This window comes from Noviherbaspirillum aerium (genome assembly GCF_008929045.1).
Lineage (GTDB): Bacteria > Pseudomonadota > Gammaproteobacteria > Burkholderiales > Burkholderiaceae_D > Noviherbaspirillum > Noviherbaspirillum aerium.
On the sequence record NZ_VFAH01000031.1, the window covers coordinates 1 to 56213 of the forward strand.

A 56213-nucleotide genomic window follows, 5' to 3' on the forward strand; every position below is an offset into this window, starting at 1 on the left:
TCGGTGGGCGATCCGAAGACCAACCTGTCGAAGCTGAGGGCGAGGATCGGCATGGTGTTCCAGAACTTCGAGCTGTTTCCGCACCTGTCGATCCGGCAGAACCTGACGATCGGGCAGGTGAAGGTGCTGGGCAGGAGCGAGGAGGAAGCCACCGAGAAGGGGCTGAAGTATCTTGACCGGGTGGGTCTGCTGGCGCAGAAGGACAAGTTTCCCGGGCAGCTGTCGGGCGGCCAGCAGCAGCGGGTGGCGATAGCGCGGGCCCTGTCGATGGACCCGATCGCGATGCTGTTCGACGAGCCGACCTCGGCGCTGGATCCGGAAATGATCAATGAAGTGCTGGACGTGATGGTGGGGCTGGCGCAGGACGGCATGACGATGATGGTGGTTACGCACGAGATGGGCTTTGCGCGCAAGGTGGCCAACCGGGTGGTGTTCATGGACCGCGGCTATATTGTCGAGGATTGCACGAAGGAAGAGTTCTTCGGCGCGCCGCGCTCGGAACGGGCGCGCGATTTCCTGGCCAAGATCATCACGCATTAAATAAGCCCGCCGCTTCGGCTCTACTGGCCGCTCCAGGTTTCACGGAGCGGCTTTTTTATTGGACATTGCATGGAGGAATGGAAGCGTGCCTGGCTCCATCCTGCACCGTCAAAGGTAAAATAGCGGCTCTTTCGAGGAAGCCACATCATGTCCAGCCCAGTTACTACCTCCCAGCCCTCCAGTATCACCCTGACCCGTCCGGATGATTGGCATCTGCATCTGCGCGACGGCGCTACGCTGGCCAGCGTTCTGCCGCATACCGCGCGCCAGTTCGCGCGTGCCATTGTCATGCCGAACTTGAAGCCGCCGGTCACCACCACCGAGCAGGCGGGGGCTTACCGGGAACGCATTCTGGCCGCTTTGCCGGCCGGGATGCAGTTCGAGCCGCTGATGACCCTCTACCTGACCGACAACACACCGCCCGATGAAATCCGCCGGGCGAAGGACAGCGGCTTTATTCATGCGGTCAAGCTGTATCCTGCAGGCGCCACGACCAACTCCGATGCCGGCGTGACGGCCTTGACTAAATGCTACAAAACGCTGGAAGTCATGCAGGAAGTCGGGATGCCTTTCCTCGTTCATGGCGAGGTGACTGATTCCGACATCGATATTTTCGACCGCGAAGCCGTATTCATCGACCGCGTGCTACAGCCGCTGCGTCGCGATATGCCGGCGCTGAAAGTGGTGTTCGAACACATTACAACCAGGGATGCGGCGCAATACGTGACCGAAGCGGCGGGACCGATTGCCGCCACCATCACGGCGCATCATCTGCTCTATAACCGCAACGAGATATTCAAGGGCGGCATCCGTCCTCACTATTACTGCCTTCCCGTATTGAAGAGGGAAGAGCACCGTCGGGAGCTGGTCAAGGTGGCAACTTCCGGAAACGAGAGGTTCTTCCTCGGTACAGACTCTGCGCCCCATCCGAAGGGATTGAAAGAACATGCCTGCGGTTGCGCCGGATGTTATACGGCATTGCATGCGATGGAATTGTATGCACAGGCATTCGACCAGGCAGGAGCGCTGGACAAGCTGGAAGCCTTTGCCAGTTTCAATGGACCCGCCTTCTATGGACTGGCGCGCAATACCGGCAAGGTGACCCTGCAGCGCGAGCAATGGACACTGCCTTCGGAACTGTCGATGGGAGATTCGACGGTCGTGCCGTTGAATGGCGGCGAGTCGATCGGATGGAAACTGCTTTGATTCATTGCCGTTCGGATGCCGTCGCAACCTGATAGACCTTACGCATGAATCCGTCCGCCTTCGCAACGATTGACTGGGACAGGCCATGGCTTGCCCCGGTCCGGGAACTGGGCACCTCCATACTCGGGGCCGGCGGCTACTGGCGTGATGAAATCAATGCCATCGCGGTGAAACGCGGCTTGTGCAATCATCGTGGCCTTCAGCTTCGTTTTGTGCCTCAGACAGACCTGCCTGACGACGTCGCGTACGAAAGCTTCATCAGTCAAACCGGCGGCGTGCCTACCCGTGACAATCTGCACGATTTTTTCAATGCGCTGATCTGGCTTCGCTTTCCCGTCATCAAGCGGCAACTCAACAGCCTGCAGGCAGCGGAACTTGCCAGGAATTCCGGCATGCCATCTCAAAGAGGCACGGCACGCGACGTTGCCACGATCTTCGATGAGAACGCCGCCATTTTCGTGACATCAGAGGCCGGGTTGATTGATGCCTTGCGTGGACATCGATGGCATGAGCTGTTTGTCGAACGGCGGGATGAGTTTGTCTCGGTCTGCGAGGTCAGGCTGTTTGGCCACGCCCTGATGGAGAAGCTGGTCACGCCGTTCAAGGCAATCACCGCGCACGCCTGGCCGATGATTGTCGATCGTCGGTATTTCTTCTGGAGTGCAGCCGAGCGGCAACGCTGGCTCGACGATGCAATCGCGCCATCTCTGCAGAGCGATATTACAATGCGCGCCTACAATCCCTTGCCCGTGCTCGGCATACCAGGATGGCATGAGCAGCAGGATGCCATCTTCTATGGCGACGCAAAGGTCTTTCGTCCCAAACGTCGAACCGATCAGGCAGCGACTCCATAGCGTACACGCAGCCGTCATGCAGGTGGACGCAGTGGTGAAGGATGCGTATCCAGGAGGAGTGCTGTCACAAAGCTAACCGCGTCGCATGCAACAAGGTATTTCTCGCGAGCCTTGCCAAAGGTCGAGCGGATAAGAGAATGAGAGCGGATTGCAGGCGACTGTACGACTGTACGGTCGCCTCGGCCGGCCTTGGGCGCATGGCGGCGTTGGTCGTTGCTGGTGTGGCCGCCAGACGGCGCTCCTCCCGCCTTGCCCTGCATCCCAAGGCAAACCGATGCTTCCTTACACTCACCGGCAATCCGCTCTAGGCGGTTTCGCCTTGAGCGGTCTAGGCCGAGGCACATTGCCGCTGAGACAAGGCGTGACGACTCCACATGAGCAAGCCATCGCAAGGAATCACAACGCAATGCCAGCGGCAGCCTGTACGGGATCGGCAGGCAGGTCAGGGTGAAACCGCTCTAACCGCTCAGTTCAACAAACCACCGGTAGGCGGGGTCTGATTAAGGGGCGAGCGACTCGGCATTGCGTTAAGGAGCGGAACGCATGCGTACGGACAGGACGCCGAGCACCGCAGGCGCGAATTCGGAGCGCGCAGCCGCTTATCAAACACAGCCTAGGGCGACCAACAAAAACAAAAAGCACCCGAAGGTGCTTTTTGTTTTCGAACCAAAGCGGGCTTGCGCCCGCAAATGATTAGAAGCGGTGACGGACACCGACGTTGATCCAGCTAGCGTCGCCGCCTGCTGCTGCGCCGCCGAATGTAGCTGCGCCATCGTTCTTGATGATGGAGTAGGAAGTGTACAGGTTAGTACGCTTGGACAGGCTGTGGCTGTAGCCGAGCTGCCAGTAGTCAGCGTCAGCTGCGCCACCTGCGAAACGGTCGTCGTGACGAACGTATGCAGCCATGATGCTGCCTGCGCCGATCGGAGCGCTTGCGCCGAGCATGTAGTCACGGCTGCGGCTTGTACGGAGGCCAGTTGCGCCTTCGTCGCGGTTGTCCGCGTAAGCTGCGTGAATAGCTGCAACGCCGAAGTTGAACGCGCCACCCAGCAGCATGGTGCGAGCATTGCCGGTGTCCACGCCAGCTGCAGTTGCTGTGTTCTGGTCATGATAAGCAAACACGCCGGTGATCGGGCCGTTGTTGTAGCCGACCGATGCGCCGATTTGGCGGCCGATGGAGCTGCTGCCGGCGACTTCACCCAGACCATATGCCAGCTGACCATTGAAGCCAGCGAAGCTTGCGGAATAGTTGATGGTGTTGTTCATGCGAACGCCGTACGGACGGAACACGGCGATGATGCCCGAGCCGTCGCCAGTCATGCCGGTGCCGAACGGATCGATGGAATCCAGTGCGCCGAAGATCGGAGTGTACTGACGGCCGAGCTTGACGGAGCCGAAGCCGCCGTTCAGGCCAACCCATGCCTGACGACCGAAGAGGAGGCCGCCCTGTGCTGCTGCGCCGGTGCTGATGTCATAGCCGTTTTCCAGCGTGAAGGAAGCGGACAGACCGCCGCCCAGATCTTCCGTACCCTTGAAACCGAGACGGCTACCGGACTGAACGCCGCTGGACATGCGAGTTGTCGATGCACCCGGATCAGTCTTGAAACGCTCGATGGCGACGTCTGCAACGCCGTAGATGGTGATGTTGGACTGTGCGGAAGCTACGCCGGCAAAAGCACCCAGAACTGCAAGCGCGAGAAGCGATTTTTTCATTGAATAATCCCCAAAGGTTTATCGAGCTAAATTTTTAGTAGTGCGTTCGGCGAGGCTGCCAAGGTAACGGCATCTGCCAGAAAGCTATGCTTCTTTAGAATTTAACTAAGAAGCCGATGGTTATTTCATCAAATATCAGGGCTAAGGACAAAGGGAATTTCGATTTTTACATCAGTTTGCGGCTTTTTTGTGGTGGCGCTGCAACGTCCTTGCCAATCGGCGTACTCGGAAACTGCTATGGGTGTTGCAATTATTGCATCGTTTCCAATTTGAAATTCCGGTTGTATAGCACTCTGAAAAACAAATGCGCAATAAAAAAGCCAGACTCCCAAGGAGCCTGGCTTCTGGCATATCAGAGAGATCCGACCGGGCTTGTGGCCCCGGGCCGGTCTTCCTCTGTTAGAACAGGTGGTTCACGCCGATCGACACGCCGGTGACATTCGAGAAAGCGCCGGCGCGCTGGATGCCCCAAGTAGCCGGATTGCTTGCGCCTGCGCCGGTGTAGGAGCTGCGATCGATGTCTGCGTACAGGTTGGTACGCTTGGACAGGGCATAGGTCGTGCCGATGATCCAGGTGTTGCGACGGACATCCGCGCCAGCTGCAACTGCATCCAGCTTGGTGCGATAGTAACCAACGGTCAGCTGAGCTGCCGGAGTGATGGACCAGCTGCCGCCAACCCATGCGTCATCAATCTCATTCGAGCCGCCAGCGACAACATCAGTTTCGTTTCTGGCGTAACCAGCTGCAACACGGAACGGGCCGGTCGTGAATGCGCCGCCGACTGTCCAGTTGGTTGCGTCGACGAAGGGGGCGCCTGCAGCTGCGGAGGCAGCGACTTCACGGCGTGTATAAGCTGCGCCTGCTGTGAATGGGCCACCTGTATAACCAAGGCCAACTGCCTGAGTCGAGCCGTTGCTGGTGCTGCCCGCAACTTCGCCCAATGCCCATTCTGCACGCGCAGTGATCGGGCCGAACGTGCCGGTGTACTGAATATCGTTATCCAGCCAAGTCAGGCCGCCGTTGCCAGCCAGCGGGACGATGCTGGTGAACTTGTAGGAAAACGGGTCATACAGTGCGATCGTCTTGAAGTTGACCGAGTACTGACGGCCAAGGTCCAGAGAGCCCCAAGCGCCGCCCAAGCCGACGAATGCGGAACGGTTGAACAGCCTGTTGGTGGCGTTATCAAGCGAACCTGTGCCGGAATTGAAGCCGGTTTCCAGTGTGAAGTGGGCATTCATGCCGCCACCCAGATCTTCGACACCTTTGAAGCCAAGACGGTTACGGTTGAAGTTACCGTTGCTGAATCCACCCATTTGAATGCGGCTATCGCCAGCAGCATTAGCATTGTTTGTATAACGCAGGCCAGCGTCGATGGAACCGTAGATGGTCACGCTGGTTTGTGCTTGAGCAGCACCTGCAAATGCACCAATGACTGCGAGTGCGAGAAGCGACTTTTTCATTAAATTATCTCCAAGGGTTGGCATGCTAAAATTTTTTTCTTGCCTTTTTCCTCAGCAGGCGCATTGGCAAAGCCTGCAGCGCTACTGGAACTTCCGACCTTCTGGTAAAGAAGTTAAGGTGATTTCATCAAATGTGGCCGCTTTGAGCAAAGGGAATTTGGCGTATATGACAATCTACCGGTGAATATGTGGTTCAACAACAACAGAAATTGCGCTTTTCATAGCGTATTTGCAATAAAAATCCATGGCGCCGCATCGCGTTTCGGTACGGTCGTACTAAATTTTTTAGGCTCACCATGCTGACTTATGCGCTTTCCCGATACAAAGAGAAGGTTTTGTAACGGGGGGCTGGAACATGTTTTTAATGATTCACGACAAGAGAGGTTTTTGATGGCGCACCTGGACGATGTTTTGATCGGGTTTGACAAGATGCTGCGCGTTGTCGCGGGCGTGACGCATGCGTCGCGACAGAATCCAGCGGCAAAAGTGATGGATGCCCAGTTACCCGAGTCAGACCGCCGCCATAGTGCCGGCCTGATGCGCGTCAATCACGTGGGCGAGGTTTGCGCCCAAGCCCTTTATGATTCTCAGGCGCAATTCGCCAAGAATGCACATTTGAAGGAACAGTTCAGGCAGGCGGGCAGGGAAGAGGAGGATCATCTAGCATGGACTTCCGAGCGGTTGCGGGAGCTCGGATCCCGCACCAGCCTGCTCAATCCGCTGTGGTATGTCGGCTCCTATGCCATCGGCGCAATTGCGGCTCGCATGGGTGATGCCCATAGCCTGGGTTTTGTTGTTGAAACGGAACGCCAGGTCGAAGCCCATTTGATTGAACATCTGGGAACGCTGCCGGCAAACGACAGCAAGTCACGCGTTATTGTCGACCAGATGCGGGAAGACGAAGCAGCACATGGCGCCCATGCAAAAGCATTGGGTGCAGCTGAAGTGCCGGCGCCTGTGCGCCTGGTCATGACGGCAATGTCAAAAGTGATGACAGGGACGGCGTATTACATCTGAAAGCCCGCGTTCTCCCGGCGCCGGCCTGGCATCGAAAGAACGCAGGAATTGTCGATGGGAATGCAGTTCAGGCTTCAGCGCCGCTTTCCGCGAGATCGTCGACTATCTCGAATGAATGCGTCATCTCAGCCGTCTTTTCCAGCATGATCGAGGCCGAGCAGTACTTTTCGTGTGATAGCTTGATGGCCCTTTCGACGATGTTCGGCTTGAGATTGCGGCCGCGCACGGTGAAGTGAAAGTGAATCTTGGTAAAAACCTTGGGATCTTTTTCGGCTCGCTCCGATTTCAGCGTAACGTCACAGCCGCGCACGTCCTGGTGGCTTTTCCTCAGGATGAGCACGACATCATAAGCGGTGCAGCCGCCGGTGCCGGCCAGAACAACTTCCATCGGGCGGGGTGCCAGATTGCGTCCGCCACCATCCGGCGCACCGTCCATCGTGACTACATGGCCAGATCCTGTTTCCGCCATAAAGGTCATTCCAGAAAGTCCGGTCCAGCGTACTGTGCATTCCATTTTCTACTCTCGCTCAAGTCGGAAGGCGGTATTGTAACTATTTTCAGACGGGTTCTATCGCAGGGCAGGGTGCCGATGCTCCCGGCATGGCGGAGGTCCATGTACGGTATCGCGAGCCGGCAAGGGTTCCTCGTATCAAGCCTGGCCCGCCGGACAGGCGCGCCTGTTTGCATGACCGTTCCGGAACAAGCGGGTCGACATGCCGCATCAACGCCAGGCATCCATGCGGGGTGCGATAATCATTTGACGGCAAGTCTTTGAAAAGGCTATACTTTCGGGCTTTCCGTTCGCTCAGGAAAAGACAACAAGGAAGAGTCCGGCATGCAGTATCGAACCGGAACCGCCAATTTGAGCGTTTTTATCTATTTAGGAAATCATCATGAAAACCTTTTCCGCTAAAGCCCATGAGGTACAGCGCGAGTGGTTCGTGATTGACGCAACGGACAAAGTCCTCGGACGTGTTGCCAGCGAAGTGGCACTCCGACTGCGCGGCAAGCACAAACCCGAGTTCACTCCCCACGTCGACACGGGCGACTTCATCGTCGTCATCAATGCAGGCAAGCTGCGCGTGACCGGCAACAAGGCTCAGGACAAAATCTATTACCGTCACTCGACTTATCCGGGCGGTATCTACGAAACCAATTTCCTGAAAATGCAACAGCGTTTTCCGGGTCGTGCGCTGGAGAAGGCGGTCAAGGGCATGCTGCCCAAGGGTCCGCTTGGCTACGCAATGATCAAGAAGCTGAAGGTATATGCCGACGGCACTCATCCGCATGCGGCTCAGCAACCCAAGCCACTCGAAATCTAAGGAACGGACATGATCGGTAACTACAACTACGGAACCGGCCGTCGCAAGAGTGCAGTGGCTCGTGTTTTCATCAAAACCGGCAGCGGCAATATCGTTGTCAACGGCAAGCCCGCTGCGGAATATTTTTCCCGCGAAACCGGTCTGATGGTGATTCGCCAGCCTCTCGAACTGACCGGCAATGTCGAGCGTTTCGACATCCTGGTCAACGTGCATGGTGGCGGCGAGTCCGGCCAGGCAGGTGCTGTTCGTCACGGCATCACCCGTGCACTGATCGACTATGATGCAGGCTTGAAGCCGGAACTGGCCAAAGCCGGTTTCGTCACACGTGATGCACGTGAAGTCGAGCGTAAGAAAGTCGGTCTGCGCAAGGCACGCCGCGCGAAACAGTTCTCCAAGCGCTAATCTGCGTTTTCAGAGCATCGAAAAGCCGTCAGGTATGCGCCTGGCGGCTTTTTGTTTTTCCGCTTGCAGTACTCATGCGGACGCGAGGCCGGGGCTAGGCTGGGTTTGATAAGCTGCTGCGCGTTCTGAATTCCGGCGTGCGGTGCTCGGCGTATTTTTCGTGTGCGTGCGGTGCCACTCCTCAACGCAACGCGACTTCGAACTGCTCGCGATGCTTATCAGACACAGCCCGGTGTCGGTGCCAGCAATATCGTTGTGCAACAGGAATTGCCAGCAAGCGGAAGCGTTCGGGCTGTTAAAATTTCAAAGTTGAAATCATTTTTGGCAAGGAAAGAACATGATCAAGGTCGGTATTGTCGGCGGCACTGGATATACGGGTGTAGAGTTGCTGCGTTTGCTTGCAGCCCATCCGCAAGCGCAACTCACTGCCATCACCTCGCGCAAGGAAGACGGCATGCCGGTGGCCGACATGTTTCCGTCGCTGCGTGGCCATGTTTCACTTGCCTTCTCTTCGCCGGACAAGGCGAAGCTGAATGAATGCGACGTCGTGTTCTTTGCCACTCCGCATGGCGTGGCGATGGCGCAAGCGCCGGAGTTGCTTGCTGCGGGAGTCAAGGTCATCGACCTTGCCGCGGATTTCCGTATCAAGGATACCGCCATGTTCGAAAAGTGGTACGGGATGCCGCACTCCTGTCCCGACCTGCTTGCTGAAGCCGTCTATGGCCTGCCAGAAGTCAATCGCGAAGCCATCAGAAAGGCGCGTCTGATCGGTTTGCCAGGCTGCTATCCGACATCAATGCAACTGGGTTATGCGCCGCTTCTCGCGCAAGGCAAGCCGCTGGTGAACGAATCCATGCTGATCGCGGATTGCAAGTCCGGGGTTTCCGGGGCGGGACGCAAGGCCGAAGTGCATACGCTGCTGGCCGAAGCGGCGGACAATTTCAAGGCTTATGGCGTCAAGGGCCATCGGCATCTGCCCGAAACCACACAGGGCCTGCAAGCCATCGCCGGCCGCAAGGTCGGGCTTACCTTCGTTCCTCATCTTGTCCCGATGATCCGCGGCATTCATTCAACTCTGTACGCCAATATCCTGCCCGAGGCCCGCGATGTGAATTTCCAGGCATTGTACGAAGCCCACTTCGAAGGGGAAAAGTTTGTCGACGTGATGCCGCCTGGCAGCCATCCGGAAACCCGCTCGGTGCGCGCGTCCAACAAGCTGCGGATTGCGGTGCATCGCCCGGATGGCGGAGATCTGCTCGTCATCCTGGTCGTTGAGGACAATCTGGTAAAGGGCGCCGCCGGTCAAGGGGTCCAATGCATGAACATCATGTTCGGTATTGATGAAACAACCGGCCTGACCCAGGTTCCGGTATTGCCGTAAGTAGTGCTGTTGATCAACTTTCTGTTGAATTCATATCGATGAAGTATCGGCTGTCGCGCCGTCGCGTTCCGATGGCGCTGCCCAAACTGACCGTGCAGCGTGCACTGCCCTGGCCGGTTCGCGCATTTTTTGTTGCCGTCATCGGCTTGGCAGGTGCTGCCGCGATGTGGGCGTTCGAGAACGGGCAGGTGCTTCCCGGTGCCGACCCGCATACATTTCGAGCCCAGTTATCCCGCTACAAGAGTCAGGTCGAAACCCTGAGCACGGAGCGGGACCAGTACTCGGCTACTGCCAATGCCGCTGAAAGCCAGCTCAACATCGAACGCTCGGCGCAAAAGCAGCTGGCGGCACAGGTCAAGGTGCTTGAGTCGGAAAACATTCGTCTCAAGGAGGATCTTGCATTTTTTGAAAGTTTGTTGCCGAACGCAACGGGTCCGCAAGGTATTACGATTCGCCGGTTGAAGATTGATCAAATAGCGCCGAACCAGGTAAGGTATCGTTTGCTGATCATGCAGGGAGGAAAGGGAGACCAGTTATTTACTGGAAATCTCCAGTTGACTGTCAATACGCTGCAGGCCGGCAAGAGTGCTATGATGGTTTTTCCGGAAGCCGCTTCCGCCGAGCAGGACAAATTCAAGCTCAGCTTCCGTCATTATCAGCGCGTTGAAGGGATCCTCACCCTGCCGGAAGGAAGCGTAGCAAAAATGGTACAGGCGCGTGTGCTCGACAAGGGACAGATTCGGGCGCAACTGTCCGCCAATTTTTAAAGGAGAGCCCCATGTTAGGCCGCAAAACAAAAGGCACGATCGACAGTCTGATTGGCATATCGACAAAAATCGAGGGAAACGTGCACTTCCAGGGCGGCCTACGCATCGATGGCCATGTGAAAGGCAACGTTATTGCGACTGGCGATGAACCGAGCATGCTGGTGATTTCCGAGCATGCCAAGGTCGAAGGCGAGGTCAAGGTGGCGCATCTGGTCGTCAACGGCGAAATCATCGGTCCGGTACATTCATCCGAACTGCTTGAATTGCAGCCACGCGCCCGCATAACTGGAGATGTGTTTTACAAGGCGCTGGAAATGCACGGCGGTGCAATTGTTTCCGGGAAATTGACACATGACCAAGTGGGCGAGCCGGTGCTCAAACTGGCGATGTCAAATACGTGAAATGCGCCAAGCGTCTATAATCAGGCATTGACCTTTGCAGGAGCTCCCATAATGAACGCAGTTACCGAAATGCCCGCACCGATCGTCTTCACCGATAGCGCCGCGGCAAAAGTTGCACAATTGATTGAAGAAGAAGGTAATCCGGATCTGAAACTTCGCGTGTTTGTGCAGGGCGGGGGCTGTTCGGGTTTTCAATACGGTTTCACGTTTGACGAAATCGTGAATGAAGATGACACCACCATGGTGAAAAATGGTGTCCAGCTGTTGATCGATTCCATGAGCTACCAGTATCTGGTCGGCGCAGAAATCGATTACAAGGATGACCTGGAAGGTGCACAGTTTGTCATCAAGAATCCGAATGCAACCACCACTTGCGGATGCGGTTCTTCATTCTCTGCATGAGAACCTTCTTTCCGATTCAGTAAAAAACGCAGGCTTGGCCTGCGTTTTTTGTTTTCTGCCGGATCGGTCAATTTTCGATCTCATCCTCTTCAAGCCGGATAGCATGCGCCAAGGATGCGCGGCCCGGCGGCACCGGTGACAGAGGCAAGGTTGCCTGCCTTGCCGTGCGCATGCCGATAGGCAAGCCAGGCAAATGCCAGTGCCTCCACATGATTCGGCGAGATACCCAGAATATCGGTCGAGTGCAGAAGACCGGGATGGCCCTGCTCCCCGAGCGCCTGCTGCAGAAGCTGCATCAGGTGCGCGTTGTACGCGCCGCCACCGCACACGTACACATTGCGGGCGCCTGCGGCATGTGCCGCAATCGCTTCAGCCAGCGTCTGTGCGGTAAACGCGGCCAGGGTTGCCTGTACATCCTGGGGGCGCAATCCGGGGTGAGCCTGTAATCGCGCTTCGAGCCAGGCTCGGTCGAAGAGATCGCGGCCGGTGCTCTTGGGCGGTGGCAAGGCAAGGAAAGGCTCGGCCATCAATTCACGCAGCAATGCCGGATCAATCATCCCGGCTGACGCCCAGGAACCGTTTGCATCATAGGCTTTTCCCTGGTGCTCGCGGATCCAGGCATCCATCAGCACGTTGCCCGGTCCGGTATCGAAACCGAGAATGCTGTGTCCCTGATTGAGAACGCTGATATTGCTCATCCCACCAATGTTGACTACCGCCCGGATTTCATTGGGCATGCCAAAAACCGCCTGATGGAATGCCGGGACCAGCGGAGCACCTTGTCCGCCCGCTGCGATATCCCGGCTGCGAAAGTCCGCGATCACATCAATGCCGGTGAGTTCGGCCAGCAGGGCAGGATTGTTTGTCTGGCGCGTATAACCCAACTCCGGACGGTGGCGCACGGTCTGCCCGTGGACGCCGATCGCCTTGATGCGGGTCGCATCGAGTGCCGACTCGGCAAGCAGTATGCGCACGCATTCGGCGTATCGCCGCGCCAGTTGATTGGCGGCTAGCGCCTCACGATGGATTTCATTTTCCCCAGGCGCCTGCAACGCCATCAGGTCTTCGCGCAAGGCATCGGGGAAGGGAAGATACGAGGTGGAAATCGTCGAGATCTGCTCGCCTTCGTTTCCGGAGAAGGCCGCAAGCACGCCGTCGATGCCGTCCATGCTGGTGCCGGACATGAGGCCGATGAAAAATTGTGTGGAAGAATCAAGCATAAAAAAACCGTGGATGAGCCTGCTGATTTTACAGGCTCATCCACGGTTCGCTGGTTGCCGGCGTGCGTGAGCGGCGATTATTTCGCTGCCAGTGTGGTGCCGCTGTCCTTGCCCCGATTTTCCGCCGGATTCAGCAAAGCGAAGCGATGGCTCATTTCGCTCGCCACTTCGCGGAATCGCTGCAGGTCTGCTGCGGCCAGCGGTTGCGCGTTGGGCACGTCGATCGACATCGGATCGCGCGGCTGATTATTGACCCGGAACTCGTAATGCAGATGCGGACCGGTAGACCAGCCAGTGCTGCCGACATAACCGATGACCTCGCCCTGATTGACCTTGGCTCCCTTCTGCAGCCCGGCAGCGAAGCGGCTCATGTGCGCATAGGCGGTCGAGTAATTGTTCCAGTGCTTGAGCACGACCACATTGCCGTAGCCGGTCTGCATGCCAACGAAGTCGACGACGCCATCGCCGGAAGCCCGGATCGGCGTACCGGTGGGCGCCGCAAAATCGACGCCTTCATGACGCCGCCATTGTCCCGAGATCGGGTGCTGGCGCATCGAGAAACCGGAGGATACGCGGGAAAACTCCAGCGGCGACTTGAGAAAGGCCTTCTTCAGCGATTTGCCGTCGAAGGAGTAGTATCCGCCTCCCTGCTTGCTGCCGGGTTCATCGAACCATACCGATTGATAGCGGTTGTTGCCATTGCGGAATTCGCCGGCAAGGACGCGGCCGGCACGGACGAATTCACCGTTCTGCCAGAAGGTTTCGTAGACAACATTGAAACGGTCGCCCTTGCGCAGGTCGGAAGCAAAATCGATGTTGGTGGAGAACATGTCGACGATCTGGCTTGCCACGCTGTCCGGAATCTGCGCGGCATCGGTCGCGGCAAACAGGGAGGAGCGGATTTCGCCGGAATGCATTTCCACGCGGCGCTCAAGCGTGGTGGGGCTCTCCTTTGCGGTAAAGCCCTCGCCGCTGCGGGCGATGACAATGTTCTTGGTTGGTTGTCCGCTATTGTCAGTCAGCGTCGTTACCAGACGGTGCAGTTGTCCATCCTTGTCGGTCTCCACCTGAACGCGGCGTCCTGCCTTGAGTTGCAGAACGTTGTACGCAAGCTTGTCCGACTTGATGAAGCTTGCGGCGGCGTCGTCATTGACCCCGAGCCGCGACAGCAGCGTTGCCAGCGTGTCGCCCGGCCGCACTCTTTCCTCGCGCCGATAGCTCTGGCTATCGGAGTGCAGCTGCGCGATCTGTTCGGAGAGGCTGGGGACGTTCAGTTCTTCGGTGATGGATTTGACCGGGAGGTCGGATGCGTCGGGTGCCATCGGCGCCACGCCGGCCGCGCCGAAAGCGCATACCGCGAGGAAGATGGCCGTGGCCGAAATGATGCGCGTCTTGCGCGACGCACCGGTTGGTGACTTGCTGCTCGAGTCCAGGCTCATGAATTTGTCTGTAGGGAGCATGCAATAAGTTAGAATTTGCGGTTTAGCCAAGAAGCCGGTGACGGGGTGATTCGATCATGCGGGCTGTGCCGGCGAGGGAATGCCGGCGGCACTTCTTGTTCTAGCCCGAAGCGTTGATGATCTGTCACAAGCTTCGCATGTTCTGCCATGCAATAAAAACAATACCATTGCAGGACTGAAAAGTAGCCGAGATTATATCAAAGCGATCGTATTGATTTTTCACAGTTAAATTTTAATTTTGATCAGCACATGGACACCTCCAAGACATTGCAGCAAAACACTATTCCGCAGCAGTCATTGCCCCTGTCGGACTCCGTCATGGAAACGCTTGCAATCACCAAACGCGGTGTCGACGAATTGTTGATCGAATCCGAATTCGCCCAGAAGCTCGCGCGTTCGGAGCAGACGGGCAAGCCTCTGCGGATCAAGCTCGGGCTGGATCCCACCGCGCCGGATCTGCACCTTGGTCATACTGTTGTCCTGAACAAGATGCGCCAGCTGCAGGATCTGGGGCATACCGTCATCTTTCTGATTGGCGACTTCACGTCGATGATCGGTGATCCGTCGGGCCGGAATATCACGCGACCGCCCCTGACCAGGGAACAAATCGAGGAAAACGCAAAGACTTACTTCGCCCAGGCAAGCCTGGTGCTGGACCCGGCTCGCACGCAGATTCGTTACAACTCGGAATGGTGCGATCCGCTGGGTGCACGCGGAATGATCCAGCTATCCGCAAAATATACGGTAGCCCGCATCCTGGAACGTGAGGATTTTACAAAACGTTTCAAAGCTGGCACGCCTATTTCCGTACATGAACTGTTGTACCCGTTGATGCAGGGATACGATTCCGTCGCGCTGCAGTCCGACCTCGAACTCGGCGGCACCGACCAGAAATTCAATCTCCTCGTCGGCCGCGAGCTGCAGAAGGATTATGGCCAGGAGCCGCAGTGCATCCTGACCATGCCCCTGCTCGAAGGTCTGGACGGCGTCGAGAAGATGTCGAAGTCCAAGGGCAACTATGTCGGCATCACCGAACCCGGCAACACGATGTTCGCCAAGCTGATGAGCATTTCCGACACCATGATGTGGCGTTATTACGAACTGCTGTCCTTCCGTTCGCTGGACGAGATCGCGGTTTTCAAGACGGAAGTGGAGGGCGGACGCAATCCGCGCGACATCAAGGTTCTGCTGGCGCAGGAAATCGTGACCCGCTTCCATTCGAAGCAGGCCGCCGAAGATGCGCTGGCCGATTTCAACAACCGCGCGAAGGGCGGCATTCCCGACGATATTCCTGAAGTCGGCCTGACCGGAGCGCCGCTCGGCATCGGACAGCTGCTCAAGCAGGCCAATTTGTGCGCATCGACTTCCGAAGCGCTGCGCATGGTGGAGCAGGGCGGCGTACGCATCGACGGCGACACCGTCAGCGACAAGGGCCTGAAGGTCGAGGCCGGCACTTTCGTGCTGCAGGTCGGCAAGCGCAAGTTCGCGCGCGTCACGCTGGCCTGAGCGCATGATCGCCCTGCTGCAGCGCGTGCTCGAGGCGCGCGTGGTCGTCGAAGGAGAGGTGGTGGGCGCCATCAATGGCGGCCTCATGGTGCTCGTTTGCGCGGAACGCAACGACACCGTGAAGGAGGCCGATGCGCTGCTGGCCAAGCTGCTCGCCTACCGGGTGTTCGCCGACGATGCGGGCAAGATGAACCGCAGCGTTGCCGATACCGGCGGCGGCCTGCTGCTGGTGCCGCAATTCACGCTGGCCGCCGACACCCGGTCTGGAGCCCGTCCCTCATTCACGCCTGCCGCTACGCCGGAAGAGGGCCGCCGCCTGTTCGATCATTTCGTGAGCGCGGCGCGTGCAAGCCATGCCGCGGTGGAAACCGGATGCTTCGGCGCGCATATGCAGGTTTCGTTGACCAACGACGGTCCGGTGACCTTCTGGCTGCAGGTCAAGCCGCGAATTCCGACTTGATGGACAATAGGCGTTTCAAGGTTTGCAACCCGTGTTTTCCAGTCATAACCAGTCACAATCACAACAGGAGGCCTCGATGAAGCTATGGAGTGAGTCATTCAAGGATGGTGAACCGATTCCGGGTGAATTTGCATTCTGCGTGATCGATCCCGCCACGCATGTCGCGATGTCATCCAACCGGAATCCGCATCTTGCCTGGAGCGACGTGCCGGACGGCACCAAATCCTTCGCGCTGATCTGCCACGATATCGACGTGCCGTCGCGCGGCGACGATGTGAACCAGGAAGGCAAGACCGTGCCGGCCGATCTTCCGCGCGTGGGTTTTTTCCATTGGACGCTGATCGACCTGCCCGCGAGTACGCAGTCGATCGCGGCTGGACAGTACAGCAGTGAAGTGACGGCACGCGGCAAGTCCGGCCCCGAGATCAGCGGCGGGGGCGCAGGACGCCACGGCATCAATGATTACACCAGCTGGTTCGCCGGCGACGCCAATATGTCCGGCGATTACTACGGCTATGACGGTCCCTGTCCGCCATGGAACGATTCCATCCTTCATCGTTACGTCTTTACGGTCTATGCCCTCGACGTCGAGCGATTGCCGGTCGACGGCAAATTCACCGGCGCGCAGCTTATCGAGGCGATGCAAGGCCACATCCTCGGCGAAGCGAAGATGACCGGCACCTACACGCTCAATCCGCAGGTTGCGGCGAAATAAGCAACACGACAAGAGCACATCGAAGCCATACGGAGTCCCCGTGACAGAAATACTTTTGATCCGCCACGGGGAAACCGCGTGGAATGCCATCAGGCGCCTGCAGGGCCATCTCGATATTCCCTTGAACGGGGAAGGCGAGCGGCAGGCCGCCGCATTGGGCCGCAGTCTCGCCGATACCAGGCTGGATGCGGTCTTTTCCAGCGATCTGCAGCGCGCACGCCAGACCGCGACAGCCATTGCCGTTCATCACGGCCTTCCGGTACGGACCGATGCGGGATTGCGCGAGCGCTGCTACGGCGCGTTCGAAGGCATGCTGTATGCGGAAATCAGCGAGCGTTATCCGCAGGCATTCGCCGCATGGAAGGCGCGCGATATCGATGCCCGCTTTCCGCCGGGCGTGCATGTTGCAGAAACCATGCGCGAATTCGCAACCCGCACGATCAATGCGATCAAGCGCATTGCAAGCGAAGGCAGCTACCGGCGGATCGCCATGGTGGCGCATGGCGGCGTGCTGGAATGCGCGTACCGCGCCGCCCAGCAGATGGACTTCGCGCAGGAACGCACCTTCGACATCTTCAATGCCAGCGTCAACCGCTTCGCATGGGATGGCAGGGAATTAAGTCTTTTGCAATGGGGCGATGTTTCGCATCTTGCGAAACTGGATGCCGAGGCGCTCGACGAAATCGCCCGTTGACAAGACCGGCACGCCGCAACGGCAAATTCCCGGAGCTGCTTATTTGATAGGCAGGCTGAACCGGCTAGAATAGCGGTTTGCCCGAAATCTGTCCTCCTGTGAACATCGGTCCTCATTTGCTTCGTAACAATGTCTTTGTCGCTCCGATGGCCGGAGTGACGGACCGGCCTTTTCGCCAGCTCTGCAAGCAGCTCGGCGCAGGCTATGCGGTATCCGAAATGGCCGCATCCGACCCGCGCCTGTGGGCCAGCGAAAAGACTTCCCGCCGCATCAACCACGAAGGGGAAATGGAGCCGAAGGCGGTGCAGATCGCCGGCGCCGATCCGGCGATGCTTGCCGCAAGCGCGAAATTCAATGTCGAGCGCGGCGCGCAGATCATCGACATCAACATGGGCTGCCCGGTAAAGAAGGTCTGCAACAGCTGGTGCGGCTCTGCGCTGCTGCAGAACGAAAGGCTGGTCGGAGAAATTCTCGATGCCGTCGTCGGTGCGGTCGACGTGCCGGTGACGCTGAAATTCCGCACCGGCTGGGACCGCCGGAACAAGAATGCATTGACCATCGCCAGGATGGCCGAGGCGGCCGGCATCGCGATGCTGACCCTGCATGGCCGCACCCGCGCCGACGGCTACAGCGGCGAAGCGGAATACGACACCATTGCCGCCGTCAAGGCGGCGGTATCGATACCGGTGGTGGCCAACGGCGATATCACCTCGCCCGAAAAGGCGCGGCAGGTGCTGGCCTTCACCGGCGCCGACGCGGTCATGGTCGGACGCGCCGCCCAGGGAAGGCCCTGGATCTTCCGCGAAATCGATCATTTCCTGCGCACCGGGGAGCGCCTGCCGCCGCCGCTGGTCGGCGAAGTGCGCGCCTTGATGCGGGAACATCTGCTCGCGCATTACGCGTTCTACGGCGACTTCATGGGATTGCGCACCGCGCGCAAGCATATCGGCTGGTATGTGCGCGACCTGCCGGACGGCGAAGAATTCAGGCAGCGCATGAACCGGCTGGAAAGCTGCGAGGAGCAGCTGGCGGCCGTCGATGCGTTTTTCGAATCGCAGTCGGCCTTCGGCGAGCGGTTACAATACGGCCTCGCCGCGCGGAAGCTGGCAGCCTGACCCTAAAAAACCCAATACAGATTCTCATGAGCAAAGACAATATCCAGGACGTCGTCAAGAAGAGCCTTGAAAAATATTTCAAGGATCTCGGCGAACAGCAGCCGTCGAACGTCTATGAAATGGTGGTCTTTACCGTGGAAAAACCGATACTTGAAGCGGTGATGGAACGTGCCGAAGGCAATCAGTCCCTGGCCGCCGAAATGCTCGGCATCAACCGCAACACCCTGCGCAAGAAGCTGCAGCAGCACGGCTTGCTGTAGCGCGGTACCACCGGCCGCAATGCGGCGCTGTCGATGACCGCCTGTCCAATGGATGGACGCACGTCCGGCGACAACCGTGCAACCCTGCAAACCTGCGATCACCGTTTTCCTTATCCATCTCCTCCACCTCCTACTGCAAGCCCATCATGATCAAACAAGCCCTCATTTCCGTGTCCGACAAGACCGGCGTGCTCGAGTTTGCCAAGGCGCTCGCCGCTCAAGGCGTCAACATCCTCTCCACCGGCGGCACCGCCAAGCTGCTCGCCGACAATGGCGTGAAGGTGACCGAAGTCGCCGACTACACCGGATTTCCGGAAATGCTTGATGGCCGCGTGAAGACCCTGCATCCCAAAGTCCACGGCGGCATCCTGGCCCGCCGCGACCTGCCCGAACATGTTGCTGCCCTGGAGCAGCACGGCATTCCGACCATCGACATGGTGGTGGTCAATCTGTATCCCTTCCAGCAGACGGTGGCCAAGGATCAGTGCACGCTGGAAGACGCCATCGAGAACATCGACATCGGCGGCCCGACCATGCTGCGTTCCTCGGCGAAGAATCACAAGGATGTGGTCGTGGTCTGCGATCCGGCCGACTATGGCCGCGTGCTCGACGAGATGAAGGCCAATCACGGCGAAGTCGGCTACGACACCAAGTTCGCCCTGGCCAAGAAAGTATTCGCGCATACCGCGCAATACGATGGCGCGATCACCAACTACCTGACCGCGCTCGGCGAGGACAAGCAGCATGCGACGCGCAGCGCCTATCCGCAGACGCTCAACCTGCATTTCGAGAAGGTGCAGGAAATGCGCTACGGCGAAAACCCGCACCAGTCCGCCGCGTTCTACCGCGACCTGGCGCCGGTGGCGGGCTCGCTCGCCAACTACAAGCAGTTGCAGGGCAAGGAACTCTCCTACAACAACATCGCCGATGCCGATGCCGCCTGGGAGTGCGTGAAGACCTTCGAGGAAACCGCCTGCGTGATCATCAAGCATGCGAACCCCTGCGGCGTGGCCGTCGGCGCATCGCCGCTGGAAGCCTACGGCAAGGCATTGCAGACCGACCCGACCTCGGCTTTCGGCGGCATCATCGCCTTCAACCGCGAGCTTGACGGCAAGGCTGCCGAAGCGGTCGCCAAGCAGTTCGTCGAAGTGCTGATCGCGCCGTCGTTCACCGCCGAAGCCAAGCAGGTGTTCGCCGCCAAGCAGAATGTTCGTTTGCTCGAAATCCCGCTCGACAATGCCGTCAACGCCTACGACTTCAAGCGCGTCGGCGGCGGCCTGCTGCTGCAGTCGCCGGATGCGAAGAACGTCGCGGTCTCCGAACTGAAAGTCGTCACCAAGAAGCAGCCGACGCCGCAACAGATGCAGGATTTGATGTTCGCCTGGCGCGTGGCCAAGTTCGTGAAGTCGAATGCCATCGTGTTCTGCGCCAATGGCATGACCATGGGCGTGGGCGCCGGCCAGATGAGCCGCATCGACTCCGCGCGCATCGCATCGATCAAGGCGCAGAATGCCGGCCTGTCCCTGGCCGGCACCGCGGTGGCCTCCGATGCCTTCTTCCCGTTCCGCGATGGCCTTGACGTGGTCGTTGATGCCGGCGCCACCTGCGTCATCCATCCCGGCGGTTCGATGCGCGACCAGGAAGTCATCGATGCCGCCGACGAGCGCGGCGTCGTGATGCTGTTCACCGGCACACGTCACTTCCGTCATTGATCGACGGTTGCCGTCGCCCCTGCCGCCCCTGCCGCTCCTATCCGCAGTTTCACCAGGCGGCATTGCGGCGGCAAGCAGGCCGGATCCTGCGCCCGATCCGGTCTTCTCCTGCAGTTTCTTCCTTCATCCCGACTGTATCGAACCGTTTCCGCGGCGATGACAAAGCATCAAGTCTGTCTCAACTCCGCACCCGCACCGGTGCGGCAACAATAAATTTATTTGGTGTGGGCAAGCCGATTCGATAGAATCGCCACACGAACGCGCAACCGTCCGCGTTGAGGAATCATCATGTTCCCGATGCAACGGATCTGCGCTCTGCTTACCTTGCCTAACCCGTTCGTGCCGGCTTTGCCAGCGCGTCAATCAATGAAAATCCTCGGCATCGATCCTGGCCTGCGTACCACCGGCTTCGGGATAATCCATAAACAGGGCCACAAGCTCAGCTACATCGCATCCGGCACCATCAAGACGCCGGATGCCGATCTGCCGCAACGTCTCAAGGTCATTCTTGCCGGCGTGTCGGAGATCATCCGAACCTATGATCCGGACTGCGCGGCGATCGAGAAGGTTTTCGTCAACGTCAATCCGCAGTCGACGCTGCTGCTCGGGCAGGCCCGCGGCGCCGCCATCTGCGCGCTGGTTCATGCCGATCTTGCGGTAGCGGAATACACGGCATTGCAAATCAAGCAAGCCGTCGTCGGACACGGCAGGGCGCAGAAGCAGCAGGTGCAGGACATGGTGCAAAGACTGCTGCTCCTGTCGGGCATGCCGGGCACGGATGCTTCCGATGCGCTGGGCGTGGCAATCTGCCATGCGCATAGCGGCGACACGCTGGCGACTCTCGGCGGACTCGCTCCCGCCTTGGCGAAAAAGGGATTGCGCGTACGCCGCGGCCGTCTCGTCGGTTGAATTCCCGCCGACGCCGGCCTAGAAATGCTTTTCCGCCTTTCGTGCGGCCACTTCGAAGCGGTTGTGCCAATAGGCATTCTTTCCCCGCAATGCCGCCCATGCACTGGAAGCAAGATAAGCAAAGGGAAAGAACGGCCCCCACCACGCCGCCTGGCGTACATGCGCCAGTTCATGGATCAGCACCCGCGAAGACAATCCCGACTTTTCCGCAATGACCACATGGCCGATGGCCATGGCGTTCATCGCACCGAAAGGATGGCGCTGCAGCATGAAGTCGGCCAGTCTGCCGCGCACCAGCAGCGCGATCGTATGTCCGCGTATCAATTGCGCATGGCCGCTGAAGATGACGATCGGTATTGCCAGCGCGATACCGAAAGCCGTCAAGGGAGACGCCCAGATAATCCCGAACAGCGTCCCGGTCCAGGACAGGGGAAGACGGATCAGCGAGCTTTGAAACAGGCGTTGTATGGTTTGCAGCATGCGTCGCTTGAGCAGATGCCGGAGGCCAACCTGATCGGCAGCGCGTCGCGGCGTGAACTTGAAGGCGTTCAGGTCAGAATCCAGATCTCGTATTGGAGCTTCGCGCATCGGAAAAAATCCTTGGTCAGAAGGCGCCGGAAGGTCTCGCCGGCGTGCCGGACATACTGTTTTTTTGCCGGGCGGGGCAGCAAAACTACTGTATGATTAAACAGTTTTTATCCCCATATACAGACCATGATAGGACGCCTTTCCGGTACGCTGCTTGAGAAAAATCCGCCCCAGTTGCTGATCGATTGCAATGGTGTCGGCTATGAGGTGGATGTGCCCATGAGCACCTTCTACAACCTGCCGGCCATGGGCGAAAAAGTGGTTTTGCTGACGCATATGGCGGTGCGTGAGGATGCGCACCTGCTGTATGGATTCGGCACGGTCGAAGAGCGCAATGTCTTCAAGCAGCTGATCCGGATCTCCGGCGTGGGCGCCCGCACGGCGCTGTCCATCCTGTCCGGCATGTCGGTCGCCGATCTGTCGCAGGCGATCACGCTGCAGGAAGCCGGGCGCCTGACGCGCGTTCCCGGCATCGGCAAGAAAACCGCCGAGCGCCTGCTGCTGGAATTGAAAGGCAAGCTCGGGGCCGACCTGGGGGCGGTCGGCGGCATCGCGCACAGCGATGCCACCGCCGATATTTCCAATGCGCTGCTGGCACTGGGGTACTCCGAAAAGGAAGCGGTGCTGGCCCTGAAGCAGGTGCCGGCCGGGACCGGCGTTTCGGAAGGCATCAAGCTGGCGCTGAAGGCGCTCTCGAAAGCATAGATGCATTAAACGCAAGAAAGCGGTCACACCATGAGCATACAAACCGACGACTTCAGCGAGCAGAGAATCATTGCGGCGACGCCGGCTTCCCCCAACGAGGAAGCCATCGAGCGCGCGCTGCGGCCCAAGCAGCTCGACGAATATGTCGGGCAGGAAAAAATTCACAGCCAGCTTGAAATCTTCATCACCGCGGCCCGTCAGCGGCGCGAGGCTCTGGACCACACCCTGCTGTTCGGCCCGCCCGGTCTCGGCAAGACCACGCTGGCGCACATCATTGCCCGCGAGATGGGCGTCAACCTGCGGCAGACCTCCGGCCCGGTGCTGGAACGCGCCGGCGACCTGGCCGCGCTGCTGACCAATCTCGAACCGAACGACGTGCTGTTCATCGACGAGATCCACCGCCTGTCGCCGGTGGTGGAGGAAATCCTGTATCCGGCGCTGGAGGATTACCAGATCGACATCATGATCGGCGAAGGCCCGGCAGCCCGGTCGGTGCGCCTCGACCTGCAGCCGTTCACCCTGGTCGGCGCCACCACCCGCGCCGGCATGCTGACCAATCCGCTGCGCGACCGCTTCGGTATCGTGGCCCGGCTGGAGTTCTACACGCCGCAGGAACTGGCCCGCATCGTTACCCGCAGCGCTGCGCTGCTCAATGCCGCCATCGTGCCCGACGGCGCGCTGGAAATCGCCAAGCGCAGCCGGGGCACGCCGCGCATCGCCAACCGCTTGCTGCGCCGGGTGCGCGACTATGCGGAAGTGAAGGGAAACGGCGAAATCACCAAGGCCATGGCCGATGCCGCGCTGAAGATGCTCGATGTCGATCCTGTCGGTTTCGACCTCATGGACCGCAAGCTGCTCGAAGCCGTGCTGTTCAAGTTCAATGGCGGTCCGGTCGGCCTGGACAACCTTGCCGCCGCCATCGGGGAAGAACGCGACACCATTGAAGACGTGCTGGAACCTTATCTGATCCAGCAGGGTTTCCTGCAGCGCACGCCTCGCGGACGGATTGCCACCCCAACTGCCTACAGCCATTTCGGCGTAACGGCACCGCGAGGGCCGGGCGGCGACTTGTGGGATTTGCCGCCGGGCTGATTCCTGGCTACCTCTTGCAAGGCGGCAAGCTGCATGCGGCCGGCGGAGCTTCCAGACCCTGCAACCTTCCAGCCACTGGATAGTCAGACCAACTCGTCCGATCGCGGTCGAGCCGCCGGGTGACCAAGCCATCAAGTCACCCGGCCGCCAGTCCTGCTGATTCATCGGCATTCAATTGATCTTTTGTCATGCGTAGTACTACGAGTACTGCGGCAGTAATTGTTATCTATGCTAACAATCGGGCAAAGACAATTTATAATTGCCGGCTAAAGCACGATCGCACTTTTTTGTTTGAGAAAGCGCAAGCCTGCGAAGCCGCTGAACGGTAGAGTTCAGGGTTTGTTCAGGTTGCGGTGTTCAACCCGTTCCCCAGCTCCGATCGAGTTCCACCATGCTCATGTCCACGCAAGCCAACCGCTACGCGTATCAATTGCTTGATGCGCGTGCGCAGGCGCAATTGATGCCCCCTCTGTCCGCCCAGTCTCCGCTTTCCATTGCCGACAGCTACGACATCGTTCGCTGCATCATGGATGTGCGCATTGCCCAGGGAGAGACGCTGATCGGCCGGAAGATCGGTTTTACCAACCGCAAGATCTGGTCAAAATACGGGCAGCAGGAGCCGATCAGCATGCCGATCTGGACGCCGGTCTTCAATGAGACGGTGCGCTTTACCGAAGACAACCGGGGAATCCAGAGCTTGACCGGCGCGCAACAGCCGCGCATCGGACCGGAACTGGTGTTCAAGCTCGGCTCGACGCCGGCTCCGGATGCCACGATGGAGGAACTGGCGCAGTGCATCGAATGGATGGCGCATGCGTTCGAGATCGTCATCTGTCCTTTCCCGGGCTGGAAATTCGAGATGGCGGACTCGATTGCCGCTTTCGGCCTGCATGGATCGCTGATCGTCGGCGAACCGAAGATGCTGTCCGAAGCAAGCCGCCGCAGTCTTGGCGAAGTGCTCGCCAATGCCAGCCTGTCACTGTCCTGCGGCGATGAACTGCGTTCGGCCGGCTTCGGCAGCGACGTGCTGGGCAGTCCGCTGCACGCCTTGTGGCACCTGCATCAGCTGTTGGGCCAGCAGCCGCAGTTCTCGGGACTGGCCGCTGGTGAAATCATCACCACCGGCACCTGGACCGATGTCTGTCCGATCGCGCCGGGCGAGACATGGACCTCGGCTTTTTCGGGGCTGAGCCTGCCGGGGCTGACCATTTCATTCGTATAGCCCCGGCCGGTGGCCGAACAGGAAGGGGCTGCTCAGCCGCCGATGTACTTGTCTGCGAACGCCTGCAGTTCTTCCCAGGTATCGGGAAAGGTGAGCTTCAACCTGCTGCTGTAAAGGCCGATCGCGCCTGCAATGGCACGCAGGCGGTTTGCGAAAGGCAATTCGAACTGGCTGCCGAACTGCTGGGCATCGAATCCTTCGCGGGCGGAAGCATATTCAATATCGTTGAGCCTGCAATCCTGGCTGTGAAAATAGAGCGCAACGCTGATTCTGGGCTCTTGCGCCCATTCGCTGCTGCGGCCTCCCCAGTGCAGGACATGCATGTTCCAGCCAATGGCGGATCCGGCCACAGCCGGCACTGCACGAATGCCTTGAACGGCGCCCAGGCTGGAAAAGGGAGACCGGTCAAGCGCGTCCGGAATATTCGGATCGCAGTGCACCGGCAGCACATACATGCATGCGTTCAAGGGTGTTGTGTCCGTCAGCGGCGCCCATACAGTCACCAGGCGCGGCCGGCCATCTTCCCGCATCGCCTCCTTCGCGGCCAGGTCCCGATGCGGTCCCCATCCGGCGGCGTTGGACGACGCATCGATGTGCCATGCCCAGATGTCGCAGGGCGTCAGATGGTAGTCATTGCCCAGCAGCGACGTCAGCACGGGATTGGTGCCGCAGGCGATTTGCCAGAATTCGTCATAGATGAAGGCGAACACCGGTGCGATACCTCTGGCGACAAGATCGCTGATGACGCTGGCCAGACGGGCGGCCTTGGCCTTGGAGATCAGTGGCGGCGTCTCGAAATAGCCATCCTTGAGCATGCGACGCGTGCACTGGTCGGCTTGCTGCGGCGAGACCTGCGAAGCGTATGCAAGCTTGGCCGCCAGGGGGAAGGCACTGATGTGCAGATCCGGGTTCAGCGCTCTCCAGAATGCCTCATCTCCCGCCCGACCGAGCGGAGTGGAGGCGAAGGCATGAGGAGCAAGCAAGTCATCCATTTCTGTCAACCTTCCTGAAGAGTGGCGGCAACGGATGCAAACCGCATCCCTCTAACGAATGAGTAACGCTGTAGCGCAGGCGGTTCCCATTGGATGGACATAAAAGAAAAGGGCGCCGACATGGCGCCCTGCATGCATGGCAACGAATGATGCCTGACTACGGCCTGTTCACTTCGCACTCCCGAACGAAGTGTGAACAGGCCCTAATCCGCCCGCACCCAGGTCTGCGTGCGGCCCAGCATCGGCACGCCGATATAGCCGCGCACATCGAGTTTCTTGCCGCCGTCGCCGAGCGTCATCTTGCTCTTGTAGATCTTGCCGCTGGCCGGGTCGAGGATCTGGCCGCCGCTATAGGCATCGCCGTCCTTCTTCATGCCGGTAATGATGGTCATGCCGATGATGGGCTGGTCCTTGCGCGCATCTTCGCACTTGTCGCACTTCGGATTCTGCTCGTCTCCCGCCTCGCGGAACAGTTTCTCGATCTTGCCGCGCAATTCGCCGTTGCTTTCGGTGATGCGCACCAGGGATCTCGGCTTTCCGGTCTCGTCATCGATGGTCTTCCACAGCCCGACGGGCGAGGCGTCCTGCGCCCATGCGAGGGATGCGGTCAATGTCAGCGCGGCCAGGCTGCCGCAGATGCCGAAAGCGGTCAGAAATGCTTTTTTCATGTCAGGCTTGTCTCCCTGTGATTGGACGGGTCTGCCGCCGAACGTGCGGCGGCAGATCCCGATCTTACGTGCTCGCGATTCAGCTCTTTTGCAGCTTGCCAAACTGTTCGCGCAGCTTGTCGAGCGTAGCGCCGAACGAAGCAAGGCGCTCTTTCTCCTGCGCCACCACCTGCGCCGGCGCGCGGGCGACGAAGCTTTCATTGCCGAGCTTGGCGTTGGCCTTGGCGATCTCGCCTTCGAGGCGGCTGATCTCTTTCGACAGGCGTTCGCGTTCGGCGGCAACATCGATCTCCACCCTGAGCATGAGCTTGGCGGTGCCGACCACCGACACCGGCGCCGGCGATTCCGGCAGCGCATCGACCACCTGGACTTCCGACAGCTTGGCCAGCGCCTGCAGGTACGGTGCGAAGGATTGCGCTTCGGCCTTGGCAGCGGCAGTGGCAGTGGCTTCGATGACCAGCGGCACGCGCTGCGCCGGCGACAGCTGCATCTCGCCGCGCAGGTTGCGGCAGGCATCGGTCATCGACTTCAGCTGCGCCATCCAGGCTTCCGCCTGCTCGTCGAGCTTTTCCGTATTCGGGCGTGGATAGGCCTGCAGCATGATCGATTCGCCGTTCGGATCGAGCTGGCGATCGGTCATCGGCGCGATCTTCTGCCACAGCTGCTCGGTGATGAACGGAATGATCGGATGCGCCAGCCGCAGCACGGTTTCCAGCACGCGCAGCAGGGTGCGGCGGGTGGCGCGCTGCTGGGCTTCGTTGCCGTTCTGGATCTGCACCTTGGCGACTTCGAGATACCAGTCGCAGTATTCATCCCAGATGAACTTGTAGATGGCCGAGGCGATGTTGTCGAAGCGGTAGTCGGCAAAGCCTTTTTCCACTTCCGCTTCGGTGCGCTGCAGGAGCGACACGATCCAGCGGTCGGCCTGCGAGAAATCGCGGCCGCCTTCGCCGCAGGAAGCGCCGTCGAAACCGCAGTCCTTACCTTCGGTATTCATCAGCACGAAGCGGGTCGCGTTCCACAGCTTGTTGCAGAAATTGCGGTAGCCTTCGCAGCGGTTCAGGTCGAAGTTGATATTGCGGCCGAGCGAGGCATAGCTTGCCATCGTGAAGCGCAGCGCATCGGTGCCGAAGGCGGGAACGCCGTTCGGGAATTCCTTGCGCGTCGCCTTGGCGATGCTATCCGCCTGCTTCGGATTCATCAGGCCGGTGGTGCGCTTGGCCACCAGCGACTCGACGTCGATGCCGTCGATCAGGTCGATCGGGTCGAGCGTGTTGCCCTTGGACTTGGACATCTTCTGGCCGGACGCATCGCGCACCAGGCCGTGCACGTACACCGTCTCGAACGGCACCTTGCCGGTGAAGTGGGTGGTCATCATGACCATGCGCGCCACCCAGAAGAAGATGATGTCGAAGCCGGTGACCAGCACCGACGACGGCAGGAAGGTCTTGTAGTCGGGCGTTTCTTCCGGCCAGCCGAGGGAGGAGAAGGGCACCAGCGCCGACGAGAACCAGGTGTCGAGCACGTCGTTGTCGCGCCTGACGTTCTTGCCGCCGGCCTGCGCCCTGGCGTCTTCCTCGTTGCGGGCGACGTAGATCTTGCCGTCGTCGTCATACCACGCCGGAATCTGATGGCCCCACCACAATTGGCGCGAGATGCACCAGTCCTGGATATTGTTGAGCCACTGGTTGTAGGTGGTGGTCCAGTTCTCCGGCACGAACTTGATTTCCCCGCCGGAGACTTTTTCCAGCGCCACTTCGGCGATCGACTTGCCGGGGAAGTGCGTGCCTTCCGGCGCGGGTTTGCTCATTGCCACGAACCACTGGTCGGTCAGCATCGGTTCGATCACGACATTGGTGCGGTCGCCGCGCGGCACCATGAGTTTGTGCGGCTTGACCGATTCGAGCAGGCCTTCGGCTTCGAGGTCGGCGACGATCTGCTTGCGCGCGTCGTAGCGGTCCATGCCCTGGTACTTGGCCGGGCCGTTCTCGTTGATCTTCGCGTCGAGCGTGAAGATGTTGATCTTTTCCAGGTTGTGGCGCTGGCCGACCGCATAGTCGTTGAAGTCGTGCGCCGGCGTGATCTTCACGCAGCCGGTGCCGAATTCCTTGTCGACGTACTCGTCGGCGATGATCGGGATCTGGCGGCCGGTCAAAGGCAGCGTCAGCAGCTTGCCGAGCAGCGGGATGTAGCGCTCGTCGGTCGGGTCGACCGCGACGGCAACGTCGCCGAGCATGGTTTCCGGACGGGTGGTCGCCACGGTGATATGGCCGCTGCCGTCGGCCAGCGGATACTTGATGTGCCACATGTGGCCGTCTTCTTCTTCCGACACCACTTCCAGGTCGGACACCGCGGTCAGCAGTTTCGGGTCCCAGTTGACCAGGCGCTTGCCGCGATAGATCAGGCCCTGCTCGTACAGGCGAACGAACACTTCGGTGACGGCCTTGGACATCTTCTCGTCCATGGTGAAGTATTCGCGGCTCCAGTCGGTGGAGGCGCCCATGCGGCGCATCTGGCCGGTGATGGTGGAGCCGGAATGCTCCTTCCATTCCCAGACCTTCTCCAGGAATTTCTCGCGGCCGAGGTCATGGCGCGAAATCTTCTGCGCATCGAGCTGGCGCTCGACCACGATCTGCGTGGCGATGCCGGCGTGGTCGGTGCCGGGAATCCAGGCGGTGTTATGGCCGCGCATGCGGTAGTAGCGGGTCAGGCCGTCCATCACGGTCTGGTTGAAGGCATGGCCCATGTGCAGCGTGCCGGTGACATTGGGCGGCGGCAACTGGATGGAGAATGCAGGCTTGCCGGCATCGGTGGTCGCGGTGTAGTAACCGCGCTGTTCCCACAGGGTGCGCCAGTGTTTCTCAATCTCGGCGGGCTCGAAAGACTTGGCTAATTCCATGATTTAACTTATGTTTCTGCGAAACTAACCATTATAAATGAGGCGCATGCCGACATCGGTGCGGATGCGCGTATAATTCGCCGAAGTCGTTACGGAGCCCGCTCCTTGATGACTACCGCACTACAACCTGCTAGGGGTCCTGGCCAGCTTTGCAATAGTCCTGCAATGCGCAACCGGGTGAGAAATACCCTTGAACCTGATCTGGATAATGCCAGCGAAGGGAAGCAACCGGAACCGCGCGCCACCTTACGTGTCATCCTTCCGCCGCTCCTTCGCTTTTTCGTTTTAGCAAAGGAGCAACATGAGCGCCAATCCGCAATTCCTCGCCGCGACCGCCAAGGTCGACGAAGCCGCCATCCAGCCGCTTCCCAATTCCCGCAAGATCTACGTCGAAGGCTCCCGCCCGGACATCCGCGTGCCGATGCGCGAAATCAGCCAGTCCGATACGCCGGCCTCCTTTGGCGCCGAAAAGAATCCGCCGATCTATGTCTACGATACTTCCGGCCCCTATACCGACCCGCAGGCGCAGATCGATATCCGCTCCGGCCTGCCGGCGCTGCGCGCCAAGTGGATCGCCGAGCGCGGCGATACGGAAGAGCTGCCCGGCCCGACCTCGCAATACGGCGTCGAACGCCTGAACGATCCCAAGCTCGCCGAACTGCGCTTCAACCTGCACCGCAAGCCGCGCCGCGCGCTGCCCGGCAGGAACGTGTCGCAGATGCACTATGCGCGCCAGGGCATCATCACGCCGGAAATGGAATACATCGCCATCCGTGAAAACCTGCGCCGCAAGGAATATCTGGAAGAACTGAAGGCTTCCGGTCCGATGGGCCAGAAGCTGGCCGACCTGATGGGCCGCCAGCATCCGGGCCAGAGCTTCGGCGCGGCGATTCCCGCCGAGATCACGCCGGAATTCGTGCGTTCCGAAATCGCCTGCGGCCGCGCCATCATTCCCGCCAACATCAACCATCCGGAAATCGAGCCGATGATCATCGGCCGCAACTTCCTGGTGAAGATCAATGCCAACATCGGCAATTCGGCCGTCACCTCGTCGATCGGCGAGGAAGTCGAAAAGATGACCTGGGCCATCCGCTGGGGCGGCGACACGGTGATGGACCTGTCCACCGGCAAGCACATCCATGAAACCCGGGAATGGATCATCCGCAATTCGCCGGTGCCGATCGGCACGGTGCCGATCTACCAGGCGCTGGAAAAGGTGCACGGCAAGGCCGAGGAACTGACCTGGGAAATCTTCCGCGACACGCTGATCGAGCAGGCGGAGCAGGGCGTCGACTATTTCACCATCCACGCCGGCGTGCGCCTGCAGTATGTGCCGCTGACCGCCAAGCGCATGACCGGCATCGTCTCGCGCGGCGGCTCCATCATGGCGAAATGGTGCCTCGCGCATCACAAGGAATCCTTCCTGTACGAGCACTTCGAAGACATCTGCGACATCATGAAAGCCTACGACGTGTCGTTCTCGCTCGGCGACGGTTTGCGCCCCGGCTCGATCTACGACGCCAACGACGAAGCGCAGCTGGGGGAGCTCAAGACCCTGGGCGAACTGACGCAGATCGCCTGGAAGCACGACGTGCAGGTGATGATCGAAGGCCCCGGCCATGTGCCGATGCACCTGATCAAGGAAAACATGGAGCTGCAGCTGAAGGACTGCCATGAAGCGCCGTTCTACACGCTCGGCCCGCTGACCACCGACATCGCGCCCGGCTACGACCACATCACTTCCGGCATCGGCGCCGCGATGATCGGCTGGTACGGCACCGCGATGCTCTGCTACGTGACGCCCAAGGAGCATCTCGGCCTGCCCAACAAGGCCGATGTGAAGGAAGGCATCATCACCTACAAGCTGGCGGCGCACGCGGCCGATCTGGCCAAGGGACATCCCGGCGCGCAGATCCGCGACAACGCCCTGTCGAAGGCGCGCTTCGAATTCCGCTGGGAAGACCAGTTCAACATCGGCCTCGATCCGGACAAGGCGCGTGAATTCCATGACGAGACGCTGCCGAAGGATTCGGCCAAGGTGGCCCACTTCTGCTCGATGTGCGGGCCGCATTTCTGCTCGATGAAGATCACCCAGGACGTGCGCGACTATGCGGCCAGCCAGGGCATCTCCGACGAGCAGGCGCTGAAGAAGGGCATGGAAGTCAAGGCGGTGGAATTCGTGAAGTCCGGCGCCGAACTCTATCGCAAGCAGTAAGCCATGCAGATCCAGTTGAACGGCACGCCGCACGCGGTCGCGGACAACGAGAACGTGCAGGGCCTGATCGCGTCGCTAGACCTCGCCGGCAAGTCGCTCGCGGTGGCAGTCAACCGCGAGGTGGTGCCGCGGCACCGCTGGGCGGAACAGCTGCTGCGGCCGGATGATTGCGTGGATATCGTGCGGGCGATCGGAGGCGGGTGATGTTTGCCTTGTACGTGTCCCGGTCCGCCTGCTGACGCGTCAATAAAAGATGTTCCCTCCTCTCCTTGAGGGAGAGGGAGCAGGGGTTTCGCGATGCATGGCATCGCGCCTGCGGGCTCCGAGCCGCTTGCAAGCCCGGATCGCAACACGACAACAACCTGGAAACAGAGCATTCAATTCTATTCCGCACCTTCCCCGAAGGGCGGACGATGCAAAAGGAGCGCACCATGAGCAATCCGCAGCAATCCCAAACCGAAGGCCTCACCATCGCCGGCAAGACCTACCGCTCGCGCCTGCTGGTGGGAAGCGGCAAGTACCGCGATCTCGAACAGACGCGCCTGGCCACCGAGGCCAGCGGGGCGGAAATCATTACCGTGGCGATTCGCCGCGTCAACATCGGGCAGGCCCCGAACGCGCCCAGCCTGCTCGATGTGGTGCCGCCGTCGCAGTACACCATCCTGCCCAATACCGCCGGCTGCTACAACGCCAAGGACGCGGTGTACACGCTGCAGCTGGCGCGCGAACTGCTGGGCGGCCACAAGCTGGTGAAGCTGGAAGTGCTGGGCGATGAAAGGACGCTGTTCCCCAACATGCCGGAAACCCTGAAGGCGGCCGAGACGCTGGTCAGGGACGGCTTCGACGTGATGGTCTACTGCAGCGACGATCCCATCCAGGCGAAGATGCTCGAAGACATCGGCTGCGTGGCCGTCATGCCGCTGGCCTCGCTGATCGGCTCCGGCATGGGCATCCTGAATCCCTGGAACCTGTCGCTGATCATCCAGCAGTCGACAGTGCCGGTGCTGGTCGATGCGGGCGTCGGCACCGCGTCCGACGCGGCGATCGCAATGGAACTCGGCTGCGACGGCGTGCTGATGAATACCGCGATCGCCGGCGCGAAGGATCCGGTCCGCATGGCCCGGGCCATGAAGCTGGCAGTCGAGGCGGGGCGTGAAGCCTATCTTGCCGGACGCATTCCGAAGCGCTTCGCCGCTTCGCCGTCGTCGCCGATGGAAGGCCGCGCAACGTGATTCGTCCGAGCGTTCTCGTATTCGCCGGATCCGACCCGAGCGGCGGTGCCGGCATCCAGGCCGATGTGCAGGCCGTCGCCGCGCTCGGCGCGCATCCGCTGTCATCGATCACCGCGCTGACCGTGCAGGACAACGATCGCGTCTACAAGGTGCATCCGGTGCCGGCCGATCTGGTGCTGCAGCAGGCCCGGACGCTCATCGACAAGATGGACATCGCCGCGGTGAAGATAGGCATCGTCGGCAACCGGGCCAATGCGGAAGCGATCGCCGAAGCCATCGGCCTGCTCAAGCAGCGGCGTCCGAACCTGCCGGTGGTGCTTGATCCTGTTCTCGGCAGCGGGCACGGCGATATGTTGTCGGAGGATGATCCGCGCCATTCGATCATGCGGCTGCTGCCCCTGGCGAGCCTGGTGACACCCAACCTGCCGGAAGCCAGCGCGCTGTGCGGCGGCGAGCAGCGCCCGGATGCGCAGGCGGAACTGCTGCTCGAACACTGCAGGAACGTGCTGATCAAGGGAGGGCACGGCGATGGCCCCGATGTGGTCAACCGCTGGTTTTCAAGAAGCGACCGGCGCACCTGGACCTGGCCGCGCCTCGAAGGCGGCTTTCACGGCAGCGGCTGCACGCTGGCTTCCGCCATCGCGGCGCTGCTGGCGCGCGGCCGGCCGATGCGGGATGCGGTCGACCAGGGACAATGGTATTGCCAGCATGCGCTGACCGCCGCCTACGCCGTCGCCGATGGACAACGCATGCCCGACCGCGGCATCACTGTGGACAACATGGAGAGCAGGACATGAAAGGTTTATATCTCGTCACGCCCGACTGGGACGATACGCAAAAGCTGCTGCAAGTCACCGAAGCCGGCCTGCGCGGCGGCGCGGCGCTGGTGCAGTACCGGCACAAGACGGCATCGCCGACCTTGCGCAGGGAGCAGGCCGCGGCGCTGCAAGCCCTGTGCAGGGAGCACGGCAAGCCCTTCATCATCAACGACCATGTCGACCTGTGCATCGAACTCGATGCCGACGGCATCCATGTCGGCGGCACCGATGCATCGGTCGCCGAAGCGCGGGCGGCGGTCGGCCCGGGCAAGATCGTCGGCGCCTCCTGCTACGGCACGCTGCAGCTGGCGCGGGATGCGCATGCGGCGGGCGCCAGCTATGTCGCATTCGGCGGCTTCTATCCGTCGCGGGTGAAGAAGTACGACATGAAAACGCCGCCGGAGATCGTGGCGCAGTCGAAGGCCGAGATTCCCCTGCCGGCGGTGGTGATCGGCGGCATGACGCAGGAAAACTGCACGCCGCTGGTGGTGCTCGGCGCCGACATGGTGGCCGCCATCAGCAGCGTCTACATGGCGGATGACCCGGAAGCGGCGGCGCACGGCTTTGCGGTGCTGTTCGGCTGACTGCCGTTCACGACGGTTCACCACGCTTGTCACTGTCACTGATCGTCGCCAGCGCGTCGATCAACACCCGTACCCGGCCAGGCAGCAGGCGGTTGCCCGGCCAGACGATGCTGATCGGCAGCGGCGGCGGCCGCAATGCCTGCAGCACTTCCACCAGCCTGCCGCGCCGGATGGCATCCGCCGCCATGTAATCGGGCACCTGGATCAGTCCGGTGCCGTGGCAGGCGCTTTCGACCATGCCTTCGCCATCATCGATCAGCATCCGGTAGCGCGGATGCAGTTCCAGCACCTCGCCATCGACGGCGAACTGCAAGGGACGCTCCCGCCCGGACGTGGGAACGCGAAACACGACGAAGGCATGCCCGTCCATCTGCGCCGGATGCGTCGGCTCGCCGCGCCGCGCCAGATACTCCGGGCTGGCGCAAACGACCAAGTGCTGCCAGCCGATGCGCTTGCTCGCCAGGCGCGAATCGATCAGCGGCATGATGCGCACCGCCGCATCGATGCCATCCTTGACCACATCGCACAATTGATCCGTCAGCCGCACATCCGCGCTCAGTTCCGGATGCGCCTGCAGCAGGCGCGACACCGCCGGCAGCACCACATGCTTGCCGTAGGTGATCGGCGCATTGATGCGCAATTCCCCGCGCGGCTCTCCATGGGTGCCCGCCGCCAGGGTTTCCAGTTCATGGATGTCGGCAAGAATCTTTTCGCAGCGGGCATACAGCGCCTCGCCATCCGAACTCAGCGTCACCTGCCGCGTCGTCCGGTGGAACAGCTTGACGCCGAGCTGCTCTTCCAGCCGCACGATGCGCTTGGCGACCGTCGATGCCGTGATGCCGAGTTCCCGGCCGGCATGGGCAAAGCTGCGATGCCGGGCCGCGCTGGCGAAGGCGATGAATTGCGTGAATCCACTCATGTCGGGCTGCCGATGGTTGGGGGCGATTGCGGAAGAATTTTCCTCAATGTTACGACATTCCATGTTGTTCAAGTGGCAGCCTGAAATGGGCATACTGCCCTTCATGCCGTCACTGGTCACCGTTCACCGGTCACCGACGGCTTCCGATCCAGACAGCCTCGAGGAGAACAGACATGCATGTAATCGCTCAGAACAAGCCGGCGGCAACCGGATTTCCCGGCATCGAACACGCCACCCTGGCCGGCAGCGCCGAAGGCTTGCGCGCGATGTCGATCTGGCAGCAGTCGGTGGCGCCCGGCGCGGCCACGCCGCCGCATCGGCACGATTGCGAGGAAGTCGTGATGTGTCACGCGGGCACCGGCGAATTGCATATCGATGGACGCATCGAGCGCTTCAGCGCCGAGCAGGTCGTTGTCATTCCAGCCAATGCGCAGCACCAGATCTTGAGCGTCGGCAGTGAACCGCTGCGCTTTGTCGCGGTGTTCAGCGTCAGCCCGGTGCAAGCCTATTTTCCGGACGGCACGCCGATTGCGTTGCCATGGCGGACATGAGATGCCAGAACGGCATGTTCGGCATGTTGCAGGGGCGAGGCGATGGCGCGGGGCGGCGGAAATTGCCGGAAGGCCTTTGCCCTCCGGGCTTATAATCTCCGGATGCAAAATCTTCTTCACAATCTCAATCCCGAGCAACTTGCCGCCGTCACCCTGCCCGCGCAATCCGCGCTGATTCTTGCCGGTGCCGGCTCCGGCAAGACCCGCGTACTCACCACGCGCATTGCCTGGCTGGTGCAGACCGGCCAGGTCTCTCCCGCCGGCGTGCTGGCCGTGACCTTCACCAACAAGGCGGCCAAGGAAATGATGTCGCGCCTGTCGGCGATGTTGCCGATCAATACACGCGGCATGTGGATCGGCACCTTCCACGGATTGTGCAACCGCCTGCTGCGCGCGCATTACCGCGATGCCGGGCTGCCCCAGACTTTCCAGATTCTCGACTCGGCCGATCAGCTTGCGGCGATCAAGCGCCTGTTGAAGGCATTGAACGTCGACGATGAAAAATATCCGCCTCGCAACCTGATGTATTTCATCAATGGCGCGAAGGACCAGGGCCTGCGCGCGCACGAGGTGGAAGCGCACGACGACTACAACCGCCGCTTCGTGCAGCTGTATGAAGCCTATGACAATCAGTGCCAGCGCGAAGGCGTGGTGGACTTCGCCGAACTGCTGCTGCGCACGTATGAACTGCTGAGCCGCAACCAGCCGCTGCGCGAGCATTACCAGGCGCGTTTCAGGCACATCCTGGTCGACGAGTTCCAGGACACCAACAACCTGCAGTACAACTGGCTCAAGCTGATGGCCGGCGAACACAATGCGGTGTTCGCTGTGGGCGACGACGACCAGAGCATCTATGCGTTTCGCGGCGCCAACGTCGGCAACATGGTTGCCTTCGAGCGCGAGTTTCGCGTGCAGAACCTGATCAAGCTGGAGCAGAACTACCGTTCGCACGGCCACATCCTCGATACCGCCAACACGCTCATCGCCAACAACAGCAAGCGCCTCGGCAAGAACCTGCGCACCGATGCCGGCCACGGCGAACCGGTGCGCATCTACGAGGCGAGCAGCGATATCCAGGAAGCGCAATGGATCATCGAGGAATCCAAGAGCCTGATCGGCGAAGGCGCGCTGCGCAGCGAGATCGCGATCCTGTATCGCTCCAATGCGCAGTCGCGGGTGATCGAACATGCGCTGTTCACCGCCGGCATTCCGTATCGCGTGTACGGCGGCCAGCGCTTCTTCGAGCGCGCCGAGATCAAGCATGCGATCGCCTATCTGCAGCTGATGGACAATCCGCACAATGATTCCGCCTTCCTGCGCGTGGTGAACTTCCCCACGCGCGGCATCGGCGCGCGCTCCATCGAGCAGCTGCAGGATGCGGCGCGCCAGTACGGCATTTCGCTCTATGCGGCGGTGCCGTATGTGGCGGGCAAGGCCGGCAGTTCGCTCGGCTCCTTCGTCAAGCTGGTCGAAGCCATGCGCTTCGAAACGCAGAACCTGCCGCTGCAGGAAATGGTGAAGGTCATGCTCGACATGAGCGGCCTGATTCCGCATTACCAGACCGAGAAGGAAGGCGCCGACCGCATCGAGAACCTGGAACAGCTGGTCAGCGCGGCGATGCTGTTCGTTACCGAAGAAGGCTTCGGCATCGACACGCCCGCCTTCCTCGGCCCGAAGGCGCAGGAAGTGGCGGGCACGCCGCTGCCCAACGGCGACGAACTGATCGACGCCGATGCGCCGCTGGCCACCGTGATGTCGCCGCTGTCGGCCTTCCTGTCGCATGCCTCGCTCGAGGCCGGCGACAACCAGGCGCAGGCGGGGCAGGATGCGCTGCAGTTGATGACCGTGCATTCGGCCAAGGGCCTGGAGTTCGATGCGGTGTTCATCACCGGCCTCGAAGAGGGGCTGTTCCCGCACGAGAACAGCGCGCAGGAGCAGGGCGGACTGGAAGAGGAGCGGCGCCTGATGTATGTGGCGATCACGCGGGCCAAGAAGCGGCTGTACATGAGCTTCTCGCAGACGCGCATGCTGCACGGCCAGACCCGCTACAACATGAAGTCGCGCTTCTTCGACGAGTTGCCCGAGGCCGCGCTCAAGTGGCTGTCGCCGAAGGTGCAGCACCAGTGGTTCGGCAATAGCAGGAAGAGCGCCTGGGACGATGCTCCTGAAGTCGGCGCCAACAACATCGCGCAGAGCTTTGCGCGCAAGGATGTCGGCTGGCGCATCGGCGAAACCGTCTCGCACCAGAAGTTCGGCGAAGGCGTGATCGTCAACATCGAGGGCGGCGGCACCAACTCGCGCGCGCACATCAACTTCGGCAAGCACGGCATGAAGCTGCTGGACTTGAACATCGCCAAGCTGGAGCGGGTCAACGGGTAAAGATTGCCAGGAAATGGCGCCTTGCAATGTCGATTGCGGGCGCCGCTGCAAGAAGAAAGAGCCGCATTGCATGCGGCTCTTTTTTATTTGCGCGCCGCCTTGCGGCAGCGGTGCGGACGGGCTTCTCAACGCTTGTCGGCGCGTCTCTTCGTCTGCCGGCGCGTCTCAGCCCTGATTTTCGCTATCCGTCGCGTTTTTCATGATGACGCCCACGTCGGTCCGCGCCTGGTACTGGCTGTGCCCTTCCTTGTACAAGGCGCCGCCAATGCGTACCAGGGCATCGAAATTCTCCTTGGACAGTCTGCCGCGCGATTCGGCAAGCAAGCCGGCGAGGTCGAGAATAATCGTGTTCATCAAGGGCGATTCCGTCGTGTCGGTCTTGGCCTGTTCACGAAACATTCCCAGGACTTCGTCCTTTGTCATATCAATCTCCAGAATGGAATCGGCCAGTGTACGCCGCCGCGGCAATGCCGTGGACGCATAAGTTCTTTCATCTGCGCTTTTTGCGGAGCTTGACATTCAGGATCAGGGGAGTATGCTGGAAACCATCCATTCACCATCCACATGGATGGTTTTTTAAACCCAGTCACCTTTCCTTTGTTCAACATGAAAGACATCGAGCTGCGTACCAAAGTCGCGGATAGCGAAAAGATCACGATCAATCTTGGTCCCATCGATCTCGGGCAGATCGATCTCCTCGTGCAGGAAGGCTTCTATGCAAACCGGACCGACCTGATCCGTACCGCGATACGCAACCAGATTGGTTCCCATGCCGAGGCTGTTCGCCAGACAGTCATGCGCAGGAGTCTGGTGCTTGGCTTGCAGCATTTTTCACGCGCCGATCTGGAGGCTGTCCGGCAATCCGGGCAGATCCTGCAGATCAGGGTGCTGGGCATGGCCAGCATCGACAGCGATGTCACGCCCGAACTGGCAATGGAAACGATTGAATCCATCACCGTACTGGGCGCATTCCATGCCAGCCCGGCCGTCAAGGCGGCTCTCGCAGGCCGCATACGATAACGCGATAAAGCGATAACGAATTCTGAAAGCTCAATATGAAACTGAATGAACACTTTCTCGCGCAAATGCGCGAGGCCGCCTCGCTGCTCCAGACTTCCGGTCCGACGGCAGCCAGCGAAGCCATACAACGCGCGCTCGGCGCCGCCGGCCTGACAGGCAGCGGTCCCGGAGCCTTCAATGACACGAGTGATGCCGCCGCTGGCAATACCGTCGGCGCGGAGGACTTCATCGACATCAATCCCGCCTTCAAGGAAGGCATGAGGTCGAAGGCGGACATGCGCGGCATGCTGGAACGCATGCGCAGCCGTTCCGGCATGCCATGGCGCAGGCCATCGGTGCAGGACGCCGAAGAGGTTCAGGACGTTGAAGAGGCGGAGGCTCGCGGCGACGAAGCTGCAAGGCGCCGCACGCCGGAGGAGGGCAAAGGCCGGTTCCTTTCCGGTTCCTGCACCAACCGCGCCGGCACCCGCTCCTACAAGCTTTATGTGCCGACTTCCTATCGCGGCGAACCGTTGCCGCTAGTGGTGATGCTGCATGGCTGCAAGCAGAATCCCGAGGACTTCGCCGCCGGCACGGGAATGAACCGGCTGGCCGAGCAGCACAACTGCCTGGTCCTCTATCCGGGGCAGGCGGTCAAGGCCAACGGCTCGAACTGCTGGAACTGGTTCAATCCGTCGGACCAGCGCCGCGCCCACGGCGAACCTTCCATCCTTGCCGACATGACGCGGCAGGTCATGCAGGAATACAGCATCGATCCTGAGCGTGTCTATGTGGCGGGGCTGTCCGCCGGCGGCGCGATGGCGGCCATCATGGCGGCGAGGTATCCCGAGGTGTATGCGGCGGCGGCCATCCATTCCGGGCTTCCGGTCGGCTCGGCGCATGATGTTGCCTCGGCCTTCGGCGCGATGCATGGAGGTGGAGTTGGAGTTGGAGTTGGAGGCCAGGCGCCGGCGGCCGCGCCTTGCGAGCAACCGGTTCCGGTCATCGTCTTCCATGGAGACCGCGACCATACCGTGCATCCGGACAATGGCCGCAAGGTGCTTGCCCAATGCATGGGCGTGGCGGCAGACGCTGGCGCCGGCGGGAGCGCCGCGCATGGAACGTATAACAGCAGCGCCACCCGGGGCAAGACCGCGCGCGGACGTGCCTATACGCAGACCGTCTATCAGGACAAGGATGGTCGGTCGGTCGCCGAGCATTGGGCCATCCACGGCGCGGGACATGCATGGTCCGGCGGCAGCAAGGCGGGCTCCTATACGGATCCGAAGGGGCCGGATGCGTCGTCCGAAATGATGCGCTTCTTCCTTGCGCATCCGCGCAAAGCGACGCGACAATGACTTGTCGCCGGATGCAGGCCTGATGTGCTCCTGCATCCTCGCTCGATCATGATGCAGCCGGCGATGCGGTGCACTCCGCCGCATCCAGGCTCATTCATGCATGCCGGCGCGCATAGTCGAGGGCATCGGCAAGACGGTCGTAGCGATAGCTTTGATAATGGTAATGCCGGCCGTCGAACCTTACCTGAAGCTGATCCATCTGGCGCTGCTCGCTTTCGCTTGGCATCATGGGCGGCGTCCATGCAGAGGCTTCGTCATCAGGCGCTCCCGTTTGGGCGCTTCGCCCCTGATCCAGTCTTGCATAAGCCAGCGCATCCTTGAGGACATCGTAGCAATACTGCCCATAGCGGTAGGTGCGCCCGTCGAAGCGGACGTGCAGCTCCGACATCTGGAGGGCATCGGCATCGGATGGCTGAAAAAAATCAGTCGCCGTATCCGGCCGCGACGGCTTGCCTGCCGCATCGAGATTCATCATGGTCTGCCTCTTTGAAAGAAAGAGAAACGCTATCCGTCATCGAATAGCTGGTGGATGGATGAAAATGCTCGTTGCGTTCGTTCCCCCGGACTGTGATATCTTGCAGCAGCAGCTGGCAAGTCAAGGCAAGTCAATCTGCGGTCGCGCAGGCGGGTATCCGACATCAAGTCATGAACAGCCTGCTTTCACTATATGAGCCGGCAAGCATTTCACCCAGGCTTATTTGGATCGCCGAGGCTATTGCCTAGGGATTGGGAAATCTTCTTGCTGGATTCCAAGGCGCCGGGTTGGCATAAGGCAAGCCGGACCGCTACCGAAATATCGGGATATCGGCGCCCGAACAAAGGCAAGGAAAGAGAATTATCAAGGTTATCGATGTCGATGACCCGCATGATGGTTGCAGGAAGATGGCAAGACATCTCATCTCAATAGTGCCGGGCATTTCTCTCTCCCTCTTTTTATCAAGCCCCGTCCATCAATACCTACTGGTTATAGGTTAATGGCTACAGGCTGCGGGCCATAGCGCAGTGGCGGGCATTCGCGAGACCCGCGCGCCAGGCATGATGATGCATTCATCTTGAAGCGTGCCGGGCATTTCCCTTCCATAAGATTTTCATAAGGATCATGCAATGAGCCATACCACCAAAGAACCGTACCTGACCAACGAAGGCGTGATCTTTACCGTCATCGTCGATTCCCTGAAGCGCGAATGCCTGATCAAGGAAGAGGCATTGCAGCAGCTGTCGTCAAAGAATGCCGACGCTTCCACGGTCGGCATGATGGAGGTATTCCATGCGTTTGAAGGCAAGATCAACGGCGTGGCAAGACGCCTTGTCGCCGCGGGAGTGCAGGGCACACCGCTGGTGCTGAGCCGCAATACATTCGCAGGACCGCCGCGCTAGAACGTTTTCGGCTTGACTGGACCAGGGCCTGCTCACACTTGATTCGGGAGTGCGAAGGCGCCGTAGGCGTTGCAGGGCTAGACGCGACGACGCGTCGTAGCGGTGCTACGGCAAGGAGTCACAACGCAGTGCCAGTGCCAATCTGTCCGGGGCGGCAGGCAGGCCAGTGTGAAACCGCTCTCAGCATGGACCGCGCGCCGCGCGCGTGCGTGTTCTTGTGCCGATATCGAACGGGACAAAGCCCGCGCCGGACGTTGCGGAATAAAAAGGCTTTCGGGCTGATCGCCCCGCCTGTGATATAGTTTGCCTGTCCGATGGCAGATTGCCCGTTTGGTCAGAGTCAGGTTCTTGTTCCTCATATCCCGCCTCTTCCCGTCCTTCGGCCATGCATGGAGTCGCACCGACCCCGGCATGATCCGACCGCCTTCATCGTTCGTTACTGCATCATCGCTGCCTTTCAACGGCGGTTGATACGCTCCGGCACAGTTCGTCGCACGCGACGGGCAAGTGATGTGCTGGCCATTCACGCTGTCGCTTGCATGTCCGTAAGTGTGCCGATCCGCGCGCCGCGCCCGCGATCTCAACGCTATGTCACTGCAGGCGCAATACGATACTGGAAAACTCAATGTCTAAAGAAGATCTGCTGGAAATGATGGGCCAAGTCACCGAGGTCCTGCCGGATTCGCGCTTTCGCGTGGACCTGGAAAACGGCCACAAGCTTATTGCCTATACCTCGGGGAAAATGCGCCAGCATCACATACGCATACTGGCCGGCGACAAGGTGTCGATCGAAATGTCGCCTTATGATCTGAGCAAGGGACGGATTACCTTCCGCCATCTTGAAAAGCGCGGTCCTGCGCCCTCAGGCTATCAGCGCCGCCGCTGATAGCGCAATACACCCGCTATAGGGCTGTCCACGTCAAGGCCGTCATTACGTGAACATTCCCTGTACGCAAGCACGATACGAAAATAAGCAAAGTATCGTTAGGACATTTCAGGTTTGGTCTGTATAGTGGGTTTCATGCTTGTATCAAGTCGTTGTTGTTGGTCTCTTTCCCGTATTGCTCTTTGCCGAGCCATTCCCGTTTGATTTCCTTCGGTAGTCTTTCTTGATCTCAGGCCCATCCTGGGTGATATGCCCTTATTTTCAGAATTTTCCAAAGGAAGCAAACAAATGAGTACTCAATCCGGCACAGTAAAATGGTTCAACGACGCCAAGGGCTTCGGCTTCATCACACCGGACAACGGCGGCGGCGATCTGTTTGCCCATTTCCAGGACATCCAGTCGAACGGCTTCAAAAGCCTGAGCGAGAACCAGCGCGTCTCGTTCGAGCGCAGCACCGGTCCGAAGGGTGAAAAGGCGAGCAACATCCGCGTCATCTAAGTTTTCGCACTGCTGCGCATGCAAAGAAGCGCATGCAAAGAACAGATGCGGCACGCAGGTGCTGCAATTGATTGGACGTCGGTTTTCCTGACCGACCTCCATCCGAAACCAATCCGGCAATAATGCAAAGAGTGGGGCACCATGCAGATAGCACGGGCTCCGGGTTCAATCCAGCGACACCATGCAGATAGCACGGGTCGCGGATTGAAAAGCGTTAATGCCGGTAGTAGTTCAGGGCTCGCCTCGGCGGGCTTTTTTCATTTCTGGCCGGACAATATGTCGGTCAGCGTGCCGCTGCGCTCGTGGATGCATCGGCCGCTGCGCATGCCGGGAAATCCGTTCAGGCGGGCAGCACAAAGAACTTCATCGGATCGACGCGCCACTTTTCCGCCGACTGGTAGCTCTGGATCTTGTCGCCGCCACCCATTCCCAGCGGCTTGGACAGGTCGACCTGCACCGGCTTGATATAGGTATTGGACTTGGTGCTGAAGAACACATTCACCTTGGGCGACAGCAGGTTGGTTTCATGCGGTTCGGTGACCACGCCGAGCCGCCCCGATTCCAGCAGGACGAGTGTGCCGACCGGATAGATGCCGACGCAGCGCATGAAGCTTTGCACTTGCTGCGGATTGAAATGGAACTTGCTCCATTCGAAGATCTTGCGCAGGGCTTCGGCCGCCGGCAGGCCCTTGTGGTAGCAGCGGTCGGCGGTGATCGCGTCATACACGTCGACGATGGCCGCCATCTGCGCCATCGTGCTGATTTGCTCCCCCGGCAGCTTGTCGGGATAGCCGCTGCCGTCCATGCGCTCGTGATGATGCAGGGTGATATCGAGCGGGATCTCGCCGACGCCGGGCGTTTTCAGCAATATGTCGTAGCCGTCCTTCGGATGGCGGCGGATGATGTCGAATTCCGCATCGGTCAGCCGGCCAGGCTTGTTGAGCACTTCATCGGGCACCAGCGCCTTGCCGGTATCGTGCAGAAGTCCACCGAGTCCGGCCTGGCGCGTCGATTCCGCATCCATGCCGGCGGAGCGGCAGAAGGCTACCAGCAGGGTGCAGACGCTGACCGAATGCAGGAAGGTATAGTCGTCCTTGTTCTTGATGCGCAGCAGTCCGGTCAGTGCGCCGGGATTGCGCAGGATGGACTCGGTGATGTTCTGCACCACCGGCTCGACCTGGTCGAGTTCGATCGCCTTGCCGAGGCGGGCATCGTGCATGACGGTGCGTACCAGCTGATGTGCCTGATTCTTGACTTGCGCCGCGCGGGCCAGTTCATCGGCGACGGAAATGCGAATCACCGGCGCTGGTTCGCGGCGGGCGATGTCGACCATTTCCTTCTCCAGCACCTGGCGGGCTTCTTCGGCGGTCGGTGCATGCGCGGCATCCAGACCCTTGCTGGTGTCGATATACACCTCGTGGATGCCGGCGTCGATGATCTTGCGGATTTCGTCTTCGGACGTCAGGAGCAGGCGGCTGCGAACGAAGGGATGGTCCATCCAGTGACAGCTGAGATCATGGATGAACATGCCAACCCGCAGTTCGCGCACGCCGATTTTCTTGATCATCGGACTCCCCCTGTATTACCGACTGAATGAATGTGGCTTTGCAGCAAGCAACGAGTATAACCTTGGAACGCCGCCGCATGGCGGCCGCGCGCCTATTACCGGAAATTGTCAGCCGCGCGGTGCGGGCAGGGATTCGGGCCGCCCGAACACCGTCGTGTAAGTGGGATAGAACGAGCAGTACATGACCACCGTCAGCATCAGCGACAGCGGCAGCAGCACCAGCATCACGACGAAGGGCTTGGAAATCAGCAGTGCAACGATGCTGCTCACGATGACCGGCACCAGCACACCGATCAGCAGCCAGGCCAGTCCATACACCAGGAAGGCCTTGCCGGCGCGCTTGACGGCGAAGAAGCTGTAGAAGATCGCCTTGCCGATGCCCATCTTCTGCCATGCAATCAGCGGCGCCGCATACCAGAAGGCCATGGCCGCCGGCGTGTACACCAGCGCCGACAACATCATGCCGAGCGACATGTTGGAATTGCGGATGGTTTCCGCATCCATCGCCTTGTTGCTGCTCATGACCTGCCAGAACACGCCGCCGTCGATCAGCGCCGATGCCGCGATGGCGGCCACCGCGGCGATCAGGTAGAGAAAGCCGAGCTTGACCAGTGACAGGAAGGCGGGCGAACGAAAACCCGCCAGCAGCAGGTTGGGGTAGACCTTCTTGCCGTCTTCGACCTGCACGCAGGCCTGCATGAAGGCCATGGAAAACACCGGGATCAGCACCATCGGGAGGATCTGGCCCAGGAGCGGCAGAATGCCGACCACCACCATCAGGAACATGTAGGCGAGAAACAGCGTCGACATTTCGGCCGGCTGCTTGCGGAACAAGGCGAAGCCCTGCTTGACCCAGAGCCAGCCGGCGTTTGCGGGCAGTTTTTCCATGTTCAGAACAGTTCCGGAACCGGGTTATCAATGCGCTGGCGCAGTATCCGCTCGAAATGCGTCGGATCGTGCGGCGTCAGCATCTCCGCTTCGCGCGGCATGTGGAAATCGTACAGGCGCGACAGCCAGAAACGCAGGGCGCCGGCCTGCAGCATCGGCCGCCATGCTTCCTGTTCGGCGGCGGTGAACGGGCGCACCGCATGATAGGCATCGAGCAGGGCGCGCACCCGCGCATGGTCGAGGGCGCCGCTGTCGAGATCGATGCACCAGTCGTTGACGGTGACAGCGACGTCGAAGATCCAGGTGTCGCAGCCGGCGAAATAGAAATCGAAGAAGCCGGTGAGGCGCTCGCCGTCAAACATCACGTTGTTGCGGAACAGGTCCGCATGCACCGGCCCGTGCGGCAGCTCGCGGTAGGTTGTCGAAGCGGCAAAGGCTTCCTGCGCATGCAGCTCGGCCCGCAGCAGATGCCGGTTGTCTTCCGACAGGTAGGGCAGCACCGTCGGCGTGGTCATTCGCCACCAGTCCAGGCCGCGCAGATTGGGCTGGCGGATGTGGAAATCCCGGCCGGCGAGATGCATCTTCGCCAGCATCGCGCCGACCGCCGCGCAGTGCACCGGGCGCGGATCGAGCTGTGAACTGCCTTCCAGCTTGGTCACGATGGATGCCGGCTTGCCGTGCAGGGAGTGAATGATCTCGCCCGCGTGGTTGGCGACCGGCGCCGGCACCAGCACGCCGCGCTCGGCCAGATGGCGCATCAGGTGCAGGTAGAACGGCAGCTGGGCGAAGGTCAGCTTTTCGAAAATGGTCAGTACGTATTCGCCCTTCTCGGTGGTCAGGAAGAAATTGGTGTTCTCGATGCCGGAGGAAATGCCCTTGATTGCGAGGGGTTTGCCAAGATTGAACTGGGGCATCCAGTCGGTAAGGTCATCAAGGCTGACCGGGGTGAATACTGCCATGAGCGAAATGTAATGTGGGTTCTGAATAGGGATGCTTACTTGGCGGCCGGTGCGGCTGCGGGCGCGGGCGGCGGAGGAACCTGGGCCGCTTGCGCCGCTTCGGCTTCCCTGGCTTCCTTCGAGCGGCTCAGGTCGAACTCCAGCACTTCCCATTGCGGTGCGCGCAGGAAGCTGCCCTGGGCATCGCCGGGCAGGGCGCTGCCGGAAGAGTCGTTCGCCTTGAGCACATAGGTGCTCTTGCCGCTGGTGACTTGCACTTCCGTCACCTTGCCGCCGGGGGCGCGCTTTTCCACGGTGCGGGCACGCTGCTGATCGGGCTGGCGGATGGTGACGGCGGGTTCTTCGCCTTCCTCCAGCCTTTCCAGTTGCGGCGGCGGCGGAGCGGTATTGCCGGATTGCTGAGCCGATGATGCCAGGGGTAGTGCGGCCGCGATGCAGGCCGCAAACATCGGCCAGGCCTTGAGTGTGCGCATAATAGTTGTCGATTGGTGAAGATGCCGGCAGGCGCGGCGGAAACAGCCCGCTCTCGCCCGACTGCAACATTTTAACAAAGCCCACTCCAGGCTTCGCACCTGAAGTTACAAATAGGCACCCGGTTCCTTGCTTTGCGTCGACAGCAGATCTTCCCTGGCTTCATAAAATGCAAAAATGGCATCGACGATGTTGGCCGGTTCGTCGATCACCTGCAGCAGATCCAGATCCTTGGCCTCGATCATGCCGTTGGCAAGAAGAGCGCTGCGGAACCAGTCCAGCAAGCCTTTCCAGAACGCCGTCCCAACCAGTATTACAGGAATGCGGCGCGAGGTGCCGGTCTGGATCAAGGTTAAGACTTCGGTCAATTCGTCGAGCGTGCCGAAGCCGCCGGGCAGCACCACATAGGCATCCGCATATTTGACGAAGGCAACCTTGCGCGCGAAGAAATGGCGGAAGCTGATGGAAATATCCTGCCAGGCATTGCTCTTCTGTTCGCGCGGCAGCTGGATATTCAACCCCACCGACGACGATGCGCCTTCGAAAGCGCCCTTGTTGGCGGCTTCCATGATGCCGGGCCCGCCGCCGGAAATGACCGCCAGACCGGCATCGGAAAGGCGGCGCGCGATATCGATGGCTTTCAGGTAGTCCGGATGGTCGACGGGAGTGCGCGCCGAGCCGAAAAGCGAGACCGCCGGACGCAGCTCGGCCAGCCTTTCGGTCGACTCGATAAACTCTGCCATAATCGTGAGCATATGCCACGACTCGCGCGCCTTCTTTTCGGTGGCGCGTGAAATGTCAGCCACCTGCCGCAGGCGCGGTACGTTTTTTCCCTTTGACACCATATGAATAAAACCCTGTTGTTAGTGGATGGATCAAGCTATCTGTACCGCGCATTCCACGCGATGCCCGATTTGCGCAATCCGGAAGGCGCGCCCACCGGCGCCATCTACGGCATGATCAACATGCTGCGCCGGCTGCGCAATGATTACGCCGCAGGATACATGGCCTGTGTTTTCGACGCAAAAGGCAAGACTTTCCGCGATGAACTCTATGCCGACTACAAGGCCCAGCGGCCGTCGATGCCGGAAGACCTGGCGCGCCAGGTGGAACCCATCTATGAAGCGGTGCGCGCGCTCGGCTGGCCTATCCTGAGCGTCGAAGGCGTGGAAGCCGATGATGTCATCGGCACGCTGGCCGCGCAGGCGGTCGAGCACGGCATGCAAGCCGTGATCTCCACCGGCGACAAGGACATGGCGCAGCTGGTCAACGACCATGTCACGCTGATCAATACCATGAGCAACGAAAAGTTCGACCGCGACGGCGTGATCGCCAAGTTCGGCGTGCCGCCCGAGCGCATTGTCGACTACCTGACGCTGGTCGGCGACACCGTCGACAACGTGCCCGGCGTGGCCAAGGTCGGTCCCAAGACCGCCGTCAAGTGGCTGACCCAGTACGGCTCGCTCGACAACATCATTGCCCAGGCCAACGATATCGGCGGCGCCGTCGGCGAAAACCTGCGCAAGGCCCTCGACTGGCTGCCTACCGGACGCAAGCTGATCACCATTCGCACCGATTGCGACCTCGCCAAGCACATGGTATCGATTCCGGAATCGCTGGTAGCGAGGCCGGTCGACAATGACGCCATGATCGAGTTCTTCAAGCGCTACGGCTTCAAGACCTGGCTGCGCGAACTCACCGGCGATCCGACCGCGGGAGGGCGTCCCACCGCGTCGCCCGAGCAGTCCGATGCGCAGGGCAGCCTGCTTGAGGCGCCCGCGGCGCCCGCCGTCAGGGAATACGAGACGGTGCTGACCGAAGCCCAGCTCGACCGCTGGCTCGAGACCATCAACGCCGCCGAGCTGACCGCGGTCGATACCGAGACCACCTCGCTCAATGCGATGCAGGCGCAGCTGGTGGGCATTTCGCTCTGCTGCACGCCGGGCATCGCCGCCTATATCCCGGTCGCGCACCGCTACCAGGATGCGCCCGAGCAGCTGGCGCGCGACGCGGTGCTCGCCAGGCTCAAGCCCTGGCTGGAGAACGCGTCCAGGCCCAAGGTCGGCCAGCATCTGAAATACGACAGCCATATCTTTGCCAACTACGGCATCACGGTGCGCGGCATCGTGCACGACACGCTGCTCGAGTCGTATGTGTTCGAGTCGCACAAGAGCCATGACATGGACAGCCTCGCGCTGCGCCATCTGAACCGCAAGACCATCAGCTATGAGGAAGTGTGCGGCAAGGGCGCATCGCAGATCGGCTTCGACCAGGTGAGCATCGACCGCGCCACCGAGTACGCGGCGGAGGACGCCGACATCACGCTGCAGCTGCATCAGGTCATGTGGCCGCATGTGGCGAAGAATGACGGCTTGAAGTTCATCTATGAAAAGATCGAGGTGCCGACTTCCGTGGTGCTGCAGAAGATCGAGCGCAACGGCGTGCTGATCGACACCGACAGGCTCGCCAGGCAGTCGCATGATCTCGGCCTGCGCATGCTGGAAATGGAAAAGCAGGCCTACGAACTGGCGGGCCAGCCCTTCAATCTGAATTCTCCGAAGCAGATCGGTGAAATCTTTTTCGAGCGCCTGCAGCTGCCGGTGGTGAAGAAGACGCCGTCGGGCACGCCGTCGACCGACGAGGAAGTGCTGCAGAAGCTGGCCGAGAATTATCCGCTGCCGAAGATCCTGCTCGACTACCGCGGCCTGTCCAAGCTCAAGTCGACCTATACCGACAAGCTGCCGAAGATGGTCGATCCCAATACCGGCCGCGTGCATACCAACTATGCGCAGGCGGTCGCGGTCACCGGCCGCCTCGCTTCCAACGAGCCCAACCTGCAGAACATCCCGGTGCGCAATGCGGAGGGCCGGCGCATCCGCGAAGCCTTCGTCGCGCCGGAAGGCAGCGTGATCGTGTCGGCCGACTATTCCCAGATCGAGCTGCGCATCATGGCGCACATCTCCGGCGATGCCAGCCTGCTGCGTTCCTTCTCCGAGGGCGAGGACGTGCACCGCGCGACCGCTTCAGAAATCTTCGGCGTCGCGCCGGCGGAGGTCAGCAGCGAACAGCGCCGCTATGCGAAGGTCATCAACTTCGGCCTGATCTACGGCATGAGCGCATTCGGACTCGCCAGCAATCTGGGCATCGAGCGATCGGCCGCGCAGATGTACATCGACAAGTATTTCCAGCGCTATCCGGGCGTGGCCCAGTACATGGCCGAAACCCGCACCCAGGCCAAGGCCCACGGCTTTGTCGAGACGGTGTTCGGACGCCGCCTGTGGCTGGCCGAAATCAATTCTCCCAACGGCCCGCGCCGCCAGGCGGCCGAACGCGCGGCGATCAATGCGCCGATGCAAGGCACGGCGGCCGACCTGATCAAGCTGTCGATGATCGCGGTGCAGCAGTGGCTGGAGAACGAGCGCCTGCAATCGAAGATGATCATGCAGGTGCATGACGAACTGGTGCTGGAAGTGCCGGAAAGCGAGTTGTCGACTATCCGGCAGCAGGTGCCGGAACTGATGCGCGGCGTGGCCGAATTGAAGGTGCCGCTGATCGCCGAAGTCGGCATCGGCAAGAACTGGGACGAGGCGCATTGATGCCGGTGCGCCCCGGTGCAGGGATAAGCAGTGAAATGCAGTGATGCAGTAATGCAGTGCAGGGAACCAGGGCGGCGTCCGCCGCCATGACAACAATGAATAATCGGAGAATGGGCAATGCAGAATTTCAAAGAGGATTTCGATAGTCTGGTAGCAAAAACCTCCTTGTCCGACGGCGTCGACCGCCGCGGTTTCCTGAAGACCGCGCTGGGTACGGGATTTGCCGCCGCCGTGCTGCCGGTCTCGGCGCAGAACGTGGTGAAGACCGACACCGCCGGCCTGACCGCGGGCGAGGTCAGCATCACCGTCAAAGGCCAGAAAGTATCGGTCTACCGCGCGCAGCCGGAAGGCAAGAGCAATCTGCCGGTGGTGCTGGTGATTTCCGAAATTTTCGGCGTGCACGAGCATATCGCCGACGTCGCGCGGCGCTTCGCCAAGCTCGGCTACCTGGCGCTGGCGCCCGACCTGTTCATCCGCCAGGGTAACCCGACGACATACACCTCCATTCCCGAACTGCAGAAGGACATCATTTCCAAGGTGCCGGATGCGCAAGTGATGGGCGACCTCGACGCGCTGGTGGCCTATGCGAAGGACAACGGCGGCAATACCGACAAGCTGGGCATCACCGGCTTCTGCTGGGGCGGCCGCATCACCTGGCTGTATGCCGCGCACAATCCCAAGGTCAAGGCCGGCGTCGCCTGGTATGGCCGCCTGGTGGGGGACAAGACCGAACTGGCTCCGGCGCATCCGGTCGATATCGCCGCTTCGCTCAAAGCCCCGGTGCTCGGCCTGTACGGCGGCAAGGATGCCGGCATTCCGCTCGATACCGTCGAGAAGATGAAGGCGGAACTGGCCAAGGGCGGCAGCAAGTCGGAATTCGTGGTGTTTCCCAATTCCGGCCATGCCTTCCATGCCGACTACCGTCCCAGCTTCGTCGAGGCGGATGCGAAGGAAGGCTGGAAGCGCTGCACGGAGTGGTTCAAGACGCATGGCGTGGCCTGAACGCTGGACCTTGCGCTGGTCCTTGCGCCGGTCCTTTCCCCCGGTCGCTTCGACATCGCGCTGAAAAATCCCGGCCATGCGCCGGGATTTTTTCGGCTATCGGCAGGATATTTAGCCTGTCCGTTTGCCGAAATTCGCCGTCTGTGCTTTAATTTGCAACTTTGTTGCACATTTCGACGGGGCATAAAATCGATTCCGCGCTTCTTTCCATCCTGCTGGCCACCACCATCGCCGGCGTCATCAGCATTTCCGCTGCGGCGATTTTTTCCTTTTCACTGCTTTCCAAGGTCGTGGAGCGCATGGTCAGCCTGTCGGTCGGCATCCTGCTGTCGACTTCGCTGCTGCATGCCTTGCCCGAAGCTTTCGAGTCCGACGCCGATACCCATGCCTTGTTCGCCACGCTGCTCGGCGGCCTGCTCGGTTTCTTCCTGCTGGAAAAATTCGCGATCCTGCGCCATTCCCATCATTACGAGGGCGACGGCCACGGCCATGAACACGGGCATGATGCGCATGAAGCCGGCAAGGCGGGATGGATGATCCTGGTCGGCGACGGCCTGCACAATTTTACCGACGGCATCCTGATCGCAGCCGCCTTCCTGGCCGATCCCAGTCTGGGCATCATCACCGGCGTGGCCATCATCGCCCATGAAATCCCGCAGGAAATCGGCGACTTCATCGTGCTGCTCAACGCCGGCTTCAGCCGCACCCGGGCCTATGTCTACAACCTGATCTGCAGCCTGATGGCGGTGATCGGCGGCGTGTTCGGCTATGTCATGCTGGAGCGCGCGACCGGCTGGATTCCGTATGTGCTGGTATTTGCGTCTTCCGGCTTCATCTACATCGCGGTGAGCGACCTGATGCCGCAGATGCAGCGCCGGGCGACGCTCAGGGAAACCATTCCCCAGATCGTGCTGATCGCGGTGGGCGTGGGCATCGTCCTGTTCCTCACCGGCCAAAGCCACGCGCACTGAACCGGCGCCGCATGTTTCGCCGATTCAACCATCGGCGAAACATGCTACGGCAAGCCGTCAGGCCCGGCTTGCTTTATCTGGTTTATTCCCCGCGCGCCACCGGCCTTGCCGGGTCGGCGCACCATTCGCTCCAGGAGCCCGGATACAGGGCCGCTCCCGGCATGCCCGCAATTTCAAGCGCCAGCAGATTGTGGCAGGCGGTCGCGCCGGAGCCGCACTGCATGATGGCGTTCTGCGGCGCATCGATGAGCGGCCCGAAATCCGCACGCAACTGCTCCGGCGACTTGAAGCGTCCATCGGTATGCAGGTTGTCCTTGAAGAAGCGGTTCTTCGCTCCGGGAATATGGCCGCCGACCGGGTCGATGGTTTCATTCTCGCCGCGGAAACGGTCGGGCGCGCGCGCATCGATGACCGTGCGCGCCGGACGTTGCAGGTTGGCCAGCACATCGTTCACATCGACCGTGCGGACCAGCGAGGCATGCGGTTCGATATTGCCGCGCGGACGTGTTTCGGCCGCAATCGAGAGGGGCAGGCCGAGCGCCTGCCAGGACTGCAGGCCGCCGTCGAGCACCGCCGCCGCTTCATGTCCGACCCAGCGCAGCATCCACCACAGGCGGGCGGCGAACATTGCGCCCTGCGCGTCATACACAACCACCTGCGAACCGTGATTGACGCCCCAGCGGCGCAGGGTTTCCACAAAGGTCCTGGTCTCCGGCAAGGGATGGCGGCCGCGGAACTCGCCGTTGGCGCCCGGACTCTTGTCGGACAGATCGGTATCCAGATTGGCATGCTGCGCCAGCGGAATGTGACCGCCGGCATAGGCCTGCTGGCCGGCGGCCGGGTTCATCAGATCATGGCGGCAATCGATGACGACCCAGTTCGGGTCCTGGTAATGCCTGGCCAGATCTTCCGCGGCAATCAGGGTGGTATAGGGCATGGAAGGTTCTCCTCTACACTTCAGTCGCAATCGGGTCGTTGGCTTCGGTGACCTTGGCCTTGGCAGCCGGCACGGAAGCGCCCCGCGTATTGTAATAGGTTGCCGCCAGGCCGCTGCCGAGAATGACGGCAATGCCGCACCAGGCGAGCAGGCTCAATGCATCGCCCCACAGCACGATGCCCCAGGCGCTGGAAAAGACGATGCCGGTGTATTGCAAGTTGGCGGTGACCAGGGTCTTGCCGAGACGGTAGGCGCGCGTCATCGCCATCTGTGCGAACATCGCGCTGATGCCGATGGCCAGCAGGAGAAGCAATCCTTTCGTGCCGTGGCTGCTCACCGAAAGCGCCCGCAGTCCTTCGCCGTCGATGAAGGTGCCGGCCAATCCTGCCAGCATGCCGGTAAGGGAGAAATAGAACACCACCCGGTACTCCGGCTCGCCGAGCAGTCCCAGCCTGCGCACCTGCAGATAGGCGATGGCCGAAATCAGTCCCGAGGCCAGTCCGGCCAGCGCGGCCTGCCACTGGTCGGCATGAAAGGCCGGTTGCAGCAGCATGGTGACGCCGGCGAAACTGCAGAGAATGGCAACGGTCAGCCCCGGCTCGAAGCGGGATTGCCCGCGCCACCAGCCGGCCGCAAACAGGATGGCCGCGATCCAGATCGGCGACATGTAATTGAGCGTCATGCCGGTTGCCAGCGGCAGCTTGCCGATCGACCAGAACCACAGCCACAGCGAAACGACGCCGATCAGGCCGCGCCATACATGGTGCCAGACCAGTGTCGTCCTGAAGCTGCCGCCGCGCATGACGATGAGGATGCCCAGAAAAACCGCGCCGACCAGGCCGCGATACATAACGATTTCGGAAACGGAATACATGTCCGATGCGATCTTGACGCAGACCCCCATGATGGAAAACATGAAGGTGGCGACCAGCATCCAGAGTGATTGCATAAAACGGAGGGGGAGACGAATGAGCCCGACAGCCGGCATCGGGGCGATTGAAAAGCTTTCGATGATACGCCGATTTGCAGAGGCGGGCAGGGGGCGCATACGGTGTCACGGTGTCGACCGAACGAGGGCCCTCAATGCCGCTGATGCCGCCAATGCCCGTCAATGGAAAACGGGCGGCGCCTCGCGGTGCCGCCCGTTTCCTGCCGACTGATGCTGTGAACAGGCCCTATACCGCGATGCGGCTGCGGTACCACTCGTGGAAATGCTGCATGCCGTCTTCCATCGGCGACTGGTAGGGTCCGACTTCATTGACGCCGCGCTCCAGCAGGATGCGGCGGCCGGCGTCCATGCGCATGCCGATCTCGTCATCCTCGATGCAGGTTTCCATGTAGGCGTCGCGCTCCGCCGCGATGAAATCGCGCTCGAACAGCACGATCTCTTCCGGATAGTAGAACTCGACGACATTGCGCGTCTTCTGCGGTCCGTTCGGCCAGACGGTGGACACCACCAGCACATGCGGATACCACTCGACCATGATGTTGGGATACAGCGTCAGCCAGATCGCGCCATAGGGCGGCGGTTCGCCGTTGCGGAACTGCAGCACCTGCTCCTGCCATTTCCTGTACTTCGGCGTGCCGAACTTGGACAGTGCATGATTGACCCCCACCGTCTGCACGCTGTAGTGCTCGCCGAACTCCCAGCGCAGGTCGTCGCAGGTGACGAAGCTGCCCAGCCCGGGATGGAAGGGCTCGACGTGATAATCCTCCAGATAGACCTCGATGAAGGTCTTCCAGTTGTAATCGCAGTCGTGCACTTCGACATGGTCGAGCATGTATCCGCTGAAATCGAGGTCTTTCGTCACGCCCAGCTTCGACATGATCTGCGCGACGTTGACACCGTTCTGCTCGAACAGCAATCCGTTCCAGTTCTGCAGCGGCGTGCGGGACAGGTTCATGCACGGCGTTTCGCCGAAATGCGGCGCGCCGATCAGTTCACCCTTGAGATCGTAAGTCCAGCGATGCAGCGGGCAGACGATGTTGCTCGCATTGCCGCGACCGTCGAACATCTTGGCCTGGCGATGGCGGCAGACGTTGGAAAGCAGTTCGATGCCATGCGCATTGCGCACCAGCATGCGGCCTTCGTTTTCCCAGGGCAGCGTGGCATAGTCGCCGACATTCGGCACCTGAAGTTCATGACCGGCGTAGCGCGGACCCTTATGAAAAAGTTGTTGAATTTCCTGCTGTAACAGCGCGTCGCCGAAATAGACGTTTACGGGAAGTTGCGCGTTGGATCGCGCGAGCTTGGCGACAGTAGCCAGATCGGACATCCCCACCCCCAAATTAATTTGCACCAACCTAAGAGAGAAAGAATCCG

At 60.5% G+C, this 56213-nt stretch carries 56 protein-coding genes and 1 riboswitch; of the genes, 36 read left to right on the forward strand and 20 right to left on the reverse strand.

Translation table 11 applies throughout. The annotated features are described in order from the left end of the window. From FH061_RS26500 to FH061_RS26510, 3 genes are all read left to right on the forward strand, one after another. Positions 1-540: amino acid ABC transporter ATP-binding protein (locus FH061_RS26500; protein ID WP_151638840.1), on the forward strand; the 540-nt coding region annotated here is incomplete at its 5' end. Positions 541-687: 147 nt separating this feature from the next. Beyond that, a complete protein-coding gene (gene pyrC, locus FH061_RS26505) occupies positions 688-1746 on the forward strand; it encodes a dihydroorotase (RefSeq protein ID WP_151638841.1) in 1059 nt (352 codons plus the stop codon). 167 nt (positions 1747-1913) lie between these two features. Next, the gene (locus FH061_RS26510) at positions 1914-2600 is read left to right on the forward strand and encodes a DUF3025 domain-containing protein (protein ID WP_225984906.1); all 687 of its coding nucleotides are present in this window, start codon (positions 1914-1916) and stop codon (positions 2598-2600) included. 693 nt (positions 2601-3293) lie between these two features. Here FH061_RS26510 and FH061_RS26515 read toward each other — a convergent pair. Together FH061_RS26515 and FH061_RS26520 are read right to left on the reverse strand one after the other, a co-directional pair. Continuing rightward, positions 3294-4313 carry a porin gene (locus tag FH061_RS26515; protein WP_151638843.1) on the reverse strand — a complete coding sequence of 340 codons (1020 nt, stop codon included), beginning with the start codon at positions 4311-4313 and terminating at the stop codon, positions 3294-3296. A gap of 399 nt (positions 4314-4712) precedes the next feature. Further along, complete coding sequence (locus tag FH061_RS26520; protein WP_192805271.1) at positions 4713-5774, reverse strand: porin; 1062 nt, start codon at positions 5772-5774, stop codon at positions 4713-4715. 390 nt (positions 5775-6164) lie between these two features. On the opposite strand from FH061_RS26520, the gene coq7 reads away from it, so the two are divergent. After that, positions 6165-6791: a 2-polyprenyl-3-methyl-6-methoxy-1,4-benzoquinone monooxygenase gene (gene coq7 / locus FH061_RS26525; protein WP_151638898.1), complete on the forward strand. Its 627-nt coding sequence runs from the start codon at positions 6165-6167 to the stop codon at positions 6789-6791. Positions 6792-6858: 67 nt separating this feature from the next. On the opposite strand, the gene FH061_RS26530 is transcribed toward coq7, so the two are convergent. After that, a complete protein-coding gene (locus tag FH061_RS26530; RefSeq protein ID WP_151638845.1) occupies positions 6859-7305 on the reverse strand; it encodes an OsmC family protein in 447 nt (148 codons plus the stop codon). Positions 7306-7684: 379 nt separating this feature from the next. Here FH061_RS26530 and rplM point away from each other — a divergent pair, with 379 nt between their 5' ends. The 6 genes from rplM (at position 7685) to erpA (ending at position 11466) form a co-directional block, all read left to right on the forward strand. Continuing rightward, positions 7685-8113, forward strand: a complete 429-nt coding sequence (gene rplM, locus FH061_RS26535; protein WP_151638846.1) for a 50S ribosomal protein L13 — start codon at positions 7685-7687, stop codon at positions 8111-8113. A gap of 9 nt (positions 8114-8122) precedes the next feature. Beyond that, complete coding sequence (gene rpsI / locus FH061_RS26540; RefSeq protein ID WP_151638847.1) at positions 8123-8515, forward strand: 30S ribosomal protein S9; 393 nt, start codon at positions 8123-8125, stop codon at positions 8513-8515. A 337-nt stretch (positions 8516-8852) separates the two neighbouring features. Beyond that, positions 8853-9896, forward strand: a complete 1044-nt coding sequence (gene argC / locus FH061_RS26545) for an N-acetyl-gamma-glutamyl-phosphate reductase (protein WP_151638848.1) — start codon at positions 8853-8855, stop codon at positions 9894-9896. A 71-nt stretch (positions 9897-9967) separates the two neighbouring features. Continuing rightward, positions 9968-10663, forward strand: a complete 696-nt coding sequence (locus tag FH061_RS26550; RefSeq protein ID WP_225984907.1) for a DUF6776 family protein — start codon at positions 9968-9970, stop codon at positions 10661-10663. A gap of 11 nt (positions 10664-10674) precedes the next feature. Continuing rightward, the gene (locus FH061_RS26555; RefSeq protein WP_151638850.1) at positions 10675-11064 is read left to right on the forward strand and encodes a bactofilin family protein; all 390 of its coding nucleotides are present in this window, start codon (positions 10675-10677) and stop codon (positions 11062-11064) included. Between the two features lie 51 nt (positions 11065-11115). After that, entirely contained in the window at positions 11116-11466 is a 351-nt protein-coding gene (gene erpA / locus FH061_RS26560; protein ID WP_151638851.1) for an iron-sulfur cluster insertion protein ErpA, read from the forward strand. Positions 11467-11555: 89 nt separating this feature from the next. Here the strand turns inward: erpA and FH061_RS26565 are convergent, their stop codons facing one another. Beyond that, entirely contained in the window at positions 11556-12686 is a 1131-nt protein-coding gene (locus tag FH061_RS26565) for an anhydro-N-acetylmuramic acid kinase (protein ID WP_151638852.1), read from the reverse strand. 77 nt (positions 12687-12763) lie between these two features. After that, complete coding sequence (locus FH061_RS26570) at positions 12764-14146, reverse strand: M23 family metallopeptidase (RefSeq protein ID WP_151638853.1); 1383 nt, start codon at positions 14144-14146, stop codon at positions 12764-12766. A 249-nt stretch (positions 14147-14395) separates the two neighbouring features. Here FH061_RS26570 and tyrS point away from each other — a divergent pair, with 249 nt between their 5' ends. The 8 genes from tyrS to ruvC all read left to right on the forward strand — a co-directional run bounded on the left by tyrS (position 14396) and on the right by ruvC (position 21517). Beyond that, positions 14396-15652: a tyrosine--tRNA ligase gene (gene tyrS / locus FH061_RS26575; protein WP_151638854.1), complete on the forward strand. Its 1257-nt coding sequence runs from the start codon at positions 14396-14398 to the stop codon at positions 15650-15652. A 4-nt stretch (positions 15653-15656) separates the two neighbouring features. Beyond that, complete coding sequence (gene dtd, locus FH061_RS26580) at positions 15657-16112, forward strand: D-aminoacyl-tRNA deacylase (protein ID WP_151638855.1); 456 nt, start codon at positions 15657-15659, stop codon at positions 16110-16112. Between the two features lie 76 nt (positions 16113-16188). Continuing rightward, positions 16189-16827, forward strand: coding sequence for a YbhB/YbcL family Raf kinase inhibitor-like protein (locus FH061_RS26585; protein WP_151638856.1), 639 nt, complete (start codon positions 16189-16191; stop codon positions 16825-16827). A gap of 40 nt (positions 16828-16867) precedes the next feature. Further along, a complete protein-coding gene (locus FH061_RS26590) occupies positions 16868-17521 on the forward strand; it encodes a histidine phosphatase family protein (RefSeq protein ID WP_151638857.1) in 654 nt (217 codons plus the stop codon). A 98-nt stretch (positions 17522-17619) separates the two neighbouring features. After that, a complete protein-coding gene (gene dusB / locus FH061_RS26595; protein WP_151638858.1) occupies positions 17620-18636 on the forward strand; it encodes a tRNA dihydrouridine synthase DusB in 1017 nt (338 codons plus the stop codon). Positions 18637-18662: 26 nt separating this feature from the next. Then, positions 18663-18896 (forward strand): Fis family transcriptional regulator, encoded by a 234-nt coding sequence (locus FH061_RS26600; protein ID WP_151638859.1) that lies wholly within the window; start codon positions 18663-18665, stop codon positions 18894-18896. A gap of 146 nt (positions 18897-19042) precedes the next feature. Next, positions 19043-20608 carry a bifunctional phosphoribosylaminoimidazolecarboxamide formyltransferase/IMP cyclohydrolase gene (gene purH / locus FH061_RS26605; protein ID WP_151638860.1) on the forward strand — a complete coding sequence of 522 codons (1566 nt, stop codon included), beginning with the start codon at positions 19043-19045 and terminating at the stop codon, positions 20606-20608. 366 nt (positions 20609-20974) lie between these two features. Then, entirely contained in the window at positions 20975-21517 is a 543-nt protein-coding gene (gene ruvC, locus FH061_RS26610) for a crossover junction endodeoxyribonuclease RuvC (RefSeq protein WP_151638899.1), read from the forward strand. Between the two features lie 18 nt (positions 21518-21535). Here ruvC and FH061_RS26615 read toward each other — a convergent pair whose 3' ends face one another. Further along, a complete protein-coding gene (locus tag FH061_RS26615; RefSeq protein ID WP_151638861.1) occupies positions 21536-22105 on the reverse strand; it encodes a hypothetical protein in 570 nt (189 codons plus the stop codon). Between the two features lie 126 nt (positions 22106-22231). On the opposite strand from FH061_RS26615, the gene ruvA reads away from it, so the two are divergent. The 3 genes from ruvA (at position 22232) to FH061_RS26630 (ending at position 25124) form a co-directional block, all read left to right on the forward strand. Further along, the gene (ruvA, locus tag FH061_RS26620; protein WP_151638862.1) at positions 22232-22810 is read left to right on the forward strand and encodes a Holliday junction branch migration protein RuvA; all 579 of its coding nucleotides are present in this window, start codon (positions 22232-22234) and stop codon (positions 22808-22810) included. Positions 22811-22840: 30 nt separating this feature from the next. Further along, a complete protein-coding gene (gene ruvB, locus FH061_RS26625) occupies positions 22841-23902 on the forward strand; it encodes a Holliday junction branch migration DNA helicase RuvB (protein ID WP_151638863.1) in 1062 nt (353 codons plus the stop codon). Between the two features lie 391 nt (positions 23903-24293). Beyond that, complete coding sequence (locus tag FH061_RS26630) at positions 24294-25124, forward strand: 2-keto-4-pentenoate hydratase (RefSeq protein ID WP_151638864.1); 831 nt, start codon at positions 24294-24296, stop codon at positions 25122-25124. 32 nt (positions 25125-25156) lie between these two features. Here the strand turns inward: FH061_RS26630 and FH061_RS26635 are convergent, their stop codons facing one another. The 3 genes from FH061_RS26635 to FH061_RS26645 all read right to left on the reverse strand — a co-directional run bounded on the left by FH061_RS26635 (position 25157) and on the right by FH061_RS26645 (position 29683). Beyond that, complete coding sequence (locus FH061_RS26635) at positions 25157-26116, reverse strand: phytanoyl-CoA dioxygenase family protein (protein ID WP_151638865.1); 960 nt, start codon at positions 26114-26116, stop codon at positions 25157-25159. A 203-nt stretch (positions 26117-26319) separates the two neighbouring features. Beyond that, a complete protein-coding gene (locus tag FH061_RS26640) occupies positions 26320-26784 on the reverse strand; it encodes a DUF2147 domain-containing protein (RefSeq protein WP_151638866.1) in 465 nt (154 codons plus the stop codon). A gap of 79 nt (positions 26785-26863) precedes the next feature. After that, a complete protein-coding gene (locus FH061_RS26645) occupies positions 26864-29683 on the reverse strand; it encodes a valine--tRNA ligase (RefSeq protein WP_151638867.1) in 2820 nt (939 codons plus the stop codon). Positions 29684-29805: 122 nt separating this feature from the next. After that, a riboswitch (TPP riboswitch) is annotated at positions 29806-29923 on the forward strand. Positions 29924-29984: 61 nt separating this feature from the next. Between FH061_RS26645 and thiC the strand changes: the two genes are divergently transcribed. From thiC to thiE, 5 genes are all read left to right on the forward strand, one after another. Beyond that, the gene (thiC, locus tag FH061_RS26650) at positions 29985-31898 is read left to right on the forward strand and encodes a phosphomethylpyrimidine synthase ThiC (protein ID WP_151638868.1); all 1914 of its coding nucleotides are present in this window, start codon (positions 29985-29987) and stop codon (positions 31896-31898) included. A gap of 3 nt (positions 31899-31901) precedes the next feature. After that, positions 31902-32102 (forward strand): sulfur carrier protein ThiS, encoded by a 201-nt coding sequence (gene thiS, locus FH061_RS26655; RefSeq protein ID WP_151638869.1) that lies wholly within the window; start codon positions 31902-31904, stop codon positions 32100-32102. Positions 32103-32329: 227 nt separating this feature from the next. Next, positions 32330-33130: a thiazole synthase gene (locus FH061_RS26660; protein ID WP_151638870.1), complete on the forward strand. Its 801-nt coding sequence runs from the start codon at positions 32330-32332 to the stop codon at positions 33128-33130. Beyond that, the gene (gene thiD, locus FH061_RS26665; RefSeq protein ID WP_151638871.1) at positions 33127-33927 is read left to right on the forward strand and encodes a bifunctional hydroxymethylpyrimidine kinase/phosphomethylpyrimidine kinase; all 801 of its coding nucleotides are present in this window, start codon (positions 33127-33129) and stop codon (positions 33925-33927) included. Before FH061_RS26660 ends, thiD begins: the two co-directional genes overlap by 4 nt. Next, on the forward strand, positions 33924-34532 hold the full coding sequence (gene thiE / locus FH061_RS26670) for a thiamine phosphate synthase (RefSeq protein ID WP_151638872.1): 609 nt from the start codon (positions 33924-33926) through the stop codon (positions 34530-34532). Before thiD ends, thiE begins: the two co-directional genes overlap by 4 nt. Positions 34533-34539: 7 nt before the next feature. On the opposite strand, the gene FH061_RS26675 is transcribed toward thiE, so the two are convergent. Further along, positions 34540-35451 carry a LysR family transcriptional regulator gene (locus FH061_RS26675; RefSeq protein WP_151638873.1) on the reverse strand — a complete coding sequence of 304 codons (912 nt, stop codon included), beginning with the start codon at positions 35449-35451 and terminating at the stop codon, positions 34540-34542. A gap of 173 nt (positions 35452-35624) precedes the next feature. Here FH061_RS26675 and FH061_RS26680 point away from each other — a divergent pair, with 173 nt between their 5' ends. Both FH061_RS26680 and FH061_RS26685 read left to right on the forward strand, forming a co-directional pair. Beyond that, complete coding sequence (locus FH061_RS26680; RefSeq protein WP_151638874.1) at positions 35625-36002, forward strand: cupin domain-containing protein; 378 nt, start codon at positions 35625-35627, stop codon at positions 36000-36002. A 102-nt stretch (positions 36003-36104) separates the two neighbouring features. Beyond that, positions 36105-38381: a UvrD-helicase domain-containing protein gene (locus tag FH061_RS26685; RefSeq protein WP_151638875.1), complete on the forward strand. Its 2277-nt coding sequence runs from the start codon at positions 36105-36107 to the stop codon at positions 38379-38381. 165 nt (positions 38382-38546) lie between these two features. Here the strand turns inward: FH061_RS26685 and FH061_RS26690 are convergent, their stop codons facing one another. Next, positions 38547-38804 (reverse strand): hypothetical protein, encoded by a 258-nt coding sequence (locus FH061_RS26690; RefSeq protein WP_151638876.1) that lies wholly within the window; start codon positions 38802-38804, stop codon positions 38547-38549. Positions 38805-38987: 183 nt separating this feature from the next. On the opposite strand from FH061_RS26690, the gene FH061_RS26695 reads away from it, so the two are divergent. Both FH061_RS26695 and FH061_RS26700 read left to right on the forward strand, forming a co-directional pair. Further along, positions 38988-39401 (forward strand): CopG family transcriptional regulator, encoded by a 414-nt coding sequence (locus tag FH061_RS26695; RefSeq protein ID WP_151638877.1) that lies wholly within the window; start codon positions 38988-38990, stop codon positions 39399-39401. Between the two features lie 35 nt (positions 39402-39436). After that, on the forward strand, positions 39437-40738 hold the full coding sequence (locus FH061_RS26700; RefSeq protein WP_151638878.1) for an extracellular catalytic domain type 1 short-chain-length polyhydroxyalkanoate depolymerase: 1302 nt from the start codon (positions 39437-39439) through the stop codon (positions 40736-40738). Between the two features lie 94 nt (positions 40739-40832). Here FH061_RS26700 and FH061_RS26705 read toward each other — a convergent pair whose 3' ends face one another. After that, a complete protein-coding gene (locus FH061_RS26705; RefSeq protein WP_151638879.1) occupies positions 40833-41213 on the reverse strand; it encodes a hypothetical protein in 381 nt (126 codons plus the stop codon). Between the two features lie 629 nt (positions 41214-41842). Between FH061_RS26705 and FH061_RS26710 the strand changes: the two genes are divergently transcribed. The 3 genes from FH061_RS26710 to FH061_RS26720 all read left to right on the forward strand — a co-directional run bounded on the left by FH061_RS26710 (position 41843) and on the right by FH061_RS26720 (position 43499). Continuing rightward, positions 41843-42115 carry a DUF1488 family protein gene (locus tag FH061_RS26710; protein WP_151638880.1) on the forward strand — a complete coding sequence of 91 codons (273 nt, stop codon included), beginning with the start codon at positions 41843-41845 and terminating at the stop codon, positions 42113-42115. A gap of 625 nt (positions 42116-42740) precedes the next feature. Continuing rightward, positions 42741-43001 (forward strand): translation initiation factor IF-1, encoded by a 261-nt coding sequence (infA, locus tag FH061_RS26715; protein ID WP_151638881.1) that lies wholly within the window; start codon positions 42741-42743, stop codon positions 42999-43001. A 288-nt stretch (positions 43002-43289) separates the two neighbouring features. Further along, positions 43290-43499, forward strand: coding sequence for a cold-shock protein (locus tag FH061_RS26720; RefSeq protein WP_151638882.1), 210 nt, complete (start codon positions 43290-43292; stop codon positions 43497-43499). Between the two features lie 340 nt (positions 43500-43839). On the opposite strand, the gene FH061_RS26725 is transcribed toward FH061_RS26720, so the two are convergent. The 5 genes from FH061_RS26725 to FH061_RS26745 all read right to left on the reverse strand — a co-directional run bounded on the left by FH061_RS26725 (position 43840) and on the right by FH061_RS26745 (position 48229). Then, positions 43840-45066 (reverse strand): HD-GYP domain-containing protein, encoded by a 1227-nt coding sequence (locus FH061_RS26725; RefSeq protein ID WP_151638883.1) that lies wholly within the window; start codon positions 45064-45066, stop codon positions 43840-43842. A gap of 108 nt (positions 45067-45174) precedes the next feature. Then, positions 45175-45954: a BPSS1780 family membrane protein gene (locus FH061_RS26730; RefSeq protein WP_151638884.1), complete on the reverse strand. Its 780-nt coding sequence runs from the start codon at positions 45952-45954 to the stop codon at positions 45175-45177. Positions 45955-45956: 2 nt separating this feature from the next. Next, the gene (locus FH061_RS26735) at positions 45957-46913 is read right to left on the reverse strand and encodes a homoserine kinase (protein ID WP_151638885.1); all 957 of its coding nucleotides are present in this window, start codon (positions 46911-46913) and stop codon (positions 45957-45959) included. A gap of 35 nt (positions 46914-46948) precedes the next feature. Further along, a complete protein-coding gene (locus tag FH061_RS26740) occupies positions 46949-47386 on the reverse strand; it encodes a DUF2782 domain-containing protein (protein ID WP_151638886.1) in 438 nt (145 codons plus the stop codon). Positions 47387-47491: 105 nt separating this feature from the next. Further along, positions 47492-48229 (reverse strand): LOG family protein, encoded by a 738-nt coding sequence (locus FH061_RS26745; RefSeq protein ID WP_151638887.1) that lies wholly within the window; start codon positions 48227-48229, stop codon positions 47492-47494. Here FH061_RS26745 and polA point away from each other — a divergent pair, their 5' ends adjacent. From polA to FH061_RS26760, 3 genes are all read left to right on the forward strand, one after another. Continuing rightward, complete coding sequence (polA, locus tag FH061_RS26750; protein WP_151638888.1) at positions 48230-50980, forward strand: DNA polymerase I; 2751 nt, start codon at positions 48230-48232, stop codon at positions 50978-50980. Positions 50981-51097: 117 nt separating this feature from the next. Beyond that, positions 51098-51982 carry a dienelactone hydrolase family protein gene (locus FH061_RS26755; protein WP_151638889.1) on the forward strand — a complete coding sequence of 295 codons (885 nt, stop codon included), beginning with the start codon at positions 51098-51100 and terminating at the stop codon, positions 51980-51982. A gap of 188 nt (positions 51983-52170) precedes the next feature. Further along, positions 52171-52953, forward strand: a complete 783-nt coding sequence (locus FH061_RS26760) for a ZIP family metal transporter (protein WP_404822517.1) — start codon at positions 52171-52173, stop codon at positions 52951-52953. A gap of 82 nt (positions 52954-53035) precedes the next feature. Here the strand turns inward: FH061_RS26760 and FH061_RS26765 are convergent, their stop codons facing one another. The 3 genes from FH061_RS26765 to FH061_RS26775 form a co-directional block, all read right to left on the reverse strand. Then, positions 53036-53890 (reverse strand): sulfurtransferase, encoded by an 855-nt coding sequence (locus FH061_RS26765; RefSeq protein ID WP_151638890.1) that lies wholly within the window; start codon positions 53888-53890, stop codon positions 53036-53038. A 13-nt stretch (positions 53891-53903) separates the two neighbouring features. Next, the gene (locus FH061_RS26770; RefSeq protein WP_151638891.1) at positions 53904-54839 is read right to left on the reverse strand and encodes a DMT family transporter; all 936 of its coding nucleotides are present in this window, start codon (positions 54837-54839) and stop codon (positions 53904-53906) included. Between the two features lie 226 nt (positions 54840-55065). After that, entirely contained in the window at positions 55066-56166 is a 1101-nt protein-coding gene (locus FH061_RS26775) for an aromatic ring-hydroxylating oxygenase subunit alpha (RefSeq protein ID WP_151638892.1), read from the reverse strand. Positions 56167-56213 lie beyond the last annotated feature (47 nt).

Coding starts and splice junctions, on each gene's coding strand:
- FH061_RS26585 (WP_151638856.1), top strand. CDS start 16,189: ATGAAGCTATGGAGTGAGTCATTCAAGGATGGTGAACCGATTCCGGGT.
- rpsI (WP_151638847.1), top strand. CDS start 8,123: ATGATCGGTAACTACAACTACGGAACCGGCCGTCGCAAGAGTGCAGTG.
- FH061_RS26570 (WP_151638853.1), bottom strand. CDS start 14,146: ATGCTCCCTACAGACAAATTCATGAGCCTGGACTCGAGCAGCAAGTCA.
- FH061_RS26740 (WP_151638886.1), bottom strand. CDS start 47,386: ATGCGCACACTCAAGGCCTGGCCGATGTTTGCGGCCTGCATCGCGGCC.
- ruvB (WP_151638863.1), top strand. CDS start 22,841: ATGAGCATACAAACCGACGACTTCAGCGAGCAGAGAATCATTGCGGCG.
- FH061_RS26745 (WP_151638887.1), bottom strand. CDS start 48,229: ATGGTGTCAAAGGGAAAAAACGTACCGCGCCTGCGGCAGGTGGCTGAC.
- FH061_RS26640 (WP_151638866.1), bottom strand. CDS start 26,784: ATGAAAAAAGCATTTCTGACCGCTTTCGGCATCTGCGGCAGCCTGGCC.
- FH061_RS26645 (WP_151638867.1), bottom strand. CDS start 29,683: ATGGAATTAGCCAAGTCTTTCGAGCCCGCCGAGATTGAGAAACACTGG.
- ruvC (WP_151638899.1), top strand. CDS start 20,975: ATGAAAATCCTCGGCATCGATCCTGGCCTGCGTACCACCGGCTTCGGG.
- FH061_RS26550 (WP_225984907.1), top strand. CDS start 9,968: ATGGCGCTGCCCAAACTGACCGTGCAGCGTGCACTGCCCTGGCCGGTT.
- FH061_RS26770 (WP_151638891.1), bottom strand. CDS start 54,839: ATGCAATCACTCTGGATGCTGGTCGCCACCTTCATGTTTTCCATCATG.
- FH061_RS26675 (WP_151638873.1), bottom strand. CDS start 35,451: ATGAGTGGATTCACGCAATTCATCGCCTTCGCCAGCGCGGCCCGGCAT.
- FH061_RS26720 (WP_151638882.1), top strand. CDS start 43,290: ATGAGTACTCAATCCGGCACAGTAAAATGGTTCAACGACGCCAAGGGC.
- FH061_RS26555 (WP_151638850.1), top strand. CDS start 10,675: ATGTTAGGCCGCAAAACAAAAGGCACGATCGACAGTCTGATTGGCATA.
- erpA (WP_151638851.1), top strand. CDS start 11,116: ATGAACGCAGTTACCGAAATGCCCGCACCGATCGTCTTCACCGATAGC.
- tyrS (WP_151638854.1), top strand. CDS start 14,396: ATGGACACCTCCAAGACATTGCAGCAAAACACTATTCCGCAGCAGTCA.
- FH061_RS26690 (WP_151638876.1), bottom strand. CDS start 38,804: ATGACAAAGGACGAAGTCCTGGGAATGTTTCGTGAACAGGCCAAGACC.
- coq7 (WP_151638898.1), top strand. CDS start 6,165: ATGGCGCACCTGGACGATGTTTTGATCGGGTTTGACAAGATGCTGCGC.
- rplM (WP_151638846.1), top strand. CDS start 7,685: ATGAAAACCTTTTCCGCTAAAGCCCATGAGGTACAGCGCGAGTGGTTC.
- FH061_RS26615 (WP_151638861.1), bottom strand. CDS start 22,105: ATGCGCGAAGCTCCAATACGAGATCTGGATTCTGACCTGAACGCCTTC.
- FH061_RS26700 (WP_151638878.1), top strand. CDS start 39,437: ATGAAACTGAATGAACACTTTCTCGCGCAAATGCGCGAGGCCGCCTCG.
- FH061_RS26565 (WP_151638852.1), bottom strand. CDS start 12,686: ATGCTTGATTCTTCCACACAATTTTTCATCGGCCTCATGTCCGGCACC.
- thiE (WP_151638872.1), top strand. CDS start 33,924: ATGAAAGGTTTATATCTCGTCACGCCCGACTGGGACGATACGCAAAAG.
- thiC (WP_151638868.1), top strand. CDS start 29,985: ATGAGCGCCAATCCGCAATTCCTCGCCGCGACCGCCAAGGTCGACGAA.
- purH (WP_151638860.1), top strand. CDS start 19,043: ATGATCAAACAAGCCCTCATTTCCGTGTCCGACAAGACCGGCGTGCTC.
- pyrC (WP_151638841.1), top strand. CDS start 688: ATGTCCAGCCCAGTTACTACCTCCCAGCCCTCCAGTATCACCCTGACC.
- FH061_RS26630 (WP_151638864.1), top strand. CDS start 24,294: ATGCTCATGTCCACGCAAGCCAACCGCTACGCGTATCAATTGCTTGAT.
- FH061_RS26600 (WP_151638859.1), top strand. CDS start 18,663: ATGAGCAAAGACAATATCCAGGACGTCGTCAAGAAGAGCCTTGAAAAA.
- argC (WP_151638848.1), top strand. CDS start 8,853: ATGATCAAGGTCGGTATTGTCGGCGGCACTGGATATACGGGTGTAGAG.
- polA (WP_151638888.1), top strand. CDS start 48,230: ATGAATAAAACCCTGTTGTTAGTGGATGGATCAAGCTATCTGTACCGC.
- FH061_RS26735 (WP_151638885.1), bottom strand. CDS start 46,913: ATGGCAGTATTCACCCCGGTCAGCCTTGATGACCTTACCGACTGGATG.
- infA (WP_151638881.1), top strand. CDS start 42,741: ATGTCTAAAGAAGATCTGCTGGAAATGATGGGCCAAGTCACCGAGGTC.
- dtd (WP_151638855.1), top strand. CDS start 15,657: ATGATCGCCCTGCTGCAGCGCGTGCTCGAGGCGCGCGTGGTCGTCGAA.
- FH061_RS26725 (WP_151638883.1), bottom strand. CDS start 45,066: ATGATCAAGAAAATCGGCGTGCGCGAACTGCGGGTTGGCATGTTCATC.
- FH061_RS26515 (WP_151638843.1), bottom strand. CDS start 4,313: ATGAAAAAATCGCTTCTCGCGCTTGCAGTTCTGGGTGCTTTTGCCGGC.
- FH061_RS26520 (WP_192805271.1), bottom strand. CDS start 5,774: ATGAAAAAGTCGCTTCTCGCACTCGCAGTCATTGGTGCATTTGCAGGT.
- FH061_RS26730 (WP_151638884.1), bottom strand. CDS start 45,954: ATGGAAAAACTGCCCGCAAACGCCGGCTGGCTCTGGGTCAAGCAGGGC.
- FH061_RS26660 (WP_151638870.1), top strand. CDS start 32,330: ATGAGCAATCCGCAGCAATCCCAAACCGAAGGCCTCACCATCGCCGGC.
- FH061_RS26705 (WP_151638879.1), bottom strand. CDS start 41,213: ATGATGAATCTCGATGCGGCAGGCAAGCCGTCGCGGCCGGATACGGCG.
- FH061_RS26530 (WP_151638845.1), bottom strand. CDS start 7,305: ATGGAATGCACAGTACGCTGGACCGGACTTTCTGGAATGACCTTTATG.
- thiS (WP_151638869.1), top strand. CDS start 31,902: ATGCAGATCCAGTTGAACGGCACGCCGCACGCGGTCGCGGACAACGAG.
- FH061_RS26755 (WP_151638889.1), top strand. CDS start 51,098: ATGCAGAATTTCAAAGAGGATTTCGATAGTCTGGTAGCAAAAACCTCC.
- FH061_RS26680 (WP_151638874.1), top strand. CDS start 35,625: ATGCATGTAATCGCTCAGAACAAGCCGGCGGCAACCGGATTTCCCGGC.
- FH061_RS26710 (WP_151638880.1), top strand. CDS start 41,843: ATGAGCCATACCACCAAAGAACCGTACCTGACCAACGAAGGCGTGATC.
- FH061_RS26765 (WP_151638890.1), bottom strand. CDS start 53,890: ATGCCCTATACCACCCTGATTGCCGCGGAAGATCTGGCCAGGCATTAC.
- FH061_RS26635 (WP_151638865.1), bottom strand. CDS start 26,116: ATGGATGACTTGCTTGCTCCTCATGCCTTCGCCTCCACTCCGCTCGGT.
- ruvA (WP_151638862.1), top strand. CDS start 22,232: ATGATAGGACGCCTTTCCGGTACGCTGCTTGAGAAAAATCCGCCCCAG.
- FH061_RS26775 (WP_151638892.1), bottom strand. CDS start 56,166: ATGTCCGATCTGGCTACTGTCGCCAAGCTCGCGCGATCCAACGCGCAA.
- FH061_RS26685 (WP_151638875.1), top strand. CDS start 36,105: ATGCAAAATCTTCTTCACAATCTCAATCCCGAGCAACTTGCCGCCGTC.
- FH061_RS26695 (WP_151638877.1), top strand. CDS start 38,988: ATGAAAGACATCGAGCTGCGTACCAAAGTCGCGGATAGCGAAAAGATC.